The organism is Nocardioides sp. LS1, from assembly GCF_003865225.1.
Classification (GTDB): Bacteria; Actinomycetota; Actinomycetes; order Propionibacteriales; family Nocardioidaceae; genus Nocardioides; species Nocardioides ginsengisegetis.
Genome location: NZ_BIFF01000005.1, coordinates 110,326 through 166,446 on the forward strand (window position 1 = coordinate 110,326; position 56,121 = coordinate 166,446).

The 56,121-nt window shown below is 71.6% G+C and carries 53 protein-coding genes and 1 other RNA gene (2 of these 54 cut by a window edge); 17 read left to right on the plus strand and 37 right to left on the minus strand.

Translation table 11 applies throughout. From position 1 onward, the window contains the following. From EJF31_RS14725 to EJF31_RS14760, 8 genes are all read right to left on the minus strand, one after another. Positions 1–285: the 5' portion of a hypothetical protein gene (locus EJF31_RS14725; protein WP_125037912.1), read on the minus strand. The gene continues 285 nt to the left of window position 1, outside the view; the window shows 285 of its 570 coding nt (coding positions 1–285); its start codon is at positions 283–285; the stop codon falls past the left edge of the window. A 134-nt stretch (positions 286–419) separates the two neighbouring features. Then, positions 420–789, minus strand: a transfer-messenger RNA (tmRNA) gene (gene ssrA, locus EJF31_RS14730). 25 nt (positions 790–814) lie between these two features. Beyond that, positions 815–1,744, minus strand: a complete 930-nt coding sequence (locus EJF31_RS14735) for an amidohydrolase family protein (protein ID WP_125037913.1) — start codon at positions 1,742–1,744, stop codon at positions 815–817. A gap of 8 nt (positions 1,745–1,752) precedes the next feature. After that, positions 1,753–2,241: an SsrA-binding protein SmpB gene (gene smpB / locus EJF31_RS14740; RefSeq protein ID WP_125037914.1), complete on the minus strand. Its 489-nt coding sequence runs from the start codon at positions 2,239–2,241 to the stop codon at positions 1,753–1,755. A 228-nt stretch (positions 2,242–2,469) separates the two neighbouring features. Further along, a complete protein-coding gene (locus tag EJF31_RS14745; protein ID WP_125037915.1) occupies positions 2,470–3,720 on the minus strand; it encodes a M23 family metallopeptidase in 1,251 nt (416 codons plus the stop codon). 54 nt (positions 3,721–3,774) lie between these two features. Beyond that, entirely contained in the window at positions 3,775–4,686 is a 912-nt protein-coding gene (ftsX, locus tag EJF31_RS14750) for a permease-like cell division protein FtsX (protein WP_125037916.1), read from the minus strand. A 30-nt stretch (positions 4,687–4,716) separates the two neighbouring features. Next, positions 4,717–5,406, minus strand: coding sequence for a cell division ATP-binding protein FtsE (ftsE, locus tag EJF31_RS14755; RefSeq protein WP_125037917.1), 690 nt, complete (start codon positions 5,404–5,406; stop codon positions 4,717–4,719). Positions 5,407–5,490: 84 nt separating this feature from the next. Then, positions 5,491–7,395, minus strand: coding sequence for an alpha-amylase family protein (locus EJF31_RS14760; protein WP_260430881.1), 1,905 nt, complete (start codon positions 7,393–7,395; stop codon positions 5,491–5,493). A gap of 42 nt (positions 7,396–7,437) precedes the next feature. On the opposite strand from EJF31_RS14760, the gene EJF31_RS14765 reads away from it, so the two are divergent. Both EJF31_RS14765 and EJF31_RS14770 read left to right on the plus strand, forming a co-directional pair. Continuing rightward, complete coding sequence (locus EJF31_RS14765; protein WP_125037919.1) at positions 7,438–8,067, plus strand: hypothetical protein; 630 nt, start codon at positions 7,438–7,440, stop codon at positions 8,065–8,067. A gap of 100 nt (positions 8,068–8,167) precedes the next feature. Continuing rightward, a complete protein-coding gene (locus EJF31_RS14770) occupies positions 8,168–9,505 on the plus strand; it encodes a zinc-dependent metalloprotease family protein (RefSeq protein ID WP_125037920.1) in 1,338 nt (445 codons plus the stop codon). 9 nt (positions 9,506–9,514) lie between these two features. Here EJF31_RS14770 and prfB read toward each other — a convergent pair whose 3' ends face one another. Further along, positions 9,515–10,633, minus strand: coding sequence for a peptide chain release factor 2 (prfB, locus tag EJF31_RS14775; RefSeq protein WP_125037921.1), 1,119 nt, complete (start codon positions 10,631–10,633; stop codon positions 9,515–9,517). An 11-nt stretch (positions 10,634–10,644) separates the two neighbouring features. Then, entirely contained in the window at positions 10,645–11,568 is a 924-nt protein-coding gene (locus EJF31_RS14780) for an oxygenase MpaB family protein (protein WP_125037922.1), read from the minus strand. Between the two features lie 47 nt (positions 11,569–11,615). On the opposite strand from EJF31_RS14780, the gene EJF31_RS14785 reads away from it, so the two are divergent. Continuing rightward, positions 11,616–12,254: a TetR/AcrR family transcriptional regulator gene (locus tag EJF31_RS14785; protein WP_125037923.1), complete on the plus strand. Its 639-nt coding sequence runs from the start codon at positions 11,616–11,618 to the stop codon at positions 12,252–12,254. Positions 12,255–12,393: 139 nt separating this feature from the next. On the opposite strand, the gene EJF31_RS14790 is transcribed toward EJF31_RS14785, so the two are convergent. From EJF31_RS14790 to EJF31_RS14830, 9 genes are all read right to left on the minus strand, one after another. Then, positions 12,394–13,578, minus strand: a complete 1,185-nt coding sequence (locus EJF31_RS14790) for a DGQHR domain-containing protein (protein WP_125037924.1) — start codon at positions 13,576–13,578, stop codon at positions 12,394–12,396. 155 nt (positions 13,579–13,733) lie between these two features. Continuing rightward, a complete protein-coding gene (locus EJF31_RS14795; protein ID WP_148099313.1) occupies positions 13,734–14,030 on the minus strand; it encodes a hypothetical protein in 297 nt (98 codons plus the stop codon). Between the two features lie 368 nt (positions 14,031–14,398). Beyond that, positions 14,399–14,839 (minus strand): pilus assembly protein TadG-related protein, encoded by a 441-nt coding sequence (locus tag EJF31_RS14800; RefSeq protein WP_125037926.1) that lies wholly within the window; start codon positions 14,837–14,839, stop codon positions 14,399–14,401. Next, positions 14,836–15,267: a hypothetical protein gene (locus tag EJF31_RS14805; RefSeq protein ID WP_260430882.1), complete on the minus strand. Its 432-nt coding sequence runs from the start codon at positions 15,265–15,267 to the stop codon at positions 14,836–14,838. The genes EJF31_RS14800 and EJF31_RS14805 overlap by 4 nt, the downstream gene beginning before the upstream one ends. Continuing rightward, positions 15,264–15,614, minus strand: a complete 351-nt coding sequence (locus EJF31_RS14810) for a TadE family protein (protein WP_260430883.1) — start codon at positions 15,612–15,614, stop codon at positions 15,264–15,266. Before EJF31_RS14810 ends, EJF31_RS14805 begins: the two co-directional genes overlap by 4 nt. A 45-nt stretch (positions 15,615–15,659) precedes the next feature. Further along, positions 15,660–15,866 (minus strand): hypothetical protein, encoded by a 207-nt coding sequence (locus EJF31_RS14815; RefSeq protein ID WP_125037928.1) that lies wholly within the window; start codon positions 15,864–15,866, stop codon positions 15,660–15,662. A 24-nt stretch (positions 15,867–15,890) separates the two neighbouring features. Then, on the minus strand, positions 15,891–16,832 hold the full coding sequence (locus EJF31_RS14820) for a type II secretion system F family protein (RefSeq protein WP_125037929.1): 942 nt from the start codon (positions 16,830–16,832) through the stop codon (positions 15,891–15,893). Beyond that, on the minus strand, positions 16,829–17,683 hold the full coding sequence (locus EJF31_RS14825) for a type II secretion system F family protein (protein WP_125037930.1): 855 nt from the start codon (positions 17,681–17,683) through the stop codon (positions 16,829–16,831). Before EJF31_RS14825 ends, EJF31_RS14820 begins: the two co-directional genes overlap by 4 nt. Further along, positions 17,683–18,948 carry a CpaF family protein gene (locus tag EJF31_RS14830; protein ID WP_125037931.1) on the minus strand — a complete coding sequence of 422 codons (1,266 nt, stop codon included), beginning with the start codon at positions 18,946–18,948 and terminating at the stop codon, positions 17,683–17,685. Before EJF31_RS14830 ends, EJF31_RS14825 begins: the two co-directional genes overlap by 1 nt. A gap of 266 nt (positions 18,949–19,214) precedes the next feature. Between EJF31_RS14830 and EJF31_RS14835 the strand changes: the two genes are divergently transcribed. Together EJF31_RS14835 and EJF31_RS14840 are read left to right on the plus strand one after the other, a co-directional pair. Continuing rightward, positions 19,215–20,984 (plus strand): protein kinase, encoded by a 1,770-nt coding sequence (locus tag EJF31_RS14835; protein ID WP_185736291.1) that lies wholly within the window; start codon positions 19,215–19,217, stop codon positions 20,982–20,984. Positions 20,985–21,040: 56 nt separating this feature from the next. Continuing rightward, positions 21,041–23,710, plus strand: coding sequence for an adenylate/guanylate cyclase domain-containing protein (locus EJF31_RS14840; protein WP_125037933.1), 2,670 nt, complete (start codon positions 21,041–21,043; stop codon positions 23,708–23,710). On the opposite strand, the gene EJF31_RS14845 is transcribed toward EJF31_RS14840, so the two are convergent. Continuing rightward, positions 23,676–24,128 carry an ester cyclase gene (locus tag EJF31_RS14845; RefSeq protein ID WP_125037934.1) on the minus strand — a complete coding sequence of 151 codons (453 nt, stop codon included), beginning with the start codon at positions 24,126–24,128 and terminating at the stop codon, positions 23,676–23,678. The genes EJF31_RS14840 and EJF31_RS14845 overlap by 35 nt on opposite strands. 137 nt (positions 24,129–24,265) lie before the next feature. Between EJF31_RS14845 and EJF31_RS14850 the strand changes: the two genes are divergently transcribed. Then, positions 24,266–24,700: a hypothetical protein gene (locus tag EJF31_RS14850; protein WP_125037935.1), complete on the plus strand. Its 435-nt coding sequence runs from the start codon at positions 24,266–24,268 to the stop codon at positions 24,698–24,700. 3 nt (positions 24,701–24,703) lie between these two features. Here EJF31_RS14850 and EJF31_RS14855 read toward each other — a convergent pair whose 3' ends face one another. Next, entirely contained in the window at positions 24,704–26,116 is a 1,413-nt protein-coding gene (locus EJF31_RS14855) for a cytochrome P450 (protein ID WP_125037936.1), read from the minus strand. Between the two features lie 80 nt (positions 26,117–26,196). On the opposite strand from EJF31_RS14855, the gene EJF31_RS14860 reads away from it, so the two are divergent. Continuing rightward, positions 26,197–26,823: a TetR/AcrR family transcriptional regulator gene (locus tag EJF31_RS14860; RefSeq protein WP_185736292.1), complete on the plus strand. Its 627-nt coding sequence runs from the start codon at positions 26,197–26,199 to the stop codon at positions 26,821–26,823. A 6-nt stretch (positions 26,824–26,829) separates the two neighbouring features. On the opposite strand, the gene EJF31_RS14865 is transcribed toward EJF31_RS14860, so the two are convergent. The 9 genes from EJF31_RS14865 to ligD (EJF31_RS14905) form a co-directional block, all read right to left on the minus strand. Then, positions 26,830–27,648, minus strand: a complete 819-nt coding sequence (locus EJF31_RS14865) for an HAD-IIA family hydrolase (RefSeq protein ID WP_125037937.1) — start codon at positions 27,646–27,648, stop codon at positions 26,830–26,832. 22 nt (positions 27,649–27,670) lie between these two features. Further along, positions 27,671–28,888 carry a histidine kinase dimerization/phospho-acceptor domain-containing protein gene (locus EJF31_RS14870; RefSeq protein ID WP_125037938.1) on the minus strand — a complete coding sequence of 406 codons (1,218 nt, stop codon included), beginning with the start codon at positions 28,886–28,888 and terminating at the stop codon, positions 27,671–27,673. Then, entirely contained in the window at positions 28,881–29,582 is a 702-nt protein-coding gene (locus EJF31_RS14875) for a response regulator transcription factor (protein ID WP_260430884.1), read from the minus strand. Before EJF31_RS14875 ends, EJF31_RS14870 begins: the two co-directional genes overlap by 8 nt. Before the next feature lie 53 nt (positions 29,583–29,635). Beyond that, positions 29,636–30,166, minus strand: a complete 531-nt coding sequence (locus tag EJF31_RS14880; RefSeq protein ID WP_125037939.1) for a hypothetical protein — start codon at positions 30,164–30,166, stop codon at positions 29,636–29,638. Positions 30,167–30,527: 361 nt separating this feature from the next. After that, the gene (gene ligD / locus EJF31_RS14885) at positions 30,528–31,442 is read right to left on the minus strand and encodes a non-homologous end-joining DNA ligase (RefSeq protein WP_125037940.1); all 915 of its coding nucleotides are present in this window, start codon (positions 31,440–31,442) and stop codon (positions 30,528–30,530) included. 19 nt (positions 31,443–31,461) lie between these two features. Then, positions 31,462–32,052 carry a hypothetical protein gene (locus EJF31_RS14890; RefSeq protein ID WP_125037941.1) on the minus strand — a complete coding sequence of 197 codons (591 nt, stop codon included), beginning with the start codon at positions 32,050–32,052 and terminating at the stop codon, positions 31,462–31,464. Further along, positions 32,049–33,782: a lamin tail domain-containing protein gene (locus tag EJF31_RS14895; protein WP_125037942.1), complete on the minus strand. Its 1,734-nt coding sequence runs from the start codon at positions 33,780–33,782 to the stop codon at positions 32,049–32,051. Before EJF31_RS14895 ends, EJF31_RS14890 begins: the two co-directional genes overlap by 4 nt. Before the next feature lie 207 nt (positions 33,783–33,989). Continuing rightward, positions 33,990–34,616, minus strand: coding sequence for a hypothetical protein (locus EJF31_RS22150; protein WP_221767593.1), 627 nt, complete (start codon positions 34,614–34,616; stop codon positions 33,990–33,992). Next, a complete protein-coding gene (gene ligD / locus EJF31_RS14905; protein ID WP_125037943.1) occupies positions 34,613–35,539 on the minus strand; it encodes a non-homologous end-joining DNA ligase in 927 nt (308 codons plus the stop codon). Before ligD (EJF31_RS14905) ends, EJF31_RS22150 begins: the two co-directional genes overlap by 4 nt. A gap of 31 nt (positions 35,540–35,570) precedes the next feature. Between ligD (EJF31_RS14905) and EJF31_RS14910 the strand changes: the two genes are divergently transcribed. The 3 genes from EJF31_RS14910 (at position 35,571) to EJF31_RS14920 (ending at position 38,149) form a co-directional block, all read left to right on the plus strand. Then, entirely contained in the window at positions 35,571–36,440 is an 870-nt protein-coding gene (locus EJF31_RS14910; RefSeq protein ID WP_125037944.1) for a Ku protein, read from the plus strand. 8 nt (positions 36,441–36,448) lie between these two features. Beyond that, positions 36,449–37,315, plus strand: a complete 867-nt coding sequence (locus EJF31_RS14915; RefSeq protein ID WP_125037945.1) for an alpha/beta fold hydrolase — start codon at positions 36,449–36,451, stop codon at positions 37,313–37,315. 66 nt (positions 37,316–37,381) lie between these two features. Further along, positions 37,382–38,149 (plus strand): VOC family protein, encoded by a 768-nt coding sequence (locus EJF31_RS14920; RefSeq protein WP_125037946.1) that lies wholly within the window; start codon positions 37,382–37,384, stop codon positions 38,147–38,149. Here EJF31_RS14920 and EJF31_RS14925 read toward each other — a convergent pair. Further along, entirely contained in the window at positions 38,146–38,970 is an 825-nt protein-coding gene (locus EJF31_RS14925; RefSeq protein ID WP_260430885.1) for an SDR family NAD(P)-dependent oxidoreductase, read from the minus strand. The genes EJF31_RS14920 and EJF31_RS14925 overlap by 4 nt on opposite strands. Further along, complete coding sequence (locus EJF31_RS14930; protein ID WP_125037947.1) at positions 38,967–40,367, minus strand: amidase; 1,401 nt, start codon at positions 40,365–40,367, stop codon at positions 38,967–38,969. The genes EJF31_RS14925 and EJF31_RS14930 overlap by 4 nt, the downstream gene beginning before the upstream one ends. 53 nt (positions 40,368–40,420) lie before the next feature. Between EJF31_RS14930 and EJF31_RS14935 the strand changes: the two genes are divergently transcribed. From EJF31_RS14935 to EJF31_RS14945, 3 genes are read left to right on the plus strand one after another with little or no spacing between them, the layout of a single operon-like run. Beyond that, positions 40,421–41,635 (plus strand): AAA family ATPase, encoded by a 1,215-nt coding sequence (locus tag EJF31_RS14935; protein ID WP_125037948.1) that lies wholly within the window; start codon positions 40,421–40,423, stop codon positions 41,633–41,635. Between the two features lie 20 nt (positions 41,636–41,655). After that, the gene (locus EJF31_RS14940; RefSeq protein WP_125037949.1) at positions 41,656–42,723 is read left to right on the plus strand and encodes a tetratricopeptide repeat protein; all 1,068 of its coding nucleotides are present in this window, start codon (positions 41,656–41,658) and stop codon (positions 42,721–42,723) included. Continuing rightward, entirely contained in the window at positions 42,716–43,786 is a 1,071-nt protein-coding gene (locus EJF31_RS14945) for a tetratricopeptide repeat protein (protein WP_125037950.1), read from the plus strand. Before EJF31_RS14940 ends, EJF31_RS14945 begins: the two co-directional genes overlap by 8 nt. Positions 43,787–43,879: 93 nt before the next feature. Here the strand turns inward: EJF31_RS14945 and EJF31_RS14950 are convergent, their stop codons facing one another. From EJF31_RS14950 to EJF31_RS14965, 4 genes are all read right to left on the minus strand, one after another. After that, positions 43,880–45,733, minus strand: coding sequence for an ABC transporter ATP-binding protein (locus EJF31_RS14950; RefSeq protein WP_125037951.1), 1,854 nt, complete (start codon positions 45,731–45,733; stop codon positions 43,880–43,882). Then, a complete protein-coding gene (locus EJF31_RS14955) occupies positions 45,730–47,493 on the minus strand; it encodes an ABC transporter ATP-binding protein (protein WP_125037952.1) in 1,764 nt (587 codons plus the stop codon). The genes EJF31_RS14950 and EJF31_RS14955 overlap by 4 nt, the downstream gene beginning before the upstream one ends. A gap of 333 nt (positions 47,494–47,826) precedes the next feature. Continuing rightward, positions 47,827–52,716 (minus strand): NAD-glutamate dehydrogenase, encoded by a 4,890-nt coding sequence (locus EJF31_RS14960; protein ID WP_260430886.1) that lies wholly within the window; start codon positions 52,714–52,716, stop codon positions 47,827–47,829. 78 nt (positions 52,717–52,794) lie between these two features. Continuing rightward, complete coding sequence (locus tag EJF31_RS14965) at positions 52,795–53,586, minus strand: tryptophan 2,3-dioxygenase family protein (protein WP_125037953.1); 792 nt, start codon at positions 53,584–53,586, stop codon at positions 52,795–52,797. 74 nt (positions 53,587–53,660) lie between these two features. Here EJF31_RS14965 and EJF31_RS14970 point away from each other — a divergent pair, with 74 nt between their 5' ends. Together EJF31_RS14970 and EJF31_RS14975 are read left to right on the plus strand one after the other, a co-directional pair. Further along, positions 53,661–54,143 carry a DUF2505 domain-containing protein gene (locus EJF31_RS14970; RefSeq protein ID WP_185736293.1) on the plus strand — a complete coding sequence of 161 codons (483 nt, stop codon included), beginning with the start codon at positions 53,661–53,663 and terminating at the stop codon, positions 54,141–54,143. Further along, positions 54,140–54,619, plus strand: coding sequence for a DUF2505 domain-containing protein (locus EJF31_RS14975; RefSeq protein ID WP_125037955.1), 480 nt, complete (start codon positions 54,140–54,142; stop codon positions 54,617–54,619). Before EJF31_RS14970 ends, EJF31_RS14975 begins: the two co-directional genes overlap by 4 nt. Here the strand turns inward: EJF31_RS14975 and EJF31_RS14980 are convergent. Then, the gene (locus EJF31_RS14980; RefSeq protein ID WP_125037956.1) at positions 54,604–54,798 is read right to left on the minus strand and encodes a hypothetical protein; all 195 of its coding nucleotides are present in this window, start codon (positions 54,796–54,798) and stop codon (positions 54,604–54,606) included. The genes EJF31_RS14975 and EJF31_RS14980 overlap by 16 nt on opposite strands. A gap of 133 nt (positions 54,799–54,931) precedes the next feature. Between EJF31_RS14980 and EJF31_RS21925 the strand changes: the two genes are divergently transcribed. After that, positions 54,932–55,081 carry a hypothetical protein gene (locus EJF31_RS21925; RefSeq protein WP_182539975.1) on the plus strand — a complete coding sequence of 50 codons (150 nt, stop codon included), beginning with the start codon at positions 54,932–54,934 and terminating at the stop codon, positions 55,079–55,081. Between the two features lie 142 nt (positions 55,082–55,223). After that, positions 55,224–56,121, plus strand: the 5' portion of a protein-coding gene (locus EJF31_RS14985; RefSeq protein ID WP_125037957.1) for an alkene reductase. The gene runs 173 nt beyond the window's last position; the window shows 898 of its 1,071 coding nt (coding positions 1–898); the start codon lies at positions 55,224–55,226; the stop codon falls past the right edge of the window.

Sequence of the window (56,121 nt, forward strand, 5' to 3'; positions counted from 1 at the left end):
GCCGATGAACTGCTTGAAGTCGGCGGGCGCACCGGTGAGGTGGGCCGCGTCGCTGCGCTGCTTGACCTCGACGCCGGGCGACTCGCCGCCGGCGTACGAGATCAGCCGCGGAGCCTCCTCCTCCTGCTGCGTGGGCGAGGCGCTGGTCGGCGCGGGCGAGGTCGGGTCGTCCGAGGCGGCGGCGGTGGCCGAGGTCTCCTTGCCACAGGCGGCGAGCGCGAGCAGCGCGGTGGCGCCGACGACGAGTCGAAGGGGCAGGGTCGCGGGTCGGTGTCCGAGAGTCATACCCCAGAGACGCCCGGGCGCCGGGGTTGGTTGCGACCAGTCACCGGAAACTTTGCGGACAGAAGCAACAACGTGGAGGACCCGGCGCACGGGGTGCGCTGGATCCTCCACGTTGTCGTCAAGAGGTGATCGTGTGGTGGAGCTGGCGGGAATCGAACCCGCGTCCTCGAGCGTCGAACCAGGTCTTCTCCGGGTGCAGTCGGTGATGTCGCTTTTCTCGGCCCCGGCGCTCGCACAGACACGTCGCCGACAGGCTCAGTCAGGAAAAAGTCCCGGTCAACCCTCCTGACAGAAGTTGACCAGCAAGTCTCCTAGATGACGCCAGGGTCCGGGACGGAGACGGATGCCCGGTCTGACGCTTCGATCACTGCTCAGGCAGCGAGAGCGAAGGAACTGCGCTTAGCGTTGGCAGTTATTGGTTCCAGCGGTCGTTTACGAGATGACGCTGGCTCCTCGACCCGCTTCCCCTGGGACTAACGTCCCAAGTCGAAACCGATCAGCCCCTCTTGAGTTGTTGTTCACCGCCAGTCTACGGGGCAGGGGGCCCCGACGACGAACGGCTTTCGTCACGAGCGGCCCCGAAGAGTCGCTCACCGTTGTTCCAACACACGTCGCGCAGCCAGTGTTCCCCCAGCCCGAGCCGCTGGAGCCCCTCCAGCTGGTGGGCGTAGGGGTAGGGGATGGTCGGGAAGTCCGAGCCGAGCAGCACCTTGGGCTGCAGGTCGACCAGGCGCGCCACCAGCTCGGAGGGGTACGGCGCCTCCTGGTCGAAGAAGTCGGTGAAGATCATCGTCGTGTCGAGCCGGACCCGCTCGTGCCGCTCGGCGAGGTCGAGGAACTCGGCGTACTCCGGCGCCCCCATGTGCGCGACCACGACCGCGAGCCGCGGGAACCGGTCGAGCACGCGGGCCAGGGCGCCCGGGCCGGTGAACTCGTTGCCGACCGGGCCGGAGCCGGCGTGGGCGACGATCGGGGTGCCGGCGTCCTCGAGGACGCCCCAGACCTTGTCCAGCTCGGGGTCGTCGAGGTGGAACTCCCCCACCTGCACGTGCACCTTGAACACCTCGACGCCGGCCTCGATGGCGGCCGCGACGTAGGACGGCGCCTCCGGCTCGGGGTAGAACGTCGCCGACCACAGCGACTCCGGGACGGCGGCGGCGAACCCGGCCGCCCAGTCGTTGAGGAAGGTCGCGACCCCGGGCCGGTGGGCGTAGGGCAGCGCCGAGAAGCGGCGTACGCCGAAGGAGCGGAGCTGCTCGACCCGCTCCTCGTGGCTGCCGCGGTAGCGGATCGGCCAGTCGCGCCCGATCTTCGGGCCGGCCTGGTCGAACTGGGCCCAGACCTTCTCCTGGATGTTCGGGGGCAGGAAGTGGACGTGGACGTCGAAGAGCCCGGGCAGCCCGAGGTCCTGCCAGAAGGCGCGGACCGGAGCGGCGTCGGTCTCGACAGGCTCGACCACCGGGACGGTCAGTCCATGCCCTTGAGGCGGCGACCGACGGCCTGCTCGGTCTCGCGGTTGGCCTGCCGCTCGGCGAGGGCGTGCCGCTTGTCCCACGACTTCTTGCCCTTGGCCAGGGCGATCTCGATCTTGGCGCGGCCGTCGACGAAGTAGAGCGACAGCGGCACGATCGTCAGGCCCTTCTCGTTGACCCGGCGCTCGATCTTGTCGATCTCGACGCGGTTCAGCAGGAGCTTGCGCTTGCGGCGGGCGGCGTGGTTGGTCCAGGTGCCCTGGGCGTACTCGGGGATGTGCACGCCGTGCAGCCAGGCCTCGCCGCCGTCGATGTCGACGAAGCCGTCGACGAGGGAGGCGCGGCCCATCCGCAGCGACTTCACCTCGGTCCCCATCAGGACGAGCCCCGCCTCGAAGGTGTCCTCGATCAGGTAGTCGTGGCGCGCCTTCTTGTTCTGCGCAACCATCTTGCGCGGCGCGTCCTTCTTCGAGTCCTTCGGCATCCCGCCATCCTCTCAAACCCCGGCAACCCGATTCCCCATCGACTCGGTGCTGGCTATGGCGCCCGCGCGCGTGGGCGCCCTGGTCAACGGGAGCGGTGAGCTGTGAACCCTTTCCCTGCCCGGGTCGGTTCATGGCTCACCGCCGGGTCGACCCGGCGGTGGGTGGTGAACCATTTCCCGGTCGGGTTCGGTTGCTGGCTCACCGCTGGGGCAGCGATGCGTCTCCGCTCAGAACCAGGTGACGGGGTTGACCGGGGTGCCGTTGACCATGACGGTGAAGTGCAGGTGGCAGCCGGTCGACCAGCCGGTGGTGCCGACGTACCCGACCACGTCACCACGACCGACGTGGGCACCGGTGCCGACGCGGTAGCGGGAGAGGTGGTTGTAGATGACGGTGACGTTGCGGCCGTTGAAGGTGCCGAGGTTGAGGTAGAGGCGGTTGCCCCAGACCGAGGAGTAGTACTCCGACATCACCGAGCCGCCGTTGACGGCGTACAGGGGCGCGCCGCAGGGAGCGCCGAAGTCGTCGCCGTCGTGCAGGCCCCAGTAGTGGTAGATCGGGTGCATCCGGTAGCCGAAGGGAGAGGTGATCGGGCCGTTGACCGGGTGCAGCAGGAGGCCACCGGTCGGGCCGCTGTAGCCGCCGTGGGCGCGGCGGGCCGCCGCGAGGATCTGCTGGCGGATCTGGTCCTCGCGCTTCTTCAGCCGCGCGAGCTGGACCTGGTCGTGGCGGCGTGCCTCGGTGGCGGCGTGCTGGGCGTCGCGGCTGCGGTTGACCAGGTCGCGGACCTTGATCTTGGCGTCCACCGACTGCTGGTGCAGGTCCTTCATCGTGACGAGGTGCTCGGCGGCCTGCTTGCGCTGCAGGGCCACCTCGTCGCGGGCGGACTGCACCTCGTCCTCGCGGACCTGGAGCAGCACCTCGGCGGCGTGCAGGTCGTCGTAGGCCCGGGTCTGGCGTCCGACGATGACGTTCTTGATCTCGGCCTGACGGGTCAGGTCGGCCGGCGACTGGGCGTCGAGCAGCGCCGAGAACGCGAGCAGCTGCGGGTCACCCTCCTCGTAGATCGAGGTGATGGTGTCGGTGACGTTCTGGCGCTGGTCGTCCAGCGCCTGCTGCCCCTCGACGAGGTCGGCCTGGGCCGACGCGAGCCGGGCGACGGCGGCGTTGAGGCGGGCCTGCATCTGGTTGTCGTAGATGCGGGCCGCCTCGAGCTTCGCGCGTACGGCGGTCAGCTCACCCTTGGCGCCGGCGAGCTGGGTCCGGGCGCTGGCCAGGGCGGCGGACGTCTTGCGCAGGCGGGCGCTGGACTCGTCCAGGTCGTTGCCGGCGGCCTTGATCTGGCTCTGCACGTGCTTCTGCTTGTGCTTGAGGTCGTCGGCGAACGCGTGAGGGACTGTCACAGCGCCCATCGCGATCGCGCAGGCCGCGGAGGCCGCCACGAGGCGATGGCGTGCGGCACGGGGGAAGTAGCGCACCGGTCTGCCTTCGATGTTCGGGGAAGTGAACGGCTCGACCGTAACCCGCGGCGATCAGACTTTGAGGTATTTGCGCGTCAACACGAGTGTCGGGATCAGCGTGAGCACCGGACCGAGGATCGCCATGCAGATGACGGCGACGACGTACTCGGGCATTCCGATCCACGGCATGAACTTCAGACCGGTCGCGGCACGCTGGTCGATGCCGAAGTACATGAAGGCGCCCAGGGCCCCCGAGGCGAGCGCGACACCGAGCAGGGCGGTCACCAGCGCCTCGAGGAGGAAGGGCAGCGCGATGTAGATCGTGGACGCACCCACGAGCCGCATGATGCCGATCTCCTTGCGACGCGCGAACGCCGCGAGCCGGATGGTGTTGCCGACCAGGAGCAGCGCGGCGAACACCAGGAAGCCGGCCGTGCCGAGCGCTCCCCACTGCAGCGCGTTGATCGAGCCGTAGATCGGCTTGAGCACCTCGCGCATGTCGCGGATGCCCGAGACGCCGTCGAGGCCGACCACGGCGCTCTCGATGCCCTTGTACTGGTCGGGGTCCTTCAGCTCGATCCACACCGACTGCGGCATGTCCGCGGCGGTGGCGGCCGGGTTGGGGCCCTCGAACTTGTCCGGGCCGAGGAGCTCCTTGACCTTCTCGAAGGCCTGCTCCTTGGACTCGGTGTGGTAGCCCGCGACCTCGGGGCTGCTGCTGACGACCTTCTCGATCGCCTGCTTCTGGGTGTCGGTGACCTCACCGGTGCAGGCGGGGTTGTCGTCCTTGTCCTTGCACAGCCACACCGTGATCTGGAGCTGGCTGCCCCAGTGCTGGGCGGCCTTGTCGGCCTGCTGGTTGAGGAGGACGCCGAGGCCCACGAGGGTCAGCGAGACGAACAGGGTCAGGATCACCGCGATGTGCATCGACAGGTTGCGACGAAGGCCCTGGCCGAGCTCGGAGAAGACGTAACGAAGCTGCATGAGGGAAGAGGCTCTCTTCGGGGTCGAGGATCAGTGCTGGAAGCCGTAGACGCCTTGCGCCTGGTCGCGGACGACTCGGCCGTCCTCGAGCTCGATGACGCGCTTGCGCATCTGGTCGACGATGCCGGCGTCGTGCGTGGCCATCAGCACGGTGGTGCCCGTGCGGTTGATGCGGTCGAGCAGCTTCATGATGCCGACCGAGGTCGTGGGGTCGAGGTTGCCGGTGGGCTCGTCGGCGATGAGGATCATCGGGCGGTTGACGAACGCGCGGGCGATGGCGACGCGCTGCTGCTCACCACCGGAGAGCTCGTCGGGCATCCGGTCGCCCTTGCCCTCCAGCCCGACCAGCTCGAGGGTCTCGGGGACCACGCTGGCGATCTCCTTGTGGCCCTTGCCGATGACCTGCAGCGCGAACGCGACGTTCTCGCTGACGGTCTTGTTGGGCAGCAACCGGAAGTCCTGGAAGACGGTGCCGATCGAGCGGCGCAGCCGCGGCACCTTCCAGGCGGCGAGGCGGTTGATCTCCTTGCCGGCGACGTAGACACGGCCGGACGAGGGGCGGTGCTCCCGCAGCACGAGCCGCAGGAACGTGCTCTTGCCGGACCCCGAGGCCCCGACGAGGAAGACGAACTCGCCCTTCTCCACGTCGACCGTCACCTGGTCGAGTGCAGGGCTCCCCTGTCCTGGGTAGGCCTTGGAGACCTTTTCGAAGCGGATCACTGGATCGAGGGTAGTCGAGAGCCCCTGAGCCGCTCCGCACCCCGTCGCGAGCGTCACATCGGGGTGTTGCGGCTCACGTCGGGGTCAGGCAGGCGCCTCGACGACCCACCATGCGGCGTACGGCGGGAGCCAGACGAGGCCGTCGGCGCCGGCGGTCACGGGGTGCCCACCCAGCGCGTCGTACGGCGAGCCGAGGCCGGCGTCGTGCAGCCAGCCGATCGGGAACGGGCGGGACTCGCGGGTGACGTTGTAGAGCCCGACCATCGGACCGCTGGCATGGGTGCGCACGGTGGCGAGCACGCCGGGGTCGGTGTCGACGACGACCCGGCTCTCGGCGGAGGCGTGCAGCTGCGGCAGCGAGGCCCGGACCCGCGCGAGGTGGGCGAGGCCGCCGAAGATCTTGCCGGGCTCGGTGCGCAGGTCGTGGCGCTGCGCGGCGCGATCGGCGTCGAGCCGCGGCCGGTGCGCCCAGCGGTTGTCGTCGGCGTGCCCGGGCTCCTCGGCCCAGTGCGGGTCGTTGGGCTGGCCGAGCTCGTCGCCGCTCCACACGACCGGGATGCCGCCCCAGCCGGCGACGATCGCGTGGGCGAGGAAGATCCGCGACAGCCCGCCCTCGGGGTCGCGGGCCAGCCCTGCGAGCGCGGCGGACGTGCCGCTGATCCGCTTGTCGCCGGTCTCGGGGTTGTGCTGGAAGACCAGCCCCTCGGACCACGAGCCGGGGAAGTCGCCGGCGTACCAATCGGCCAGGAAGCGCCGGTGGTCGTGGCCGTTGAGCCCGACCGCCGCGGCGTCGCCGTCGTCGATGGCCCAGCCGATGTCGTCGTGGCAGCGGATGTAGGCGATCCAGGTGCCGGTGGTGGGCGCCGGCGGCAGCGCGGCGAGGGCGTGGCGGGCCAGCACGGTGTCGCCAGTGGCGAGCATCGACCAGACCTGCACCATCAGGCTGTTGTGGTAGGCGAGGTCGCTGACCCGGCCGGCGTGGGAGCCCAGGCCGAGGTACTGCACCAGGTCGCGCGGCCCGACGATCGCCTCGGCCTTGAAGACCAGCGCCGGCGCGCCCAGCCGCGCGACGGTGCGCAGCACCTGGGTGATCGCGTGCACCTCGGGCTGGTTCTGGCAGGCGGTGCCGAGCCGCTTCCACAGGAACGCGATGGCGTCGAGGCGCAGCACCTCCACGCCGGTGTTGGCCAGCGCCAGGATGATGTCGGCGAACTCCAGCAGCACCGCCGGGTTGCCCCAGTTGAGGTCCCACTGCCACTCGTTGAAGGTCGTCCAGACCCAGCCCTGGAGCTGCTCGTCCCACGTGAAGTTGCCGGGCGCGAAGTCGGGGAAGACCTCCGGCAGGGTCTCCTCGAAGGCGTCCGGCAGGGTCCGGTCGGCGTGCACGTGGAAGTAGTCGCGGTAGGTCGCGTCCCCGGCGCGGGCCTTCTCGGCCCAGGCGTGCTCGCGCGCGACGTGGTTGAGCACGAGGTCCATCACCAGGCTGATCCCGCGGCCGCGCAGCGTGGTGGCCAGGTCGCGGAGGTCGTCCATGGTGCCGAGGTCGGGGCGGACGGCGCGGTAGTCCTGGACGGCGTAGCCGCCGTCGTTGTCGCCCTCGCGCGGCATCAGCAGCGGCATCAGGTGCAGGTAGGTGACGCCGAGGTCCTCGAGGTGGTCGAGGCGCCCGGCGAGCCCGGCGAGGTCGTCGGCGAAGCGCTCGGTGTAGCAGGCGTAGCCGAACATCCGGGGCTGCTGGAGCCAGTCGGGCTGGAGCAGCCGGCGCTGGTCGAGGCGGTGCAGGTCGCCGGGGCGAGCGGCGTACGCGCGGGCGGCGATCTGGACAAGCCGGCCGGCGACGGCCTCGGGGTGCGGGTAGACCGCGGCGAGGCCGGCGAGCAGGTCGTCCCACCACCGGTCGAGCCGCAGCGCGAACGCCTCGCGGCGCTCCTCGGAGAGGCCGGCCAGCTCGGCAGCGGCGGCGGCGTGGACGTCGTCGGGAGTACCCATCGGATGCATTCAAGCGCACCGGACGCCGATATGTTGAGGCCCATGTCCGACCTGCGGCTCCTCGCGCCTGCCGCCGTCGTGGCCGTGCTCGCCCTGGTGGGCATCAGCTCGTGCGACGGCGGCTCCTCGTCCCCCGACGCCGCGCCGAGCGCGTCCGTGACGAAGCTGTCCGACCTCGACACCACCGCGATGGTGGTGGCGCGCGACGCGTTCTGCTCGGGCATCGGCCCCGACACGCTGCAGTCCGCGCTCGGCACCACGCACTACGACGGCCTGGCCTACAACAACGGCGAGCACGCCCGGCTGGTCAGGGGCGTGCGCGACGTCGCCCACGAGTACGACTGCACGTGGCGCGCCCAGGACGGCTCCGTCGCCCGGGCCTGGGTCTTCGCACCGCCCGTCACCGTCGACCGCGCGAGCCAGCTCCGCGACGCGGCCGTGGGCCGGGGCTGCCAGGGCACGAAGGACGCCGGATTCGGCAAGCCCTCGGTCGCGACCCGCTGCGGCACGCCCCGCGGGCACTTCCAGGGCTACTACGGGCTCTTCGGCGACGCGTGGCTGAGCTGCACGCTGGCGGTCCCCGGCAAGCAGGAGCCGGCCGACCTCACCGAGCGGGCCAGCGACTGGTGCGCCGCGGTGGCGCTGGCCGCGTCCGGCCAGACCGCCGGCTGACTAGTCAGGCGCTCCCCAGAAGTGGTGAGGGGTCCCTGAACCCCGCACCGCGCCCTTCCCCCCACCTCGACGCTGGAGTCGGGTTCTAGGGGGGAACACGATGGGAGCAGGAGCCTCTGATCGACGGCTGCGGACGGGTGCCAGTGCACTCGTCGGGGCGGCGTTCACCGGCGCGACCCTGCTCGCATCCCTCGGGGCCGGCCCCGCCACCGCGGCGGGACCGGCCCCTGCTCCGTCCCCTGCCCAGCTGGGGCACCAGCTCGTGCGCGACCCCGTCCCGCGAGTCGACGTCCACACGCGGACGGCCGCCGCGGACCGGGCGCTGGTGCGGCGGGCGCCGTACCCGTTGGCGGACACGTTCGCGCTGCACAGCCTGCCCGGCTCGGCGCACACGATCCTGCTCGACTTCAACGGCGACGACGTCTCCGGGACGGCCTGGAACGCTCCCGACCTCGGCCTGCCGGACGGGCGCTACCGCGGCTGGAGCCTGGACGGCGACCCCGCCTTCAGCGACGTCGAGCGCGCCGCCGTGCAGGACATCTGGCAGCGGGTCGCCGAGGACTTCGCGCCGTTCGACGTCGACGTCACGACCCAGGACCCCGGCCCGGACGCGCTGGACCGCAGCAGCCCGGACGACCCGACCTACGGCACCCGGGCGGTGATCACGTCGAGCCAGGTGGCGGCGCGGGCGATCTGCCCGGACGGCTGCTCGGGCATGGCGTTCTTCGACGTGATGGACACCGCCGTGGACCACGCGGCCTACCAGCCGAGCTGGGTCTTCTCCGACATGGTCGGCAACGACCTCAAGGACATCGCCGAGGTGGTCAGCCACGAGGTGGGCCACAACTTCGGGCTGCTGCACGACGGCACCACGACGCAGGAGTACTCCTTCGGGCAGGGCAGCTGGGCGCCGATCATGGGCGGCGGCTTCTCGCGACCGATCGTGCAGTGGAGCCGCGGCGCCTACGCCGGCGCCAACAACCCGCAGGACGACCTGGCGCTCATCGCCGCCAACGGGGCGCCGCTGCGCGCCGACGAGGCCGGGGACACCCCGGACGGAGCGGGACCGTTGCCGTCAGGCCCGGCGTACATCACGAGCGATGCCGACACGGATGTGTGGTCGCTCGGCGCCTGCAGCGGCTGGGTGCACGTCGCGGCCCGACCGGCGCCGCGGTCGCCGAACCTCGACATCCTGCTCCGGCTCCTCGAGCCGGACGGGACGGTCGTCGCGTCGGCCAACCCGCCGTCACGCGAGGTCACCCGCGACCGGGCGACCGGCATGGGAGCGTGGCTCACGCTGCGGCTGCCGCCGGGGAGGTACGCCGTGTCCGTCGAGGGGGTCGGCCACGGCGGCGCGCTGCACGCGTACGACGGCTACGGCAGTGTCGGCGCCTACACCGTGCGGGCGTCCGGCTGCGCTGCGTCGCTGCGCCGCTGAGCCGGCTGCTTAGTTGGCCTCGGCCTTGTCGGCGCCCCGGCGCCAGCGGATGCCGGCCTCGAGGAAGCCGTCGAGGTCGCCGTCGAAGACCGCCGAGGGGTTGCCGACCTCGTAGCCGGTGCGCAGGTCCTTGACCACCTGGTAGGGGTTGAGGACGTAGTTGCGCATCTGGTCGCCCCAGCTGGCCTGGACGTCGCCGCGGAGGCCGTCGAGGTGGGCCTTCTCCTCGGCCTTCTTCAGCGCGAGCAGCTTGGCCTTGAGCACGACCATCGCGCTGGCCTTGTTCTGGAGCTGGGACTTCTCGTTCTGGCAGGAGACGACCGTGCCGGTGGGGATGTGCGTGAGGCGGACCGCGGAGTCGGTGGTGTTGACCGACTGGCCGCCGGGGCCGCCGGAGCGGTAGACGTCGACGCGGATCTCCTCGTCGGGCACGTCGATCTCGTCGGTCTGCTCCAGCACCGGGACGACCTCGACGGCGGCGAAGCTCGTCTGGCGGCGGCCCTGGTTGTCGAAGGGGCTGATCCGCACGAGGCGGTGGGTGCCGGCCTCGACGCTGAGCGTGCCGTAGGCGTAGGGCGCGTGGATCGCGAAGGTGGCGGACTTGAGCCCGGCCTCCTCGGCGTAGGAGGTCTCGAAGACCTCGACGGGGTACTTGTGCTGCTCGGCCCAGCGGACGTACATCCGCATCAGGGTCTCGGCGAAGTCCGCGGCGTCGACGCCACCGGCGCCGGCGCGGATCGAGACGAGGGCCTCGCGGGCGTCGTACTCGCCGTTGAGGAGGGTGCGGATCTCGAGGGTCTCGACGGACTTCTTGATCCGGGTGAGCTCACGGTCGGCGTCGGCCATCGCGTCGGCGTCACCCTCCTCCTGGCCGAGCTCGACCATGATCTCGAGGTCCTCGATGCGCGAGATGAGGGAGTCGAAGCGGTCGACCTCGCCCTGGAGCGCGGAGAGGCGGCCGGTCACGCGTGTGGCGTTGTCCTGGTCGTCCCAGAGGTCGGGGGCGGCGACCTGCTCGCCGAGGTCGGCGATCTCCCGGCGCATCTCGTCGACGTCGAGCACCTGCTCGATGGTGCGCATCGTCGCCAGAAGGGTCTTGATCTCTACGTCGAAGTCGATGCCTGCCACAAGAGCCAAGGTTACGTGGCCGCGGGGGGAATGGACGAACCGCTCTCCCCCACGTCGGCCCGAGCGTCCACCGGGTGGGGCACGGGGCAACCGGCCGGGAACGTGCCCATCCGCTCGACGTCGTAGCCGTCGGGGTAGCTGCGGATCCACTTGAGGTCCTGCACGGTCTGGGCGCGGGTGCGGGCGGGGAAGGCGCGCAGGGCCAGGCCGCGGACCTTCAGCGCGCCGCGCGAGGCCCGCTCGACGAGGGGGTGCGGGGCGGCGTACCGGAACGCGGCGCGCAGCGGCGGGTCCATGAGCGCGCGGGAGAAGACCTCCACGCCCCGAGCGGCCGGGCGCGGGTGGAAGGTGAGCATCAGCTGGAGCGTGGCGTCGGCGACCCGGCGCGCGCCCTCGTCGAAGGCGAAGTGCTCGGCCTCGTAGTCGTCCATCAGCCGCGCGAAGTCGTCGTAGGTCTCCGGGATGTCGGGGATGTTCATGTGCCTGCCGAGGGTCCGGTAGTAGTTCACCGATGCCCGCAGCTCCGTCGGCGTCAGCGGGCGCTTGCCGTAGTCGTCGAGCCACCTCTTGGGCACCACCACGAACGTCGACAGCACGTAGCGGAACTCGTGGTCGGGGATGTCGTAGGCCCGGTGCATCTGGTTGATCCGGCGGACCGCGGCCCGGCCCTGCGGGTGGTCGAACCCGAGCCGGAAGGGCTGCTCGAGCAGGATCGCGGTGTCGTCGTACCGCTTCTGGACGGCGCCGGTGAACTCGCCGGTCTGGTCGAGGAGGCGGCCGATGCCGGGCACGGCGTAGGTGCGGAAGAGCGCGAAGCTGAGCGCCTGGTTCATGTCCCAGGGGAACTCGTACATCACGACGTTGCGGTAGATCTCGGTGAACTGCGTCTCGGGATCCAGGGAGTCGTTGACGAGCTTCCAGTGGTCGCGCCTCATGCCCACCGATAGTAGAGCGAGCGCTCCAATCTGGCTAGGGTGTCGGTGTGCGCACGCCCCTGCAGTCCCGCAGCTCGACCTCCGCCGACAGGATGCTCGACGCCACGCTTGGGCTGCTCGCCTCCGGCGGGCTGTCGGCGGTGACCGTCGCGGCGGTGGCGGCGGAGGCGGGGACGTCCAACGGGTCGCTCTACCACCGCTTCCGCGACCGGACCGGGCTGCTCCTCGCCGCCCAGGACCGGGCGCTCGGGGCGATCGAGGCGGCGACGGCCGCGGCGTTCGCGCGCGCCGACGCCGAGCCGTCTGAAAGCGAGGCGCTGGCGCTGCTGTGCCGGGCGGCCCTGGAGATCTTCGAGCGGCACCACGGCGCGATGCGGGCCTTCCTGGTCGAGGCGCAGGGCCAGCCGGAGTTCGAGCCGCGCACCCGCGCCGCCTCCCACCTGCTCGCCACCACCGTCACCGGCTGGCTCCAGCGCCGGCTCGGCACGTCGCCCGCCGACGCCGAGGCCGCCTGGCGGGTCCTCTTCGCGATCGGGGCGGCCCAGGCGCTCTTCGCCGACGAGGACGTCTCGCCGGGGCGGGTGTCCCCCGACGAGCTGGCGTCGGCGCTGACCCGGGCCGTCTCGGCCGTGGTGGGTCAGCCGGTCGAGACGATCGCGGACGCCTCGGAGCCGACGACGGGGTGAGCCGGCGAGCGGGGCACGGTCAGCGGCAGGTCGAGCGGGGCGTGCACGGCGGGACTAGCAGCCACCTAGCGCGTCCTCCGGAATGGCACTGGGGCCGGGAGCGAATCGCTCCTGGCCCCAGATTAGGTTCAGCCTGCAGTCAGTTGCTCGGCGTCTTGCCGTAGTAGACCCACGCGTAGAGCGTCTTGTAGAGGTCGGACTGGCCAGCGAAGCCCGCCTGTGAGGCCATCCACGGGTTCCGCTCGTCGTTGTCGAGGTTGACCTTCTCCCAGTCGACCGCCGTGAGCGCGCTGACCAGGGCCTTCATCCGCTCCTCGAAGTTCGGGTGCTCGAGCGCGCTGGTGATGATGTCCTTCCCGAGCTTGGCGAGGGAGGCTACGCCGACGAGCTCCTTGATCCGGTACTTCGGCGAGTACTCGACCTCGTCGCCGTCCTCGTCGATGCGGGTCCGGGTCTCCCCGTTCCAGGCGTCCGAGCACGCCTCGGACACGAGCCGCCAGTACATGCGGGCGACTTCGTTCTCGTCCTTTCCCGCCGCCTCGAGCCGCCCGAGCAGCTCGCTCGGGAACATCGAGGCGGACGAGCGCCGGAGGCCTTCGAACGTCACCGGCTTGTTCGGGTCGCGAGCACCGGTGAGGTTGACCTGGCCGTGCCAGACCGAGTCCTGGTGGCGCGCCAGCCCCGTGGCGATCAGCCGGACCCTCTGGGAGTGGCTCATCGAGCCGACCTCGCGGACGTCGGCCTTCGTGATCTCGATCAGCGCCTTGGGCAGCTTCCGCTGCTCGGTGTTGATGATGTCGAAGAACTCGGCCTCGTCCACGAAGTCCAGCCCGAAGTAGAGGCTGACGGGGACCAGGGGGCAGAACGACGGGTCCGTGGTCCAGGCCTCGACGAGACCGAGGTACCGGTGCTGACCGTCCACGACGGACATCACCGCGTCGCCGAACTCCCTCTTGAGACCCTCGATGTCACCGGCGGCGAACAGCTCCAGGAACCGCTCGATGTCCTCCGGGTCCTTGAGGCGCACCGAGATGATGATCGGCGTGGTCCGGGAGGTGCGGGTGCGCGACAGGTAGAACCGCGCGATCTTGGGGATCCGGTCCTTCATCGGCTCCCGCTGGTAGCCGTGCTGGTCGGGGGCTGGCGACTCCGGGTCCGTCTTCTCGAAGTTGCTGATGAAGAGCAGCTCCGACATCGCGGACGGCGTCATGGCGGCCGACGCCTCGAGGTTCGCCTCGAGGACGCCCAACAGGGCGAGCTCGCGACCGGCGAGGGAGGTCCCATTGGTGGCGGAGGGCCCGAAGGCGCTCACGATTTCAGTCATTTCGATTCTCCTGATTCCGATGGCCTAAGGCCGTCTGTCGCGGTGGGCCCTGTGGGCTAACCGCCTGATCGCGGGCTTGCGACCTGAGAGAACCGTAACATAGCAGTAGCGTGTCACGGAAGTCCTGCAACATATTGGTTCCTGGTGCCGATTTTCTACCAGTCAATCGGGTCCTTCCGAGCCTCCAGTGCCTCCGCGATGTGTTCAGCACACAGCGTGCGCGCAGCCTTCTTTCTCGCAAGCGTCTGGCGATCCTTGCCGTCAACTCGCTTGCCGCACTCCTCGCACTCGAATCCGTAGTCGTACGCGGATCCCTTATTCATGAACTTCTGTCGGCGCTCCTCGGCGGCGCGGAGAATCTCGTCCGGGACCACCGACTCGTCTTCCCAGAGCAGCGAGCACTCGATGGCTCGACCGTCCTGGAGGGTCGCTCCGACGCTCGCGGAGTGCATCCCCGCCGGAAGCATGCCTCCGCCATGCCCAGCCTCGTGGCTACAGCCCACTGGGTCGACCAACCCGGGGATCCGAACAATCGAGGGGCAAGACGTGTGGTTGAAAGCTGACATGAGTCGATCATCGCTGAAGGCGCACACTCATCGCCAAGCTTCTCGGGTCTGCTGCACGAACGGGTGACAGACCCGGCGACGGCGAAGTGAACGGGTAACCATTCGCCGTCCGCGCGCAACACCGGCACCCAGACGTACGGAAGCGGCCTCCCCAGCCAGCGTACGAGCCCCGCGTCGCGCTGGGGGTCGACACCCTTGCGACGCACCAGCTCGCGCACGTGCTGGTCGAACTCCCTTGCCGTCCCAACTGGCCGTCAACGGGTCGAGACGATCGCGGACGCCTCGGAGCCGACGACGGGGTGAGCCGGCGAGCCGGGCACGGTCAGCGGCAGGTCGAGCGGCGCGTGCACGGCGACGGTGACGGACTGGGTGGTCGCGTCGACGCCGACGTCGTACGTCAGTCCGGGGTAGGTGCGGTAGGCGCCGATCGCCAGCAGGTAGTCGTGGACCGACGCTCGCACGCGCGCCTCGGCGAGCGCGAGCCGGTCGTCGGGAACGCCGTGGATGTAGGTCTCCCGGCCGGTCGCGCCGAGGTCGGCGCCCTGCAAGGCGGCCCCGTCGGCGATCGTGTCGAGCCCCTGCCGCTGGAGGTAGGCGGCCGAGGCGTCGACGACCAGGACCACCGCCATCGCCAGCACGAAGGCGAAGCCGATGATCATCAGCGTCACCGTCCCGCGCTCGTCGCGGCGGCTCACGGGACCTCCTGGAACTGGCCGATCGGGACGGTGTGGCTCGCGTCCAGCGCGAAGCCGGGGGCGCTCCCGCCGAGCGCGCTGGGCAGCAGCGGCAGGTCCACGCGCGAGCTGACCACTACCGTGATCACCGAGGTGCCGGCGTGGCAGTCGTGGGGGTAGGGCGTGCAGCTGACCGCGATCGACAACGGCCCCGCGTGCAGGCCCTGGTCGTCGAGCGCCTGGCGGGCCGCCGCTTCCGCCCGCGCGCGGCCGATGCCGTCCGACGGGGCCAGGGCGTAGGCGCGGCCCGCGGCCCTGGCGGCGGCGCTGACCGCGAACGCGCCCCGCTGCACCTCGAAGGCGCTCATCAGGATCCAGAGCATCGGCACCAGCAGCAGGATGCCGAGCCAGCTCATCTCGACGAGGGCGCTCCCCCTCTCGGACCTCACGGCGCCTCCTCCGAGACGGCGTGGCCGGCCACGTCGAGCGAGACGGCCGGGCCGCCGATGCCGAGCGCGGGCACCCGCGCATGCACCACGATCTCGATGCCGGGCGCGCCGTCGACCATCACGCGGCGTACGTCGACGTCCTGGGCGAAGCGACCCGCGATCGCACCGGCGATCTGCGACCGGGTCCGCGCGACGCCGTCGGCCGGGCCGCGCCCCTGCACCGCGGCGTACCGCGCCCCCTCGGAGGCCGCGGCCGCGAGGGTGTTGCGCACGAGCAGCACCAGCCCCACCTGCAGGATGCCGAGGAAGAGCGGCACGAAGACGGCGAGCACCAACACGAAGTCCACGACCGCGGACCCGCGCTGTGATGCTCGACGGCGCACGATTGGGGCCTAGTTGTGCACGGAGTTCAGGGCGTCGCGGAGCATCTGGGACAGCTGGTCGCGGGCGACCCCCCAGATGACCATGACCAGGCCTGCGGTCATGACCGTGATCAGGACCCAGCCGGGTACGTCGCCGCGGTCGTCGCGGCCGGCGCGATGACGGGGCTGCACGAGGGCGGCGTGGAGCCGCAGGAGTGTGAGGGGCAGCTGATGCATGGTCGTTCCGTTCTCTCGAGTGACTCAGGGCGCGGTCAGGTGGAGCCCGACGACGCCGGGCCAGAAGGCGAAGAGGATGGTGATCGGGAGGACGAGGAAGACGACCGGCACCATCATGAAGACCTCCTTGCGGGCCGCGACCTCGATCAGCTCGCGACGTCCGGCCTCGCGGACGTCGGCGGCCTGGGCGTGCAGCACCTCGGCGAGCGGGGTGCCGCGCTCGACGGCGACGGCGATCCCCTGGGCGAACCGCGCGACCAGCGGCAGGCCGGTCGTGGCGGCCATCCGGTCGAACGCCGCGCCCACAGGCTCGCCCGTGCGGACGGCGGCGAGCACCCGGCCGAGGTCGGAGGAGAGCTCCCCGCCACTGCGCTTCACGACCCGGTCGAGCGCACCGACCGGGCTCTCCCCCGCGGCCACGGCCAGCGCGAGGAGCTCGGCGACGGTCGGGAACTCGGCGAGGATCCGGCGCTCTCGCGTCTTCACCTGCCCCGACAGGTGGTTGTCGCGGGCCAGCACGCCGCCCACGAAGGCGACGAGGCACAGCAGCAGGCTGGACAGCCCCGCGCCGGGATCGGCGAGGGTGCGGAGGACGGCGTACGCCGCGGCGATGGCGAACGCGCCCAGCCCCCACATCACCTGCTCGACCCGGAACTCGTGGACGGTCTTGTCGATGTCGGCGCGCTCGAGCCGACGGCGCACCGACGCGGCGCCGCCGAGCACCCGCTCGACCGTGTCGGCGGCCGAGCGCAGCACCGGCCCGAAGATCCCGGCCCCGGCCGAGGTCGGGGAGGACGACGCCACCCGGAGGGCGGGGGTGCGGCCGACGTGCGGGAGGTCTCGTACGTAGGGAAGGACGCGCACGGCGATCTGGGTCCGCCGGATCACCCGGACGCGGGACGCGGCGACGAGCAGGCCGCCCGCGCACACCGCGCCCAGGAGGGCACCCCACCAGGCCGGGGTCACGACAGGATCCGTCGCTCGACGGGGAGCCGGCCGATCCGCATCATCAGCCGGTAGGCCACCACGCAGGCGGCCGCACCGATGGCCAGCACGATCACGCCGCCGGCCGACGCGTAGCGGTGGATCACCTCGGACTGGAAGGACATGAAGAGCAGCACGATCCACGGCGCGGCCACCGCGAGCCGGGCGCCGTTGATGGTCCAGGCCTGGCGCGACTCCATCTCCGAGCGGGTGCGGGCCTCGTCGCGGAGGTAGCCGGACAGGTTGCGCAGCAGCCGCCCGAGCTCGCCACCACCGACCTCCCGGGCGATGCGCAGCCCCTCCACGACCCGGTCGCCGACCGGGTCGGCGAGCCGGACCTTGAGCCGGTCGAGGCACTCTCCGAACCGTCCGGTCACCTGGTAGTCCAGCGCGAACTCGTCGAACGCCTCGCGCAGCGGCTCGGGCCCGCGCGTGCCGAGGGCCGCCAGCGCGTCCGGGAGCGAGAGGCCGGCGCGCACCGCGCTGGCGAGGTTGTCGACGGCCTCGGGCCAGACCTCGGCGAACTCCCGCTGCCGGCGACGCGCGCGCCCCGACACGATCGCGACGGGGAGCCAGGCACCCATCACCCCGAAGGCGACCGCGACCGGCGGCGTCCCCGACACCACCTCGACCACGAGCGTGGCCACCACACCCGTGACGGCGCAGACGATCGCGAAGCCCGTGGGCGAGACCGACCCCAGGCCGGCGCGGGCGAGCAGCTGGGTGGCGCGGCCGTCGGTGCGCCGCGGCCGGGATGGCTGCCGGGGCAGGAAGAACGCCGACCAGACGAGCAGCAGCCCGGTCCCGACGCCCAGCCCGACCAGCGCGCCCATCAGCGGGCCTCGCTCAGCAGACGGTGTAGGTCGATCCCCGCGCGCTCGAACAGCTCGGGCCGCGGGGCCGTGCCGCCGGTGCGAGCGAGCTCGCCGCCGCGGCGGGTGAAGATCGGCTCGGTCTCGATGATGTCGTTCTCGACCCGGCCGGGGACGCCCACGATCTCGTTGACGCGGCGCACGCCGTGGGGGTCGAGCCCGAGGTGGACGACCAGGTCGACGCTGGCCGCGACGGTGGGCACGACGAAGCGGGCGCTGATGTTCTCGCCGGCCAGGAGCGGCAGCGTGCAGACCTTGACCAGTGCCTCGCGCGCGCTGTTGGCGTGGATGGTGCACATGCCGGGCAACCCGGCGTTCAGGGCGAGCAGCAGGTCCGGCGCCTCCTCGGAGCGGACCTCCCCCACGATGATCCGGCTGGGCCGCATTCGCAGGCTCTCCTTGACGAGGTCGCGCAGCCGGATCTCGCCGGTGCCCTCGAGCCCGGACTGCCGGGTCTGGAGCGGCACCCAGTCGGGGTGCGGGAAGCGCAATTCGAAGACCTCCTCCGCGGAGATCACCCGCTCGCCGCCGGGGATCGCTGCCGCGAGGCAGTTGAGCATCGTGGTCTTGCCAGCCTGGGTGCCGCCCGCGACCAGGATGTTGAGGCCGGCCCGCACGCTGGCCTCCAGGAACGCCGCTGCCCGCGGCGACAGGCTGCCCAGCTCGACCAGGTCGTGGAGCCGGGCCGCGCGCAGCACGAACTTGCGGATGTTGACCGCACTGAAGCCCCTGCTGATCCCCTCGAGCACGACGTGCAGCCGGTGCCCCTCGGGCAGCATCGCGTCGACGAACGGCTGGCTGATGTCGATACGCCGGCCGCTGGACTTGAGCATCCGCTCGACCAGCTCCTGGACCTGCGCGGTGCTGAGCATCAGGTTGGTCAGCTCGTGGCGGCCGTTGCGGGCGATGAAGACGCGGCTCGGGTCGTTGATCCAGATCTCCTCCACCGACGGGTCGTCGAGGAACGGCTGCAACGCCCCGAAGCCCGACACCCGCGCGACCAGCTCGCCGACCACCGCGTCGATGTCGGCGACCGGAGCGACGGCGCCGGTGAGGCTCCGCTCGTCGTGGGCTCGCACGACGCCCTCCGCGAGCCGGCGTACGAGCCCGGCGTCGCGCTGGGGGTCGACGCCCTCGCGACGCACCAGCTCGCGCACGTGCTGGTCGAGCTGCTCGACCAGCCGGGCGTGCGCCTCGGCGTGCCCGTCGGCGTGCTTGACGACCATGGAACCTCCCCCGAGTGAGGCGTCATTGACGAACCTAGGTGCTCGGCGTCCTACCCACGAGGGGGCCGGAGCAATCTGTGGAGAGGGCAAAAAGGGGTCGCCGGACCAGACCGGCGGGCCTCCCGATCTCCCCCGGATTCGACTCGCGCAACGCCCCCGCACGGGCGCACACTGTCTCTGGGGCAGGGGGTCCGTCGAGGCGACTCGACGGATTGGGCGCATGTGCGTTGCAAGGGGTGGGGTTCGCTGTGCCGACGATGCCGCTGGTGGGTCAGGAGTTTGCCGGGTTCCGTCTCCGTGCCGTGATCGGCCGGGGCGGCATGAGCGTGGTCTACCAGGCGGAGAACCCCCGGATCGGCAGCCTGGTCGCGCTGAAGATCCTCGCGCCCGAGCTCGCGACCAACGACGACTTCCGCGCCCGCTTCCTCCAAGAGTCGCGCATCGCCGCGTCGCTGAACCACCCCAACGTCATCCCGATCTATGACATGGGGCCCGAGGACGACCTGCTCTACATCGCCATGCGGTACGTCGCGGGCAGCGACCTCCGCGCGATCCTCAAGGCTCGCGACCGGCTCGACGCCGCGCAGTCGATCATGCTGCTCCAGCAGGTCGCCCGGGCGCTGGACAACGCGCACCGGCACGGCCTGGTGCACCGCGACGTCAAGCCCGCCAACATCCTCGTGCAGCGCGGCACCGACGAGGACCCCGACCACGTCTACCTCGTCGACTTCGGCATCAGCAAGCATGCGCTGTCGCACAGCGGGCTCACCGCGACCGGGGAGTTCCTCGGGACCGTCGACTACATCGCCCCCGAGCAGGTGCAGGGCCACGACGTCGACGGCCGTGCCGACGTCTACGGCCTCGCCTGCGTGCTGTTCGAGACGCTCACCGGGCGGGTCCCCTTCAAGAAGGAGGCCGACGCCGCGGTCATCTTCGCCCACGTCGAGGAGACGCCCCCGCGGCCGTCGGACCTCAACCCGGACCTCCCCTCGGACATCGACGACGTCCTCGCGGTCGGCCTGTCGAAGAACCCCGACGAGCGCTACAGCACGTGCCACGCCCTCATCGACGACGCCGCACGCGCCCTGGGCGAGCTGGGGCAAGCACCGCGGACCGTCATGGTGCCGCCCGGCGAGAACCAACGGGTCGTGCCGGGTGACCACCGGCAGCGAGCTCGCTCAGGCTCCGGCCCCAAGCCGACCGCCGGACCCCGCGGGGGCGGACTCCCTCCCGGGGCCGGCGGCTCGGGTCGTCCCGGCGGCCGGGGCGGGCCGGACGATGCGGACGAGTCAGCGGGCGGCCGCCGGCGTACCGTCCTGGCGGTCCTGGGCTCGGCGCTCGCCGTGCTCCTGGTGGTCGGCCTCGGCGTGGCCTGGGCGCTGCTCCGCGACGACGGTTCGCCGGTCGCGGGCCCCGCGGGCGCGGCGTCCACGAGCGCGGCACCCGACAACCACATCCTCGACGAGGTGACCGCGGCCTACACGAGCGGTGCGTTCGCCAAGGGGATCCTGCCGCCGTCGGACTGCGAGGCCATGAGCGCCACCGAGCTGCACTGCACCGTCCCCGGCGACAGCGCCAACGACGTCGTGCTGCGGACCTACAAGAGCCTCCCGGCCCTCTACAACGCCTACAAGGCGGAGGCCGAGCGCGAGTCCGGGCGGATGTTCATGGAGAACACCCCCGACGGCGACTGCCGGCGGACCCAGTCCAACGGCGAGGTCAGCTGGAACCACGAGTTCGAGCACCCGAAGACCTTCTCGATCAAGGACCACGAGTCGGGGCGGCTGAACCCGGACACCCAGGCCGGCGGCCGCGTCTGGTGCATGGTCGACCGGCACTCCGTCATGCACATCGTCTGGACCGAGAACTCCGCGATGCTGCTCGGCGTGGTGACCGGCAAGCCCCATGCGCTCTTCATCGACTTCTGGAAGCCCTTCCACCACGACCTGATCCCCGACGAGATGCACATGGGCGACGAGAGCAGCGGGACGACGGACCTGGCCAGCCCCACCGACTCGGCCAGCCCCCACATGTAGTGGAGTCGTCCCCGAGCTCCGTGGTCAGCCGGGACCATCTCGGTCATAGTGAACGCGTGGATGTCTTGCCTTCGGGCACGGTGTCGCTGCTCTTCTCCGACATCGAGGGATCGACGGCGCTGCTGTCCCGGCTCGGTGCGAGCTACGCGGACGCGTTGACGGGTCAGCGTCGGGTCCTGCGCGCGGCGTGGGCGGCGTACGACGGCACCGAGCTCGGCACGGAGGGCGACAGCTTCTACGTCGTCTTCTCCACGGCCGGCGCGGCCGTCGCGGCCGCGACGCGGGCGCAGCGCGATCTCGCCGCCTTCGCGTGGCCGGGCGGGGAGCAGGTCCGGGTCCGGATCGGCATCCACACCGGGTCGCCCGAGGTGCACGAGGGCGCCTACGTGGGCATGGACGTGCACCGGGCGGCGCGGATCGCGGCGGCCGCGCACGGCGGCCAGGTGGTCGTCTCGGAGTCGACCGCCTCGCTCGTGGCCGGCAGCCTCCCCGCGGACGTGGTGCTGCGCGACCTCGGGTCGCACCAGCTCAAGGACATCCCCCGGGCGGCCCACCTCTTCCAGGTGTCGGTGGCCGGCCTGCAGGCGGACTTCCCTCCGCTCAAGACCCTGGGCGCCGTCTCGAGCCTGCCGACGCCGACGACCCCGCTGGTGGGTCGCGACGCCGAGCTCGCCGACCTCGTCGCGCTCGTGCGCTCACCCGGGCTGCGGCTCGTCACCCTGACCGGCCCGGGCGGCGCGGGCAAGACCCGGCTGGCGATCGGGGCCGCCGCGAGGCTCATGGAGACCTTCCCCGACGGCGTCTTCTTCGTCCCGCTGGCCGCGGCGACGACGCCCGAGGTGATGTGGATGACGATCGCCGAGGTGCTCGGCGCACCCGCGGAGACCCGCCTCCCGCCGGCGTTCCTCGAGCACGTCGCGCACCTGTCGGCCCTGCTCGTGCTGGACAACCTCGAGCAGCTCCCCGGCGCCGACGCGGTGGTCTCGCAGCTGCTGGGCTCCTCGCCCCGCACGGTCGTGATCGCCACGTCCCGGCGGCCCCTGCACGTGTCGGGCGAGCACGAGCACCCGGTGCCCACGCTCGAGCTGCCGGACCGGCCGTCCCTGGAGGAGGCCGCGCAGTCCGGCGCCGTGCAGCTGTTCGTCCAGCAGGCGTCGATGGTCCGCCCCAGCTTCGCGCTCTCCGACGACAACGTCGGCGACGTGGTCGAGGTCTGCCGGCGGCTCGACGGGCTGCCGCTCGCGATCGAGCTGGCGGCGGCCCGCTCGAAGCTGCTCACCCCCGCCGCCCTCCTGGCCCGGCTCGGCACCGCCCTCGAGCTGCGCGACCCGGGCGTGGACCGGCCGACCCGGCAGCAGACGCTGCGGGCGACGATCGGCTGGTCCCACGACCTCCTGCCCGCGACGCAGCAGGCGGTCTTCTGCCGGCTGGGGGTGTTCGCGGGCGGTGCCGACCTCGAGGGCGTCGAGGCCGTGTGCGCCGACCGTCTCGGAGACACCGACCCCCTCGACGTCGTCGCCGACCTTGTCGACGCCAGCCTCGTGAGCGTCGGCCAGGGTCCCGGCGGGGAGCCACGGGTCTCGATGCTGGAGACCGTCCGGGTCTACGCCCTCGACGAGCTGCGGGCGACGGGCGAGCTCGACGACGTACGCCGCCGCCACGCGGCGTACGTCGTGGCCGTGCTGGAGGCGCTGGAGGCGCTGCAGCGCGGCGCCGTGGACCGGTTGCTGGAGGGCCGACAGCGCTTCGAGACCGAGCACGACAACGTGCGGGAGGCCCTGGCCTGGGCACTGGATGCTCCAGGAGCCGACCCGACGCGGGCAGACCTGGCCATGCGCCTGTGCCTCGGGGCATCCGGGTGGTGGCAGGACTGCGGGTGCTACTCCGAGGCCCGCGGGTGGCTCGAGCGCGCCATCGCGCTGGCCGGCCACGACGAGAGCCCGGAGCTGGCGGGGTGCCTCACCGCGCTGACCACGGTGTTCGGCATCCAGTGCGACTTCGCGCGCGCCCACGGGACCGCCACGCGCAGCGTCGCGGTCTGGCGGCAGCTGGCCGAGGACGGACGGGGCGACAACGAGCGGCTCTCCTCGGCACTGCGTGCGCTGGGGTCGTGCGAGCTCAACCTCGGCCATGCCGACGCCGCGCGCACGGCCCTGCAGGAGGCCGTCTCCGTGGCTGCTGTCGTCGGCGACCGCGGCGCCGTCGCGGACGCGCTGCGGGTGCTGGCCTTCGTCGAGGCCTCGGAGCAGGACCTCGAGCGCGCGGTGGAGCTGGCCGAGGACGCGATCACGCTCTACGACGACCTCGGCGACGAGCACGGCGCCATGCGGCTGCGGCACAGCCACGCGTGCTACCTCCGGCTGATCGGGCGCGCGGACGAGGCCCAGCGCCGGATGCAGGACCTGGTCCCCGACGTGTTGCGGCTCGGCGACGCCGGCGCCCTGCTCGTCCTGGCCGAGGACTACGGCGCTGTACTCGCCGAGGTCGGCCACCACCACGAGGCCGCGCTGCTGCTGGGCGCCGCCGACACGGCGCGCGCCCGCGAGGGCGCCCCGCGCGAGCCACCCCAGCAGGCCCAGATCGAGGCGCCGTACGCCGTCGCGCGGGTGGCCCTGGCCGACGCCTGGGACCGCAGCTATGCGTCCGGACGGGCGATGGGCATCGAGGACGCGTTGTCCTCGCTGCCCGACATCACGCCGTCGGCGCCTCGCTCCCCATCGGCATGAGCCCGAGCTGCACCATCAACCCGGCCACGTCCGGGTGGGAGCTGAACCGGCTGACCTTGCCGTCACTGTCGAGCTGCACGAAGTAGGACCCGCGCCCCACGACGCTCTTGCCGGTCGGGGGGATCGTCGCCCCACCCATGTCCAGCGGGCCGGTGTTGGTGCCGGTGAACTCCAGCTCCACCCCGGCGCCGTCCTCGCCGACGACCCGGTGGGTGGCGCGCGCCCGCATGTCCGGGAACGCCGTGAACCAGCTGGTCATGTACTGCCGGACCTCGTCGGCCGTGGTCATCGGCTGGGGCAACGTGAGGTCCTCCCACACGAAGCTGTCGGCGAAGAGCGCCAGGAGCGCGTCGGGGTCGTGCTCGTCCCACGCCTTCAACCCCAGGTCGTCCAGCCTCTCGATCTCCTGCCTGTCCATGGTGTCCTCCCACCACTCGAATTCCGGCCTCCATCGTGTCCCGGCTCCCCCGGGTGCGCATGACCCGAACGGGCGGGCCCGGCAATGCCCCGACTTTGGGGACGACACGTCCCACCGCCCGTCCGACGGTGGACACGATGCAACGACCGGGAAGGAGCCAGGTGCGGATGTTCCTCGCCGTCCTGGCGGTGACCTTCGTCGCGATCTGGTACGGCGTCCGCAGCCAGGACAGCGAGGGCGCCGACACCGGCTGCGCCCTGACCGGGGCCGGCCTGGTGGCGCTGTCGGTCGCGCTGACCAAGGGCGACACCAGCGAGGAGGTGATCCGCCTCGTCGGCCCCCGGATGGACGACGCCGAGTGCCGGGAGGCGGTCCGGCACCTCGTGGACGACGGCGCCGCGACGGTCGACGTCCAGGGCCCGGACGGCACGACCGAGCAGTTCATCACCTACCCCGAGCTGACCCACCCGGCGACGGCGGCGCTGGTCGACGAGACCGCGCACTGCGACGGGTGGCGCATCATCGACATCGCCTTCCAGCTCTGCCTCAACGGCGACCTCGGACCCCGGTGACGCTCAGGCGCCGACGTGCTGCGCCACGCGCGGGCGCAGCGTCAGCTCGAGGCCGGACGGCATCATCGTGAGCCGCTCGGTCACCCTCAGCTCGTACGCCGGGTCGCCGGCCAGGTCGTAGCGGTGCACCAGCCGTGCGAGCACCAGCACCGCCTCGTGCAGCGCGAACTGCCGGCCGATGCAGGCCCGCTCCCCCGTGCCGAAGGGCTTGTAGCTGTGCGGCAGCCGGCCCTTGGACCGCTCGGGCAGGAAGCGGTCGGGGTCGAACTCCTCGGCGTCCTCGCCCCACACCGCGGGGTCGCGGTGCACCATCGGCAGCAGCACGATCGCCCAGTCCTGCGGGCGCATCCGGTAGCCGCCGACGGTCGTCGTCTCGCGCGGGCTGCGGGCGAAGCCGGGCGCGGTCGGCCACAGCCGCAGCGACTCGTCGAGCACGCGGCGCAGGTAGCGGAACTTCGCGACCTGCTCGAAGGTGGGCTCGGCGTCGGGGTCGCTGCCGAGGATGGCGTCGGTCTCGGCACGGGCCGCTGCCAGCACCTCCGGGTGCTTCGCGAGGTAGTGGAGCGCGAAGGTCAGGGCACCCGACGTCGTCTCGTGTCCGGCGACGAGGAAGGTCAGGATCTGGTAGCGGATCGCCCGGTCCGAGAGCCGCTCGCCGGTCTCGGGGTGCGCCTGCTCGAGCATGATGCCGAGCAGGTCGTCGGGCGCTCCCGGCGTACGCGCCCCGGCACGGCGCTCGGCGATCAGGTCGTCGAGCATGCCGTCGATGTAGGCCTGCTGCGCGGCGTTGCGGCGCCGCAGCCGACGCCGGACGATCCCCGAGCCGGGCAGGCTGGACAGCGCACCCATCCGGCGGCCGGTCTCCAGCGCGGTCACCATCGCGGGCACGAACGGGTGCGGCTCGACCTGGGTGAACGACCCGAAGTCGTGGCTGAAGGCCGCCCGCGCGATCGTCTCCATCGTCAGCTTGGTCATGTAGGTCGCCACGTCGACCGGCCGGTCTTCGGGCAGCACGGCGAACAGCTCGCGGACGGCCTCGAGCATCACGCCGTGGTAGCGCTGCATCGCCGGACGCGTGAACGCGGGCATCAGCAGGTCGTGGGCGAGCTGCCAGGTCGGCTCGTCGTTGTAGGCGGTGAACAGCCCGTCGCCCGCGAACTCCCGCAGCGCCTCCAGCGCCGGCGGCAGCGCCTTCTCGAAGCGCTGCTCCTCGCACAGCTCCGCGCACAGCCCGGCCCCGGTCACGAAGACGAACTTGGTGCGGAACACGTGCTGCTCGAGCAGCGGCCGGTAGGCAGCGGCCCGCTGCATGATCGTCTGCACCGCGGAGTCGGGCCGCAGGTCACCGACGTCGCCGACGATCCGGCGGCGCCCCGGCGGGTGCGGGAGGACCTGGCCGGACCAGTCGTTGCGCATGGGTGCTCCTGCGGGCAGGCAATTGGATGTGGGTTCAATAGTTCTCCGCCTACTGAACCGCTGTCAAGTAGTCTGTCCGCGTGACCCGCACCCGCCTCTCCCCCGAGGAGCGCTCCCAGCAGCTGCTCGACCTGGGGGCCGAGCTGTTCGCGGCGACGCCGTACGAGGACGTGCACATCGAGCGGGTCGCCGAGCTCGCCGGGGTCTCGCGCGGGCTGCTCTACCACTACTTCCCGAGCAAGCGGGCGTTCTTCGCGGCCCTCGTACGCCGGCAGGCCGAGGTGATGGCCCGCGAGACCGCGCCCGACCTGACCCTGTCGCCGGTCGAGCAGCTCGGGCACGGCGTCGAGGCGTTCCTGGACCACGTCGCCCGGCACCGGCACGGCTCGCGGGCCGCGCACCACGGTGGTGCCTCTGCGGACCCGGAGGTACGCGCGATCATCGAGGAGTCGATGCGCCTGCACGAGCAACGGATCCTCGACGTGCTCGCGCCCGACGCACCCTCCCCCGAGCTGCTCCGCGTCGCCGTGCGCAGCTGGCTGGTGATGCTGCGCAGCATCGGCCAGGAGTGGATCGACCGGCCGGAGCTGGGACGCGACGCCGTCCGCGACGTCTGCGTCGGCGCGTTCGTCGGCATGGTGCAGGGCGTGCCGGTCGACCAGCGCGGCGAGCACCTCGACCGGCTGGTCCGCGACCTGGTGGGCTGACGCCTCTCAGCCCGGCTGCGCCGACTCGACGGGGGTGACGGGCTGACCCACCCAGTCCACGACGTCGGCGATCGACTCGACCACACGGGTGGGGCGGTAGGGGAAGTGCTCGACGTGCTCGGCCTTGGTGGAGCCGGTCGTGACCAGGATGGTGCGCAGCCCCGCCTCGAGGCCGCTGATGATGTCGGTGTCCATCCGGTCACCGATCATCACCGTCGTCTCGGAGTGCGCGTCGAGCCGGTTGAGCGCGCTGCGCATCATCAGCGGGTTGGGCTTGCCGATGTAGTAGGGCTTGCGGCCCGTGGCGGTGCTGATCAGCGCGGCCACCGAGCCGGTCGCGGGCAGGGTGCCGTGCACGCTCGGCCCGCTGACGTCGGGGTTGGTCGCGATGAAGCGGGCGCCCGCCTCGATCAGGCGGATCGCGCGGGTGATCGCCTCGAAGGAGTAGGTCCGGGTCTCCCCCAGCACGACGTAGTCGGGGTCCCGGTCGGTCATCACGTAGCCGATGTCGTGCAGGGCCGTGGTCAGCCCGGCCTCGCCCACGACGTACGCCGTGCCGTGCGGACGCTGGTCGGCGAGGAACTGCGCGGTGGCCAGCGCCGAGGTCCAGATCGCCGACTCGGGGACGTCGATGCCGCTGCCGAGCAGCCGGGCGCGGAGGTCGCGCGGGGTGAAGATCGAGTTGTTGGTGAGGACCAGGAAGCCGAGCCCCGACTCCTTGAGCCGCTCGATGAACTCCTGCGCGCCCGGGATCGGCACCTCCTCGTGCACGAGCACGCCGTCCATGTCGGTCAGCCAGGTCTCCACGGAACGCGAGGGGTTCATGGGGCCATCATGCTGGACGAGCTCACCTGCGGGGCAGCAGGACCTCGAGGCCCTGGGCGGGGTCGTCGCCGGAGATCCGGCCGCCGAGCGCCGCGACGACGGTGCGAGCCTCGTCGAGCCGGCTCGACAGCTCGGACTCACCGTTCCTCGGCCGGGGCACGACGCCCTCGCTGGCGACGCGCACCCGCAGGTGACCGCCCTCCTGGCCGGAGAAGATGATCCGGACCCCGCCGGTGCCGCGCCGGACCACCTCGGCGAGGACGAGGTCGAGGACGTGCTCGACCGGGCCGGGCGTGTAGGTGAGCTCGAGGTCGCCCTCGGCCGAGGCGGTCAGCGCACGGTCGCGCGCCGCGAGCCGGTCGGCCCAGCGCTGGGCGAGCTGGGTGGCGAGGTCGACGAGGGGCAGCTCCGCGCCGGCGACGAGGCTGCCGGACCGGGCCAGCTCGACGAGGTCACCGGCCACCTGGTTCATGCCGTCGACGGTCTTCATGGAGCGGACGGCGGTCTGCCGCACGTCCGCGGGGACGTCCTCGCGCAGGGCGAGCTCCTCCATCTCCAGCCGCAGGCCGGTGAGCGGGGTGCGCAGCACGTGGGAGGTGTGCTCGGCGAAGTCGCGCTCGCGCCGGAGCCGGTCCTCGAGCTGGGTCGCGCTGGTGCCGAGGGCGAGCGAGATCGCACGCGCCTCGGGGATCTTCGTCTCGGGCAGGTCGAGGTCGAAGCGGCCACGGCCGAGCGCCGCCGCGGCGGTCGCGAGCTGGCGGAACGGCGCCGACAGCCAGCGGGAGAAGAAGAACCCGCACAGCCCCGCGACGCCACCGATCAGCAGGAACAGCGCCAGGACCGAGCTGATGTCGCGGTAGAGGATGTCCTTGATGACCTCGGGCGACTGGCTCACCGTGACGTCGCCGCCGGAGACCTCGGAGGACGAGGCGATGTCCTTGGCCGGGTCGTTGGTGTCGTCGTACGTCGAGCCGTGCACCTCGACGGCCGGCGCGCCGTGCGGGGAGTAGACGAGGCGGTCGTCGGCGCCGACCAGGCCGCGGAGGAAGGTCTCGTCGACCTTCCCGCCCTCGGCCTGCCGGCGGTCGACGATGTCGGCGATCAGCACCGACTCCTCGTGCACGTGCGCGCTCTCCTGCTCCCGGATCAGGTCGCGCAGGATGAACGAGCGCAGGATGCCCGCACCGAGCAGGAGGCAGACGGAGAGGACGATGAAGGCAAGGGTGAGGCGGTTACGCATCGGAGGGGCCGCCTTCGAGGCGGAACCCCACGCCTCGAACAGCCACCACGCGCTCCGTCACACCGACGCTCTCGAGCTTCTGGCGCAACCGACCGATGGTGACGTCGAGCGTCTTGGTCGAGCCGTACCAGTTCTCGTCCCACACGTCGGCCATCAGCCGACCGCGTGACACGACCTTGTCCCGGTTGGCGGCCAGGATGTTCAGGACCTCGAACTCCTTGCCCGTCAACGGGACCTCGTCCTCGCCGGCGTAGACGCGCCGGGCCGCCACGTCGATGCGCAGGCCCTCGCCGTGCGCCGGGTCCGCGGCGGCGGATCCGTTGGCCGAGGTGGTGCGGCGCAGCAGGGCGCGCACCCGCGCCTGCAGCTCGGCCAGCCCGAACGGCTTGGCCAGGTAGTCGTCGGCCCCGTAGTCGAGACCGACGACGCGGTCGAGCTCGCCGGCACGAGCGGTGACGATCATGATCGCCCCGCCGTAGCCGGCGTCCCGGGCCCGCCGACAGACCTCGAGCCCGTCGAAGTCCGGGAGTCCGAGGTCGAGGATCACGACCTCGACGGGATTGGAGGTGAGCGAGTCGAGGGCCTTCTGCCCGTTGTCGACCCAGGTCACGTCGTACCCCTCACGCTCCAGCGTGCGGACAAGGGGGAACGCGATGTCCTCCTCGTCCTCGACCACCAGAACTCGCTGCGCCATGGTGAGGAGCATAGAGGGCATGTGCCCCCGAACATCGGCAATCCCGACGCCGGTCACGGCGGATCGCGCCGTGACCGCTGACGCCCGCTGGACCACGCCACGCCGAAGGCCAGCGCGGCGAGCAGCACCAGGGCCACGCCGCCCCAGGCTCCGGGTCGCACCAGCGCGAGGTAGAGGAAGCCGACCTTCGGCACCGACCACACGACCCGCGACACGGTCGTGCCGGTCGTGGGCACCGGCCACGGGTCGATCTGCGGGTTGGCGTCGCCCTGGGTGAGCAGGTGTGCGCCGTGCGCGGAGACGATCCGGTGGGTCACGTTGCCCTCGACCCCGGACGAGGCGGGCGGGACGTAGGTGACCACGTCGCCCACGCGCAGGTCCCCGACCGGCACGGCGCGCTCGAGCACGACGGCGCCGCGCGGGATCCCCGGGGCCATGTCGTCGGTGCGCACGACGTAGCGCTCGAGCCCCAGCCCGATGGGCAGCAGGGCGAGCACGGTGACGGGAGCGAACACGGCGAAGCCCACCAGCAGGCGGCTGCGGAGCGAGGGGGCCGGCTGGTAGGGGGCGGTGACGATCTCCATTCGAGCCTCTTGTCATTCCCGAGAGATGAGTGTGGAAGGGCCTCCCGACGGGCTGCCCGCCCAGCGTCCCCCCGGTCGCCGAGCGGGCCTCTCCCGTCCGGACCGGTGCGGAGGCACTCCCTCCCCGGGTGCCTCCGTACCGGCCGTGTCCCCCCATGTGTCACTACCGGTCGACCGCGTTCCCCCCAGGTCCGCGACCGCCGTGTCCCCCGTCGAGCCCGTGGTCGTCGACATCGGCGACCGGGGCTCGAGCCTTAGGAAAAGACCGTCGTTCCTCCCCCACGGTAGGACCGCCTGGGCAACGGCCGATCCACAGCCGATCCACCGTTCGGTAACAACCCGCGGCGCCCCGGATGGTGCCTCACGAGGCGAACAGGTCGCCGTGGTCGGCGATCCGCTCGAGCACCTCGTCGAAGCGGAACTGCTCCAGCCCCAGCGGGTCATCGGCCCCCTCCGCGACCTCGTCCCAGGTGACCGGCGTGGCGACGTAGGGGCGCTCCCGGCCACGCAGGGAGTACGGCGAGATCGTGGTCTTCGAGCCGGCGTTCTGCGACCAGTCGAGGAACACCTTGCCGCCGCGCTTGGCCTTGGTCATCGTCGCCGTGACCAGCTTCGGGTGCGCGGCCTGGAGCTCCTCGGCGACCTCCTTCGCCAAGGCGGTCGAGTCGTCCGACGGCATCCGGCCCGGGAGGTCGGCGTACAGGTGCAGGCCCTTGCTGCCGCTGGTGACCGGCTTGGCGACGAGGTCGCGCTCGGCCAGCTTGTCGCGGACCAGCAGGGCCACGCCGCAGCACTCGTGCAGCCCGGCCGGCTCGCCCGGGTCGAGGTCGATGACCAGCCGGTCGGCGTTGCGGGGCCGGCCGTTGCGGCCCACCGTCCACTGGTGCACGTGCAGCTCGAGCGCGGCGAGGTTGACCAGCCAGGTGAGCGTCGCGAGGTCGTCGACGATCGGGAAGACGAGCGTGTCGCTGCCCCCGGCCTCGACCGAGCGCGCGGCGCGGGACCCCGTCGTGGGGACCCGCGCCGTGCGTACCCAGCTCGGCGTGCCGGCGGGCGCGTTCTTCTCGAAGAAGCTGTCGCCCTGCACGCCGTGCGGCCACCGGATCCGGGTCACCGCGCGGTCCTTGAGGTGCGGCAGCAGGGTGGGTGCGACCTGGGCGTAGTAGTTGAGCACCTCGCCCTTGGTCGTGCCGGTGCGCGGGTAGAGCACCTTGTCGAGGTTGCTGATCCTGAGCGTGCGGCCCTCGACGTCGACGAGGAGCTCCTGGCCGGCCATGGGCCACAACCTAATCGGATCAGTGGTGGTGGGCGTGCTTGTCGTCCAGCGGGATGTCACCGCACTGCGGCCCCTGAGGCGGCAGCTCCTGCAGGGCGGACCGGCTGACCCAGCCCGTCGTCGTCGGCTCGGCGATCGACTCCACCTTCGCGCGGTCGCCGTGCAGGGCGTGCACGACGACGAGCGTGCCGCCGGTGCGCTTCTCGCCGGCCAGGGTGGCCCGGCAGGACGGGGCGGCCCCGACGAGCCGCGACTCGCCCCGGAGGAAGAAATCGTCGATCCAGCCGGTGGCGTGGCGGCCCTCGACGGTCTCCACCTTCAGCCACTGGCCGTCGGTGGCGAGCACGCGGGCGTAGGTGCCGTCGTCGACCACGGCCGACGGGTGGGTGCCCTCGACCTTGCCGTAGAGCGGGACGTGCTCCTCGGCGACCATGCCGTGGTCGTCCCGGCCGCTGACGAGGACGAGCCGGGTGTCGGCGGCGGCGGGTACGACGGAGCCGGCCGGGCGGGTGGCCGGGTCGGCTGTCGTCGTACCGGAGTCGGCGGAGCAGGCCGCCGCCGCACTGCCCACGAGGAGCAGTGCGGCGGCGGCGACGAGGCGTGCGCTCACGGGCACGTCGTGGGGTTGGCGGTCCCCTTGCTCAGGTTGGTGGAGATGGTGCCGCACCACGCTCCCCCGTCGCCCTGGCGGTGGAACACCTTGTCGGACTGGGTGCTGCCGAGGTTGTAGGACCAGGAGTCGTAGGTGACCTCGCTGGCCCCGGAGCCGGAGAGGAAGCGCACGGTCTCCGCGCCGGTGTTGTTGAGGAAGCCGGACGCGATGTCCATGACGTAGCGGCCACCCGCGGGGATGACGGTGCCGGCCGGGATCTGCTTGGGCGCCCCGCCCCCACCGGCGACGTCGTCGATGTAGAAGCCGCTGACGTCCACCGGCGCGGTGAGCGGGTTGTAGAGCTCGACCCACTCGGTGCCCGTGCCCGAGGGGGCCATGAGGAACTCGTTGACCTTCACCTGGGTCGGGTCGCCGTTGGTGCCCGTGCCCGCGCCCGTGACGTAGCTGCGCGACCCGGTGTCGTAGGTGACGGTGTAGCCCGAGCCGTTGGTGCCCGTCGTGACCAGGTGGATCGTGCCGCCGTGGTTGAACGTGCCCGAGTAGTCGATGGCCGCGCCGGTCGTGTCCGTGGTGTCGCAGGGGTTGTTCATCATGTAGATGTCCGCCGCAATCGCCCGGTAGGTGTTGAGGGTGCGGTTGCCCGGGTGGCCGAACGAGTTGGTGCCGCACGAGATGACGGTCATCTGCGGGTCCAGCGCGTTGACGTAGTTGGCCGAGGAGGAGTGCGCCGAGCCGTGGTGGTTGGCGCGGAGGGTCTCGACCTTGCCCATCTTGGTCTTCAGCAGCGACTCGACGTCGTTGTAGGTGTAGCCGTTGACCGACGAGGAGTACTCACCGTCGCTGTCGCCGGCGGTCGCGTAGTTGTAGGCGCCGTAGGTGAACTTCACGCCGATCGAGTAGTCGTTCTCGCTCGGCGGGTTGGCGTCGGTGGAGTGGTTGCCGCTGACCGGCGTGGTGCCGTCGGCCTGCATCACGCCCTTGGCGTTGGCCTCCTCGATGGTGCCCGTGGCGCCGCCGAGGTCGATGCCCGGCCACGTGCCGGTGTTGGTCAGGGTGACGACCTTCCCCTCGATGTTGGCGCGGTCGGCCTGGCCGGCGGGCCCGTAGAGCCAGCAGATGAAGCGCTGCCCGGTCATGCTCGTGGTGCCGACGTTGTGCCAGGCGATCTCGGGCTCGGGGGCCGTCGAGGTGCCGGTGTCGCACTTGCCGTTGGAGTTCGCGTCGGTCCAGGTGCCGCCGTCGTGGTCGATCAGGCTGCCGACCGTGAAGCCGAGGCCGCCGACGCTGGTCGGCGTCAGCAGCTGGTAGAGCCCGTTGCTGTAGGCCTGGGTGTCGCCGGGGTTGCCGGCGTAGCCGATGTGGTCGAGGTGGTGGTGGCTGGCCATCACGTAGTCGAGGTGGACCGGGTTGGCGCCGGTGCCGCAGATGCCGCGGATCTGCGCGGCGACCGCGGTGGCGTTGGTGGCGGTGCCCTTGGTGTTGTAGGCGTTCTCGCCCAGGTCGATGAGCATCGTCTTCCCGGTCGGGCCGACGAGGAGCTGGCTGTCGCCCTGGTCGACGTCGAACCAGTAGATGTTGAGCTGGCCCGGCGTCCACGTGCCCGAGGTCGAGCAGGCGGCCGCGTTGGGCACGGCCGCGTCCGCGGTGGAGGTGGGCACGAGGAGGGCGAGGAAGCCCAGAGCGAGGCTCAGGGCAAGCGTGATCGACACGCGCTGTGCACGAGGCATGGGGGATCTCCCGAGAGATGGCGCGGCGCGGGGGTACACCGGCGAGCCAGATCGTGGCGCATGCAGGGGGTCGTCGTACAGGGGTTCGACGGTGCGAATTTCGTGAACTTCGTGTGACAGGAGTGGGTCAGCGGCCGATCGCGATGACCGGGACCCGGGCCGGATCGAGGCGGGCCATCAGCCTCCGGATGAAGGGGCGGGGCGCGCTCACGCAGCCGCCGGTCGCGCCGGAGCCGTTGACGTGCAGGAAGATCCCGGCGCCACGGTGCCGGACCTGGCGGTGGTTGAAGCTGGTGACGATCGACCACTCGTACTGCCGGGGTAGTCGGAGAGCCGCTCGGAGGAGTTCTCGTCGCTGGCCGGGAGCCGCCAGCGGAAGCCGCCCTGCTCCTGGTTGCGGTAGCGGTTGTAGAAGTCCGAGGCGTTGTCCTGCACCCAGAAGTCGCCCCGGTGGATCCGCCGGTAGTCGATCTTCCAGACGTCCTTGGCCGCGTGCCGCCCGAACGCCCACGGGAGCCGGTAGGTGCCGAGCGGCGTGGTGCCGGTGCCCTGCCGGCGCTCGCGGCCGGGCACCAGCCCGCCGTACCCGATCCGGCCGTCGGTGGCGCGCATCCGCACCTGCCAGCCGTCCCTGTTCTTCACCCAGTAGGTGACCCGGGCGTGGTAGCCCCTCGTCCGGTTGACCGTGACGACCTGGCGGGTGCCGGGCCCCAGGGTCACCTCGACGCCGTCGAGGCGCCGGGTCCGGGTGGCCGCGTCCGCCGGCGGTGTCGCGGTCAGGATCGTGAGCAGGGTGAGCAGCAGCGTGGTGGCCAGCAGGCCGATCCGGGTCATGCGTCCTCCGCGAGGTCCTCGGGCGTCAGGTCGGCCCGGAGCCCGCGGTAGGAGGGCTGCCGCAGCCGCTGCTGCGACGAGAGGCCGAGGGCCTCCACGTCGACGACCAGCACCGGCTCGACCCACCGGGTCCCGAGGGCGTCCAGCCGCGGCACCTCGTCGACGAAGGGCGAGTCGGCGCGGGCGAGCGGCTCGAGCAGCTCCCGCAGGACCGGACCCTTCGCGCCGGCGATGCCACTGCCGACCCGGCCACGGTAGACCAGCCCCGCGCTCGTCGGCTCCCCCACCAGCAGCGCGCCGAGACGGTGGGTCGAGTCGGTCTCCGGCCGCCAGCCGCCCACGACGTACGACGCGCGCCGCCGGTGCGGGAACTTCAGCCAGTGCGGGCTGCGCTGCCCGAACTCGTAGCGGGAGGCGAGCCGCTTGCTGACGATCCCCTCGAGCCCCTGCTCGCGGGTCGCCTCGAAGAGCATGTCGCCGTCGTCGTACGTGCCGGGCACCTGCCAGTGCACGTCGGCGAGGCCAAGGCCCAGGAGCGCCTCCCGACGGACCGACAACGGCTCGCGGGACAGGTCGCGGCCGTCGAGGCGGACCAGGTCGAAGACGAGGTAGGTCACCGGACGGACGTGGACCAGCCTGGCCGCCCGCGTCGCGCTCTTCACGTGCATCCGGTCGGCGAGCGCGCCGAAGCTCGGCCGGCCCTCGTCGAAGGCGACGACCTCGCCGTCGAGGAGGAGGTCTCGGCCGGCCAGGCCGTGCAGCTCGGGGAAGGTGACGGTCACGTCGTTCTCGTTGCGCGAGGTGAGTCGGACCCCGCGCGGGGACGCGTCGGCGAGGATGCGCATGCCGTCCCACTTCACCTCGTGCGTCCAGCTGTCCCCGGTGGGGACGTGGACACCGCGGGTGGCGAGCATGGGGCGCATGGGGCCATCCTGCCGTGACAAACTGTTCGGCATGCGAGCGATCTGGAAGGGCGCCGTCAGCTTCGGGCTGGTGAGTGTTCCCGTGAAGCTGTACTCCGCGACCGAGTCGCACGACGTGTCGTTCCGACAGGTCCACGCCAAGGACGGCGGCCGCATCAAGTACCAACGCGTCTGCTCGATCGACGGCGAGGAGGTCGCCTACGCCGACATCGCCAAGGGCTACGAGACCGAGGACGGCGAGATGGTCATCCTCACCGACGACGACATGGCCGAGCTGCCATCGACGTCGTCGCGCGAGATCGCCGTCGAGAAGTTCGTGCCGAGCGACCAGATCGACCCCATGCTCTTCGAGAAGTCCTACTACCTCGAGCCCGAGAAGACCGGCGCCAAGCCCTACGCCCTGCTCCGCCAGGCGCTCCTCGACGCCGACCGGATGGCCGTGGTGACCGTGGCGCTCCGGCAGCGCACGACCGTCGCGGTGCTCCGCGTCCGCGAGGACGTGATCGTGCTCCAGACGATGATGTGGCCCGACGAGATCCGGCAGCCCGACTTCAGCATCGACATCGGCGAGGTCAAGGACGCCGAGGTCGCGATGGCCAACATGCTGGTCGAGACGCTGGCCGGCGACTTCGACCCCAGCGAGTTCGAGGACGACTACGCCGAGGCCGTCGAGTCGCTGGTGAAGGCCAAGATCGAGGGTGGCGAGGTCAAGAAGACCCCGACGTCCACGAAGTCCTCCGGGGAGGTCGTCGACCTGCTCGCCGCGCTGCAGCGCTCCGTCGAGGCGGCCAAGACCGCCCGGGGCGAGGCGACCGACGACGCCGGCGACGACGCGGACGCGAAGTCCGACAAGCCCGCCAAGAAGACCGCGAAGAAGGCCGCCAAGAAGAAGGCCAGCTAGGAGCCCTCGTGGGCCACCCTCTCGCCGCCTGCCTGACCGGTCTCGCGCTGGTCCTGGCCGGCTGCGGCGGCTCGGCCGCACCATCCGATCCCAACTCACCGGCCGCATCCGCCTCACCGACGGGTGGGGCGACCCCCTCCGTCGCCGCGGAGGGCCTGGCGATGGACTGCCGGGGCGAGGGCCGTCCGGTGGTGGTTCTGGAGGCGGGCCTGGACACCGACTCCTCGACGTTCGACTCCCTGGCGGACCGCCTCGCCCGGCGGCACCGGGTCTGCACGTACGACCGCGCCGGTATCGGGCAGAGTCCCCCGCTCGCGGCCGGCGACCCGGACCCGTGGCCGGGGGCTGCCGCCGACGCCTTGGCCGCGACGCTGGCCGACCACGGCGAGCAGGCGCCGTACGTCGTGCTGGGCTGGTCCTACGGCGGCCTGGTGACCCAGGCCTTCGCCACCCGGCACCCGGACCTGGTCGCCGGCGTCGTGCTCGAGGACTCCTCGGTGGCGCAGCAGTTCGTCGACCGGTCCTGGAGCGGGATCGCCTGGTGGGAGGGCGGGCGGCCGGTCGACAAGCAGCGGACGATCCGGGCCCTGCGCGAGATCGACCTCGGCGACGTCCCGCTCGCGGTGCTGTCGTCCGACGAGCTGACCGGCCACGTGCGGCGACTCTGGTACGGCTACCACGACCGCCTGGCCCGCGCCTCGACCGACGCCGTGCACGTCGAGGCCCTCGGCTCCGGCCATGCCATCCACGCCGACGACGAGCGGCTGGTCGCGGCCGTCGTCGACGACGTTGCCCGTGGCGCCACGCAGGGGACGCCGCTGGCGCCCTGCCGCTCCGCCCGGTACGCCGCCCTCCGCGGGCGGTGCCTAGGGTGACCGCACGATGAGTTCCGGCCGTCCCGGCGGTCATAGCCGCATCACCACTCACTCCCAGGAGACGCCATGACCACCACCCCCGTCGCCGGACAGCCCTGCTGGATCGAGCTGTTCACCCCCGACTCCGACGCGGCCGCCGACTTCTACGGCGCCCTCTTCGGCTGGACCGCGACACCGGCGCAGGAGGAGTTCGGCGGCTACCGGATGTTCCTGCGCGGCGACCAGCCGATCGCGGGCCTGATGGCCAACGACGGCAGCGCCGGCAGCCCGAGCGCCTGGTCGGTCTACCTCGCCAGCGACGACGTCTCCGCGACCGCCGACAAGGCGCGCGCGGCCGGCGGCACCGTCGTGGCCGAGCCGATGCCGGTGGGCGACCTCGGCCACATGGTGGTGCTCCTCGACCCGGCCGGCGCCCTGATCGGCGGCTGGCAGCCAGGCACGTTCCCCGGCTTCATCACCCGCAACGAGGTCGGCGCACCGGCGTGGTTCGAGACGCTGAGCAAGCAGTACGACGCGGTCGTGCCGTTCTACCGCGACGTGTTCGGGTGGGACACCCACACGATGAGCGACGTGCCGGAGTTCCGCTACACCACGCTGGGCCAGGACGAGAACGCCCAGGCCGGGATCATGGACGGGACGACGTTCCTCGGCGACCAGCCCTCGCGCTGGCAGTTCTACATCCAGGTCGAGGACACCGACGCGACCACGGCCCAGGCCGTGGAGCTCGGCGCGACGCTGCTCCAGCCGGTCGACGACACGCCGTACGGCCGTCTGGGCATGCTGCAGGACCCGGCCGGCGTGCTGTTCCTGCTGATGGGGCCGACGAGGGACTAGCGCGTGCCGCGGGCCGCGGCGGTGTCCGGCGTACGCCGGTGCAGCCGGTTCATGCCGGCATCGCTGAGCCGCGGCGCGAGGACCGTGAGGAGCTCGCCGGGCGTGCCGAGCGGGTGGTTGACGGTGACCGGCCGCTCGCGCAGGGCCCGTTCGACCAGGGCGGCTGCCTCGTCGACGTCGAGCTGGCGGCGATCCTCGGCGCCGCCGGTCGGCACCAGCATCGGGGTGCGGACCGCGCCGAGACGCATGTTGGTGAAGGTGACCCCGTCGGCCAGCGTCTCCCGGGCCGCGACCCGGGACCACGTGTCGAGCGCGGACTTGGAGGCGAGGTAGGCCGAGAACTTCGGCGCCCGCAGCTGGACGCCCCACGAGAGCACGTTGACGACGTGGCCGAAGCCCCGCTCCCGCATGCCCGGGAGCAGCGCAAGGGTGAGCCGCACGGGCGCGAAGAAGTTGATCGCCATCGTCCGCTCCACGTCGTGGAAGCGGTCGGTCGAGAGGGCGAGCGAGCGCCGGATCGAGCGGCCGGCGTTGTTGACCAGGAAGTCGACGCCCCCGTGGTCGGCGGTCACCCGCGCGACCAGGTCGGCGACCGCGTCGGCATCGGTCAGGTCGGCCGGGTGGACGTGCGCGTGCTCGAGCCCGGCGGCCGCGGCCTCGAGCTGGTCGGCACGACGGGCGACCAGGATCGTGGTCGCGCCCGCGGCCGAGACCCGGCGCGCCGTCGCGGCGCCGATGCCCGACGACGCGCCGGTCACGAGGACCGTCCGGCCGGCCAGCTCCACCGGCCGCCGGCGTCCGGCGAGGCGGTAGCGGGTCACGCCTCGTCGCCGGCCACGAGGGGCCAGGGTCGGGCCTGCTCGATCTGGGCGGCCAGGCTGAACAGGGTGGCCTCGTCGTCGGTGCGGCCCACGAGCTGGACGCTCAACGGGAGGCCGTCGGGGCCGGTGCCGCACGGGACGGCCGCGGCCGGGTTGCCGGCGACGTTCCACAGCGCGGCGTAGGCGATCGCGGGCATCGCGCGGAGCGCGGCCAGGACCGTGCCGACGCCGTCCAGGCGGCCGACCACCGGCGGGCGGTGCGCGATCGTCGGGGTGAGCAGGACGTCGATGTCATCGAAGACCCGGTTGGCCTTGGCCGAGACCTTCTCGGTCTCCTTCAGCGCCCAGTCGACGACGCCCCGGCGGACCCACGTCCCCAGTCGGTAGGTCTCACGGGTGCGGCGCTCGAGCCGCTCGAAGTGCTCCACCGCGTCGGCCTCGGTGCGGATGCCGGCGAAGAACTGCGGCACGAAGGCGGCCGTCGGGTCGGGGTAGCGCGGGTCGACCTCACGGACGTCGTGGCCCGCGTCGGCCAGCAGCCGGGCCATGTCGGCCACGGCCTGGACGTGCAGCGGGTCGGGCTTCACGCCGAGCGTGACGGGCTTGGTCGTCCAGCCGATCCGCAGCCGGCCGGGCTCGCGCTGCGCGGCCGCCACGAACGGCTCGTCTCCCCCGGCCCGGTAGAGGTCGGTCGGGACGTTGCCCCGGATGGCGTCGTAGACGATCGCGCTGTCGAGGACCGTGCGGGTCAGCGGGCCGGCGGTGCCGAGCGCCCACCACAGGTGCGGATGCGGGGCGGTGGTGACGCGGCCGCGCTGGGGCTTGAGGCCGAACAGGCCGCAGCAGGCGCTGGGGATCCGGATCGAGCCGCCTCCGTCGCCGCCGATCGCGACCGGGACCAGGCCGGCCGAGACGGCCGCCGCCGTGCCGCCGCTGGAGCCGCCGGGCGTGCGGGTGCGGTCCCACGGGTTGCGGGTGATGCCCCGCGACGCGGACTCGGTGTAGGGGAACGCCCCGAACTCCGGCATCGTGGTCTTGCCGACGATCACGGCACCGGCGTCACGGAGGCGTCGTACGAGCTCGGCGTCGGCGGGGGCCGGCGTCGTGTTGGCCTCGCCCCCGAACGTCGTCACCGTGCCGGTGACGTCGATCTCCTCCTTGATGGCGATCGGTACGCCGTGCAGCGGGCCGGGTGTCGCGCCGCCCGCGACGGCCGCGTCGCGCTCGGTCGCCTCGGCGCGCGCCTGCTCGCCCAGCACGACCGAGAACGCGTTGAGCGCCGGATCGCGTTCGGTGATCCGGGCCAACGCCTCCTCGACCACCACCCGGGCGGTCAGGTCACCGGAGGCGGTGAGGCGGGCGGTGTCGGCTGCGCTGGTACGTGCAAGATCGGTCACGTCAGGGAGCGTAGTGTCACCGTCGCTCCGACTCTTCACCCAGCGAGGAACTCGTGGACGACCCGCTCATCGTCAGCCTTCGTGCCGCCGTTGCTGCCAACGAGCAGGACGTGCCGCTGCGCCTCCATCTCGCCGAGATGCTGCTCCAGTCCGGTCGCAGCGACGAGGCGGTGGCCCACGCTGCGACCGCACTCACCAACGAGCCGACCAACAGCCGGGCCCGCGAGCTGATCGCCCGCGCCATCGGTGCCCCGGACCACCCCGTGGGCCCGACTTCCGCCGTGCCCACGTCGGGCTTCGACTGGCGCGCGGCGGAGTCCGACCTCGGTGACGTCGTGCCGCCCATGTACGTCGAAGGGGAGGATGAGCCCTGCCAGACCACAGCCTTCGACGTGGAGCGGTCCGGGCTCCGGCTCTCCGACGTGGGCGGCATGAAGCAGGTGAAGGACCGCCTTGAGGCAGGCTTCCTGGCCCCGCTGCGCAACCCGGAGCTCCAGCGGCTCTACGGCAAGTCGCTGCGCGGCGGTCTGTTGCTGTACGGACCACCAGGGTGCGGCAAGACGTTCCTGGCCAGGGCCGTGGCCGGCGAGCTAGGCGCCGCCTTCCTGTCTGTGTCGCTGGCCGACGTGCTCGACATGTACATCGGCAACAGTGAGAAGAACGTCCACGAGCTCTTCCAGACCGCCCGGGGGTCCGCGCCCGTCGTGCTGTTCCTCGACGAGCTCGACGCCATCGGTCAGAAGCGCTCACTGACCCGCAACAACGCGATGCGCAACACCGTCAACCAGCTGCTGACCGAGCTCGACGGCATCGGGTCAGACAACGAGGGCGTGTTCGTGCTGGCCGCGACCAACCACCCGTGGGACGTCGACCCCGCCCTGCGACGTCCGGGCCGGCTCGACCGCACTCTGCTGGTCCTTCCCCCTGACCGTGAGGCCCGCGAGGCGATCCTGCGGTTCCACCTGCGAGACAGACCCGTGGAACGGATCGACACGAACCGGCTCTCCCGGCGTACCGAGGGCTACTCGGGCGCGGATCTGGCGCACCTGTGCGAGAGCGCGGCTGAGCTCGCCCTCATGGACTCCGTACGCACGGGGAACACCCGGATGATCGGCATGTCCGACTTCGAGTCCGCACTGGGAGAAGTTCGACCGTCCATCGGACCGTGGCTGGAAACCGCCCGCAACGTGGCTCTCTTCGCCAACCAGACCGGTGAGTACGACGAGCTCGCGAAGTACCTCCGCAAGCACGGCAGGTCCGGGGGGTGACCCAGGACCTGGATCGAGCGATGCACTTGCTGGAGCTGCGTCGCTACGAAGCGGCAGAAGAGGAAGTCCGCGCAGTCCTGGGGGCAGATCCCGAACGCGCCGATGCGGTCCGGCTGCTGGCGGCCTCACGCACGCTGCAGCACGACTGGGCCCAGGCCCAGCGCCTCGCCCTCCGCGCGGTCGCGCTGGATCCGCAGCACCCGGCGGGGTATCGCCTCGCCAGCGCCGCCGCCGGTCAGCTCGGCCGTCACGAGCGATCGCTCGAGGCGGCACGCCAGGCCGTGCGGCTCGACCCCGATGACTGGGTCAACCACCTCGTCCTCGGGTCCGCCCTGCGCGCCGGTCGCTCTCCGGACCTGCCCCATGCAGAGTCGGCCCTGCGTGAGGCGATCCGCCTCAACCCGCATGCCGCCGAGGCGTACTCGACCCTCGGGACGGTGCTCTCACAGCGTGGTCGCCGCAAGGCTGCTGCCGCGGCCCACAGGGAGGCCGCCCGCCTCGACCCCACGAGCCACCGGACCGCCAACAACCTCGCCGCCGTGGCCGTCCGCCGCGAGCGCCTGGGCCGTGCGGCCGGTCTGCTGACGCGTGGGCTGGCCTCCGACCCACAGGACGAGCTGTTGCGCCGCAACCTCGATGTCCTGTGGGTGAAGCTCGTGTCGCGGATGAGCCTCGCCCTGCTGCTCCTCCTACTGGTCCAGGGCGTCCTCCTGATCCCGCCGACGCCCGACTACGGGATGGCCCCGAGCTGGTGGCTGCGGGCCGGGCTGGCGGTCGCGATGCTGGCGATCGACGCCTTGCTCGCCTGGCTGGTCGTCCGTCGGATGCCGCGCGGCTCGGTCGTGATGCTCCGCGGCCTGTTCCGCCGCGTCCCCCTGGCTCAGCGCGGTGTCCTGGTGGTGTTCACCGTCCTGCTCGTCATCGGTCTCGCCATCTCGTTCGCCCCGCTGAGCCCGGCTCGCGCGGTGTGGGCCTGGGGTCGACCGGCGGTCCGCATCCTCATGTTCGCCCTCTTGCTGCTGTCCCTCGGTTCCCGCGTCCGCGACCGGGCACGGCCGCACTCCTACGGGACCTCCGCACGTGACTGAGTCGGGCCTCGGGCGCGGATGGCGGCTGCTCGAGCTGCGCCGACCGGCCGAGGCCGAGGTGATCGCCCGACAGCAGCTCGGCCAGCACCCCGAGGACTTCGGCGCGCTCTCCCTCCTCGTCGACGCGCAACTGGCCCAGGGACGTGTTCTCGATGCCATCGCCACGGCCCGGACAGCAGCCCGGGCCGACCCTGCGAGCGGTCAGGCGCAGCTCCTCCTCGCCAGGGCGCTCAACTCCGACGACACCCCGAGCCTGGCAAGGACCAATGAGGCGATGCGCGCCGCCAAGGCCGCCGTGCTTGCCCTTCCCCACGACACCGCAGCCCTGCATGAGCTCGCCCGCGCACAGAGCGCTCACGGCTGGCGCGAGGACGCCATCGCGACTGCACAGGAGGTCGTCCGGCTGGCGCCGCTGGACCCGGGGGCCCACAACCTGCTCGGCTTCTGCCATGCCGCGCTCGGGCACGCGTCCCGGGCCCGTACGGCGTACCACGAGGCCCTCCGCCTTTCGGCCGGTGACGCGGACGTGCTGAACAACCTGGCGGCCCTGGAGGGAAACCGCGGCCGCTTGACCGCGGCGACCGGCTACCTCACCGCCGGGCTCGGCAGCGACCCGCTCAGCCCCGGCATCCAGCGCAACCACGACCTGATCTGGATGCGGCTGGTCCAGCGCATCTGGTGGGCTGAAGCGGCGACGGGCGTCGGGTTGTCGGTGATGATGCTGCTCCACGTCGCGTGGGGCGTCCGTCTCACCACCGGCATGACCTTCATGGCCGCGTGTGCCGTGCTGAGCCACCGGGTGGTCCGAAAGATGCCCCGGGGGTCTCAACGGAACCCTCGTGGCGTCTACGACCGCCTCGAGCCGGACGAGCAGTCGGCCGTCGGCCTCCTCGTCCCTGTCACCGCCGCGGTGGTCTGCTTCGCCGTGGTCCCACCCGACGTGGCCGACCTGCTCATGGCGAACGAGGCATTCCACGCCGGAGTGAGACTGGTGATCGGGCTCGGTCTCGGCTTGGCCTGGCGCCTCGTCATCGATCGCCATCGCTACGACGACCCTTGGTGAGCCGCTCGAGCAGCAAGGCGCCCGACGCCATCGGCTGGGACGTCATGCGTCTGGAGCAAGGGGTTGCATCGTCCGCATGACGTTGCGTAGCGATCAGGCGAGCGAGTCGAGCCAGGCCTGGTGCAAGTCCGAGAAACGGCCCTCGCCGCCGGCGATGAGATCGGCCGGCGTGCCGTCCTCGACGATCCGGCCGTGCTCCATGACGAGCACCCGGTCGGCGATCTCCACGGTGGAGAGCCGGTGGGCGATGATCACGGCGGTCCGGCCGGCCAGGACGGTGCGCAGCGCGTGCTGGACCAGCCGCTCGGAGGGCACGTCGAGCGACGACGTGGCCTCGTCGAGGATGAGCACGGCCGGGTCGGCGAGGAACGCCCGCGCGAACGCGACGAGCTGGCGCTGACCGGCGGACAGCCGGCCGCCGCGGTTGGCGACGTCGGTGTCGTAGCCGTGCGGGAGCGCGGCGATGAAGTCGTGCGCGCCGATCGCGCGCGCGGCCTCCTCCACCTGCTCCATCGTGGCGTCGGGCCGGCCGAAGCGGATGTTGTCGGCCACGGTGCCGGAGAAGAGGTAGTTCTCCTGGGTGACCATCACGACCGCGTCGCGCAGGGTGTCCGAGGCCAGGTGGCGTACGTCGATCCCGTCCAGCAGCACGCGACCGCGGACCGGGTCGTAGAACCGGGTCGCCAGCTTGGCCAGCGTGGTCTTGCCCGCGCCGGTCGTGCCGACCAGGGCGAGCGTCTGCCCCGCGGGCACCGTCAGGTCGAGGTCGGGCAGGACGGGGATGTCGTCGACGTAGGAGAACGACACGTGGTCGAAGCGCACCTCGCCGCGCGCCCCCTCGAGCGGGACCGGGTGGGTGGGCTCGGGCACCCCGGGCTCCTCCTCGAGCACACCGGAGAGCTTCTCCAGGGCGGCCGAGGCGGACTGGAAGGTGTTGTAGAACTGCGAGATCTCCATCATCGGCTCGAAGAACTGGCGCAGGTAGAGCAGGAACGCCGCGAGCACGCCGACGGTGACCTCGCCGTGGTAGGCACGGAAGGCGCCGTAGAGCAGCACGACGCCGATCGTCACGTTGCCGATCAGCTTGATGCCCGGCATGAACCACGCGACGAGCCGGAAGGCGTCGAGGTTGGCGAGGCGGTACTGGTCGTTGACGTCGTCGAAGATCTCCTGGTTGCGACCCTCGCGACGGAAGGCCTGCACCGCGCGGATGCCGCCCATGGACTCCACGAAGTGCACGATCACCAGCGCGACCTTCTCGCGGGTGACGCGGTAGCTGCGCGCGGACTCCTTGCGGAACCAGTTGGTCAGCCAGGCCAGGAACGGGCCGCACACCAGCGCGACCAGGCCGAGCCGGACGTCGAGGAAGAGCAGCAGCCCGGCGGTGCCGACCAGGGTCAGCGCGGCCGTGACGAGGCCGTCGAACCCGGTCTCGAGCATCTCGTAGATCGCGTCGACGTCGGAGGTCTGCCGCGAGATCACCCGGCCCGAGGTGTAGTTGTCGTGGAAGGCGGGGCTCAGGGCCTGGAACTGGCGGAACACCCGCCGCCGGATCTCGAAGAGGATGTCCTGGCCGATCTTGCCCGACCGCACGAGGAAGAGGTTGCGCGCGACCGCCTGGGTCAGCGTCGCCACCAGCATGATGCCGACGATGACGAACAGCGGCCCGGTGTCCCCGGTCGCCCGGATCGGCCCGATGCCGGTGTCGATGCCCTCCTTGACGAGGTAGGGGATCGAGAGGCGCGCGGCGTTCTCGACCACGACGATGACCACGAGCAGCTGGATCGCACGCTTGTACGGCGCGAGCATGTCGCGCAGCAGCCGCCGCGACCGGCCGGCGAGCCGGACCGTCGTCTCCTGGGTCAGCTCCTCGGTGATGTCGTCGGCCGCGACCCCGCGCCACTCCTGGGGCTTCTGGTCCTGCTGCTGGTCCTGCACCTGCGTCATGCCGACACCGCCTCGGACTCGGCGGAGAGCAGCTCGCGGTAGGCCGGCACGGTGTCCAGCAGCTCGCGGTGGTCCCCGACGTGGGTGATCGTGCCGTCCTGCAGGAGCGCGACCCGGTCGGCGAGCAGCACCGTCGACGCCCGGTGGGCGACGATCAGGCCGGTCGTGTCGGCCAGCACACGGCCGAGGGCCTCCTCGACGAGCCGCTCGGTGTGCACGTCGAGCGCCGACAGGGTGTCGTCGAGGACGAGCACCTTGGGCTGGGCGAGCACGGCGCGGGCCAGGGCGAGGCGCTGGCGCTGCCCGCCGGACAGGGCCATGCCCTGCTCGCCGATGCGGGTGTCCAGGCCCCACGGCAGGTCGTGGACGAAGCCGGCCTGGCTGACGGCCAGGGCGGACTCGATCCCCTCCTCGGTGGCGTCGGCACGGCCGAGGGTGAGGTTCTCGCGGGCGCTCATCGAGAACAGCGTGGGCTCCTCGAACGCGGTCGCGACCAGCTGGCGCAGGTGCGGCAGCTGGAGATCGCGTACGTCGATCCCGTCGATCGTGACCCGGCCCCCGGTGACGTCGTACAGCCGCGGCACCAGCGCCGTCAGGACGGTCTTGCCGGAGCCGGTCGCCCCCACCAGCGCGACGGTCTCGCCGGGAGCCAGGTCGAGGTTGACGTCGCGGAGCACCAGCTCGTCGGGCGCGTCAGGGAAGGCGAAGTCGACGTGCTCGAACCGCAGGTGTCCCCGCGGCCGGACCACCACGGCGGTGCCGGACACGATCGTCGGCTCGGTGTCGAAGATCTCGAGGATGCGTGCGGCGGCGGTCATCGCCTCCTGGGCCATCGCGAGGATGACGCCGAGGGACGAGACCGGCCAGACCAGGCTGAGCATGAGGGTGATGAAGGCGACCAGCTCACCCGGCGTGAGGTAGCCCTTGCCGACCCCGATCGCGCCGAGCAGCAGCACCACCACGACGGCGAGGTTGGGGATCACCTCGAGGAAGGTCCAGAACTTCGCGGCGAGCCGGACCTTGTCCATGCTCGTGCCGTGGAGCGTGCGGGCAGCCGACTCGTACTGCTGCGAGACGTGGTCGCTGCGGCCGAAGGACTTGATGACGCGGATGCCGACCGCGCCCTCCTCGGCGCGGGTGGCGAGGTCGCCCTGCTCGTCCTGGACGCGGCGCGAGATGACGACGTAGGCCTTCTCGAAGCGCATGCTCAGCCACACGATCGGCGCGGACGTCGCGGCCACGACCAGCCCGAGCGGCCAGTACATGGTGAGCAGCACCCCCGTCACCACCGTGACCTGGAGGATGTTGATGACCAGGAACAGCAGGCCGAAGCCGCTGAAGCGCCGGATCGCCGACAGGTCGGTGGTCGCGCGCGAGAGCAGCTGCCCGGACTGCCACCGGGAGTGGAACTCCATGGGCAGCTCCTGGAGCCGCGCGTAGAGGTCGTGCCGCATCGCGGTCTCGAGCCCCAGCACGGCGCTGGACTGGACCCAGCGCCGGATCCAGATCAGCAACGCCTCGACGATGCCGAGCGCGAGAGCCAGCAGGCCCAGCGGCAGCACGGGCCCGATCTCGCGGTCGGTGATGGGACCGTCGATCAGGGCCTTGGTCACCAGCGGGATGGCGATGGTGAGCCCCACCCCCGCGACCGAGGCCGCGGCCATGATCGAGAGCGCGACGGCATGGGGACGCAGGTAGCCCCGGAGACGCCAGAGCGAGTGCACGCCGGCGGGCGGGTCCGAGAGAGGGATGGTTGACATTGTCATCAACCCTATGACGGACCACCGACAATCCGTAACAGGTTTTCGCCGTTGCGGTGCTTACGTGTCATGGAGGGAACGGCGGCGGTGTCGCGGGCCGGTCGGGCGCGCCGCATAGGTCGGGATCACCGGTTAACCGGTGATCCCGACCGCAGGAGTGCGCAGGATCATCACCGAGCGCCCAGAAATGATGATCCTGCGCACACAGAGCCCCCTCCAGGCCCAGCACCTGACCAGAGGACGCCCGCGCGCGCGGACGCCACGGTCACCATCGCCAGAGTCAGACCAAGTGCCCTCTCGGCGCGCTCAGAGTGCCCCGGAGTGCCCTCTCGCTCAGCCGGTGGCCAGCAGCCCGCGCACGACGCGCAGCCCGACCGACATCCGGGCCAGGTCTGCGGAGTCGTCCTTGCAGATCTCCTCCAGCGTGGCCGCGGCCCGGGTGACGACGACGGTGTCGGCGTCCTCCCACGCGGCGATCCGCGCGGTGGCGGAGTCGTCCGGCGAGGTCGCCGACAGCACCTGCGCGGTCAGCTGCGTGTGCACGCCGTGCAGGTCGTCGCGCAGCGCCGCACGTGCCATCGTCTGCCAGCGGTCCTCGCGCGGCAGCGCGAGGATCCGGTTGACCAGCGCGGGCAGCCCGAGCCGCTCGCCGAGGGCGAAGTGCAGGCGGGTGACCTCGACCGGGTCGAAGCCCTCGCGGCGGGCGATGTCGATGATGCCCATGAGCGTGTACGCCGGCGGCAGGACCGCGACGCGGGTGGCGAGCTCCTCGGGGACCGCCTTGGCGACCAGGTCGTCACGACGCTGGTGGAAGGCGGTCAGCTCCCGGCCGGTCATCAGCTCGGGCAGCTCGGCCATGACCCGCTGGACGTCCGCGGCGAAGAAGTCCACGAGACCCTGGCTGTCCAGCGGCGGCCGCCGGTTGGAGACCAGCCAGCGCGACGCCCGCTCGACGAGCGTGCGCATCTCGACCCGCATGTGGGTCTGCACGCCGGCCGAGAGCACGTTGTCGTAGCTCTTCAGCTCGTCACGCAGCGGCAGCGACGCGAAGATCTCGCGCGCCACGAAGTTGGCCCGGGTGAGCTCGGCCGCGGTCGAGCCGGTCTCCCCCGCGAGCCGCGGCCAGTAGGTCATGCCGGCGCCGTTGACCAGGTCGTTGACGACCTGGGTCACGATGATCTCGCGACGCAGCGGGTGGTCGGCGATCTGGCTCTCGAAGCCCTCGCGCATGGCCTGCGGGAAGTAGTTCCGCAGGTCGATGTCGAGGTAGGGGTCGTCGGGCAGGTCGGAGGCCAGCAGCTCCTCGGCGAGCACGATCTTGGTCCACGCGAGCAGCACCGAGAGCTCGGGCAGGGTGAGGCCGTCGCCACGCTCGAGGCGCCGCTTGACCTGCCGCGAGCTGGGCAGCCCCTCGAGGTCGCGGTTGAGGACGCCGTCGCCCTCGAGCCGCTTCATCCAGTCCTCGTGCACGTGCAGCAGCGACGGCGCGTGCGCGTCGGCGTTGGCGAGCGCGAGGTTCTGCTCGTAGTTGTCGCGCAGCACCAGGTGGCCGACCTCGTCGGTCATCTGGGCGAGCAGCTTGTTGCGTTGCTTCTCGGTGAGGTCGCCGTCCTTGACCACCCGGTCGAGCAGGATCTTGATGTTGACCTCGTGGTCGGAGGTGTCCACACCGGCGGAGTTGTCGATGAAGTCGGTGTTCATCCGGCCACCGCGCTGGGCGTACTCGATCCGGCCCAGCTGGGTGAACCCGAGGTTGCCGCCCTCGCCGACGCACTTGGCCCGCAGGTCGCGGCCGTTGATCCGGATGGCGTCGTTGGCCTTGTCGCCGGCGTCGCCGTGGGTCTCGTCGGCGGCCTTGACGTAGGTGCCGATGCCACCGTTCCAGAGCAGGTCGACGGGCGCCTGCAGGATCGCCTTCATCAGCTCGGCGGGCGTCATCGCGGTCACGCCGTCCTCGAGGCCGAGCGCCTTGCGGACCGAGGCGGCGATCGGGATCGACTTCAACGACCGCGGGAAGACGCCGCCGCCCTCGGAGATCAGCTCCTTGTCGTAGTCCTGCCACGACGAGCGCGGGAGGTCGAACAGCCGCCGACGCTCGGCGTACGACGCCGCGGCGTCGGGCGTCGGGTCCAGGAAGATGTCGCGGTGGTCGAAGGCCGCGACGAGGCGGGTGTGCTCGGAGCACAGCAGCCCGTTGCCGAAGACGTCACCGGACATGTCGCCGATGCCGACGGCGGTGAAGTCCTCGGTCTGGCAGTCGATCCCGCGCTCGCGGAAGTGCCGCTGGACCGAGACCCACGCGCCGCGGGCGGTGATGCCCATGGCCTTGTGGTCGTAGCCGACCGAGCCGCCGGAGGCGAAGGCGTCGCCCAGCCAGAAGCCGTAGTCGTTCGAGACGCCATTGGCGATGTCGGAGAACGTCGCGGTGCCCTTGTCGGCGGCGACGACGAGGTAGGAGTCGTCCCCGTCGTGGCGTACGACGGACCGCGGCGGCACCGTGACGCCGTCGACGAGGTTGTCGGTGATGTCGAGCAGGCCGGAGATGAAGGTCTGGTAGCAGGCGATGCCCTCGGCGAGCCATGCGTCCCGGTCGCTCGGGTCGGGCAGCTGCTTGCAGAAGAACCCGCCCTTCGCGCCGACCGGCACGATCACGGTGTTCTTGACCATCTGCGCCTTGACCAGGCCCAGCACCTCGGTGCGGAAGTCGTCGCGGCGGTCGGACCAGCGCAGGCCACCGCGGGCGACCGCGCCGAAGCGCAGGTGCACGCCCTCGACGCGCGGGCTGTAGACGAAGATCTCGTAGCGCGGGCGCGGCTCGGGCAGGTCCGGGATCGCGGACGGCTCGAGCTTGAAGGACATGTAGGGCCGGACGCCGACCCCGTCGGCCGGCGGCTGGAAGCAGTTGGTGCGCAGCGTCGCCTTGATGTGGGTCAGGTAGGACCGCAGGATCCGGTCGTGGTCCAGGCTCGCGACGTCGTCGAGGGCGCGGCCGATCCGCTGCTCGATCTCGGCCGCCTTGGCCACCCGGGCCTCGGCGTCGGCGGCCAGCCCGTTGACGCCCGGGGTGAACCGGGCCTCGAAGAGCTGCACCAGCATCCGCGTGATGTCGACGTTGTTGCGCAGCGCGTCCTCGATGTAGTCGAGGGCGAAGGGCGAGTTGCCCTGCTTCATGTACTTCGCGTAGGCGCGGAGCACCGTCGCCTGGCGCCAGGTCAGCCCGGCGCCGAGGACGAGCGCGTTGAAGCCGTCGATCTCGTTGTAGCCGTCCCACACGGCGCGCAGCGCGTCCTGGAACAGCTCGCGCGCGTGGGCCGGCATCGCCTGGCCGTAGCGCAGCCCGAACTCGTAGATGTAGGTCGGCTGGTCGAGGCCGTCGAGCTCGTAGGGACGCTCGTCGACCACCTCGACGCCCATCGAGGAGAGCATCGGCAGGATCTGCGAGAGGGACAGGGCCGGTCCCCGGCGGAACACCTTGAGCCGGGCCTCGCCGCGGCCCGCGTCCACCTGCTCGGAGAGGGACAGGTCGATGCCGCCGCCGTCGGCGTCCTCGGCCCGGATCGCCTCGAGGCGGCCCAGGTCGACCGAGCCGGTGCGCGGCGCGTAGTCCTCCTTGTAGGCCTCCGGGAAGGAGTCGAGGTAGCGACGACCCAGCCGGGCGCCGACCTCCTCGCCGTACTCGGCGATGACGGCGGTCATGAAGTCGTCGCGCCAGGAGCGGGACGCGTCGGTCAGCCGGCGCTCGAGGTCGGCGGTGTCGACCTCGGGCAGCAGCACGCCCTTGGGCGGGTGCACGACGAAGTGGACGCGCGCGGTCGTCGACTCGTTGACGCTGACGTTGAACTCGACCGACTCGCCGGACAGCCGCTCCTTGAGGATCTCCGAGAAGCGCTCGCGGACGCTGGTGTTGTAGCGGTCGCGGGGGAGGTAGACGAGCACCGAGACGTAGCGGCCGTAGGTGTCGCGGCGGATGAACATCCGCACCTGGCGGCGCTCGCGGGCGTGCATGGCCGCCTCGGCCATCGGCGCCAGCTCATCGACGGGCGTGTGGAACAGTTCGTCGCGCGGGTAGGTCTCGAGGGTGTCCATGAGGGCCTTGCCGGCGTGGCTGCGCGGGTCGTAGCCGCTGCGCTTGAGCACGGCCGTGGCCTTCTCGCGCAGCAGCGGGATCCGCATCAGCGACTCGGTGTAGGCGGCGCTGGAGAAGAGCCCGAGGAAGCGGCGCTCGCCGACGACCTCGCCGTTCTCGAACTTCTTGACCCCGACGTAGTCGAGGTACGCCGGCCGGTGGACCGTGGCGCGCGAGTTGGCCTTGGCGAGCACGAGCAGGGTCTTCTCGCGGGCCTTGGCCTTGACCATCGCGGGCAGCTTGCCGAAGGACGCCGACATGTCCTGGTCGGAGCGCAGGATGCCGAAGCCGGTGCCGGGCACGGCCCGGAGCAGCTCGTCGTCGCCGTCGCGCTCGAGCTTGTACTCGCGGTAGCCGAGGAAGGTGAAGTGGTTCTCGGCCAGCCAGGTCAGCAGCTCGCGGCCCTGGCGGATCTCGTCGGCGTCGAGCGGCGGCGGGGACGTCTCGAGCTCGTCGACGATCGCGAGCACCTGGGAGTGCATCTTGTCCCAGTCCTCGACGGACTCGCGGACGTCGCGCAGCACCCGCTGCACGGCCTCCTCGATCTCGGCCGGGTCGTCGGCGCGGTCGCCGTCGCGGATCCGGTGGATCTCGACGTGCATCCACGACTCGCGGACCGCGCCGCCCTCGGGCTCCAGCGAGCCGTCGGCGACGGGGTGGACGCTCTGCAGCGTGCCGGTGATGTCGCGGACGACGTCGAAGTGCGGGTGGATGACCACGTGCACGTCGCGCAGCTGGCGCGAGAGCTCCATGGTCAGGGAGTCCACGAGGAAGGGCATGTCGTCGGTGACGACCTCCACGACGGAGTGCCCGCCCGCGGACCAGCCGTGCTCGGCCAGGCTCGGCGTGAACGCGCGGACCGACGCCGTGCCCTGCGGCCGGTTGGCCGCGAGCTTGTAGTGCGAGGCCAGGGCGCCGTAGACGTCGACGTCGGCGCGGTCCACGAGGTCCTCGGGCGCCACGTGCCGGTAGTAGGCCTTGATCAGGGCTCCGACCGCATCGTGCGGAGGGCCTCCGGCGCCCTTGCGGGCCATGGCCAGGTCGGTGGCCTTGGCGAGGAGATCGGACTTCTCGGAATCCAGCGTCGTCGTTGACACACCACGACCCTAGGACTCCGGGGTGACCTCCACAACATGGGGCCCCTGTGACTGGTGGGCCGTCGCCCAGAAGCCGGATCAGAGCTCCGAGCGGAGCTCCCACAGCAGGGGGTAGTACTGCATCGGGAGCCGCGAGCGCAGATAGCCCGCGCCGCTGGAGCCGCCGGTGCCGGACTTGGCGCCGATCATCCGCTCGACCATGACCACGTGGCGCGCGCGCCAGCTCGCGGCGAGCTCGTCGTGCTGCAGGAGAGCCTCACCGAGCGCCCACACGGCGGCGTACTGGGAGCGGTCGTGGGCGACGGTCCGCAGGGACGCCGAGATGCCCTCGTCGCTGTCGGCGTCGAGGCCGGCGGCGCGGAGCACGTCGACGAAGGCGTCCCAGAGGGTCGGCTCGTCGAGGCGGGCACCGAGGCGGTCCTGCTCCGCGGAGGTCAGGCCGCGGAAGCGCTCGACGTACGACGGGTCCTTGGCGCCGCTGAGGAACTCCAGCTCGCGGAACTGCACCGACTGGAAGCCGCTGGCCGGGGCCAGCCGCTGGCGGAACTCCAGGAAGTCCTGCGGGGTCATCGTCTCCAGGACGTCGACCTGCTGGACCAGGACGCGCTCGATCACGTGCACCCGGGCGAGCAGGTGCTGGGCCCACCACAGGCGGCCCTCGCTCATCGCGTCGCGCGCGGCCTGCACCTCGTGGAGGAGCTGCTTGAACCAGAGCTCGTAGACCTGGTGGATGGTGATGAACAGCAGCTCGTCATGGGCCGGCGGGTCGGACTCGAGGTGCTGGGAGTCCAGCAGCTGGGGCAGCCGCAGGTAGCTGCCGTAGGTCAGCTGGGCACCCTGCTCACCGAAGGACACGAAGGTCTCGCTCATGGCTGGACCGTATCGCTGCACCGATCTGTGCCCGGGGCTCCCCCGCCGCCCACCCCTCCGCCATGATGAGCGCCATGAAGTTCCGACACGAGCTGTCCTACGACGCCAGTCCCGACCAGGTCTTCGCGATGCTGGCCGACCCGGCGTTCCGCGAGGCCGCCTGCGCCGCCCAGGACGTCATCTCCGCCGAGGCCACCGTCGAGCGCTCCGGCGCCGGCTTCACGATGACCGTCGACCAGCTCCAGAACACCGACGACCTGCCGTCGTTCGCGCAGAAGTTCGCCGGCTCGTCGACCCGGGCGATCCAGCACGAGGTCTGGGCCGACTCCACCGGAGGGACGCTGCGGATCGACGCGCCGGGCAAGCCGTCGGAGATCGCCGGCACCATCACGCTGCGCCCCGAGGGCAGCGGCACCGTCGAGATCGTCGAGCTCGACGTCAAGATCAAGGTCCCCCTGATCGGCGGCAAGCTCGAGAAGCTGCTCGCCGACAAGGTGCGGGCGGGCATGGACGCCGAGCACGGCGTCGGCACCGAGTGGCTGAAGGGAAACCGATGACCAAGCGACTGACCCACGACCTGACCTACGACGCGCCGCTGGCCGACGTGGCCGCGATGCTGATCGACCCCGCCTTCCGCGAGGAGGTCTGCGCCTACCAGGGCGTGGTCCGGTCGAACGTCACCGTGCACCCCAACGGCGCCGGCACCGAGGTCGTCATCGACCAGGTCCAGGCCGCCCAGGGCATCCCGTCGTTCGCGAAGAAGTTCGTGGGCGACGAGATCAACATCGTCCAGAGCGAGAGCTGGGCCGGTGACGCCGCGCGCATCCACGTCACGATCCCGGGCAAGCCCGGCGAGATGAGCGGCACCGCCACGCTGCGCGAGTCGGGCGGGCGCACGACCGAGACGGTCAGCCTGGACATCAAGGTGAACATCCCGCTCGTGAGCGGCAAGATCGAGGGCCTGATCTCCGACCTGCTGCTCAAGGCGCTCAAGGCCGAGAACAAGGTCGGGAACGACTACCTGTCGCGCTGACCCTCCGGCCGGGCCTCCTGCTGGGCCGCCTCGCGCGCGTCCTGCCGGCGGCGTACGGCGATCACGGCCCCGAGCACCACGAAGGGACCGAACGCCAGGGCGAGGGTCAACGCCTTCTCGTGCGGGTGCAGCGCGCCCAGGTGGAGGGCCGTCACGAGGGTGATCAGGAGGTCGTTCATCGCGGCCCCAGTCTGCCCGACGGTCCCCCGGTCCAGACCGCCGCGGGTGCCCGCGTGACGCCGCTCACGGTCGCTCGTTCAGGCGATCGGACCCGGCAATTCGGACCGGGTCACGACTCGGAAGGTCCACCACATGAAGCGCATCGCCGCCCTCGTCGTCCTCACCGCCGCCGCCTCCCTGGTCAGCCTCGCGCCGGCCCAGGCCGACCCGAGCGTCTGCTTCACCTACAACATCAGCGTCAACGGACAGGGCCAGGCCGGCACCCAGTGCCTCCCCGCCTGACCTGACCACCCGTCACAGGGCCCGGACCGACTCGGTCCGGGCCCTGTGCGCTTCCTCACCGCGCGAGCTGGAACACCGCGACCCGCGCGGGAGGTTCTTACAAGGTTCAACGAACTGTCCCCGTCCCACGAGGAGAACCCGCATGGCTGACCTGTTCGACGACCTCCAGACCCCCGCCTGGCGCCTGCGCAACCGCCTCGTCATGGCTCCCCTGACCCGCAACCGGGCCGACGCGGGCGGCGTGCCCGGCGACCTCGCGGTCGAGTACTACGGCCAGCGCGCCACCGCCGGCCTGATCGTCACCGAGGGCACCCAGCCCTCCGCCGTCGGCCAGGGCTACCCCAACACTCCCGGCCTGCACTCCGCCGAGCAGGTCGCCGGCTGGAGCCGCGTCGCCGAGGCCGTGCACGACCGCGGTGGGCGCATCGTGGCCCAGCTGATGCACGCCGGCCGTGTCTCGCACCCCGACAACACCGGCGGCCTGGGCAGCATCGCCCCGAGCGCGCTCGCCGCACCCGGTGAGATGTTCACCCCCACCGGCCCGAAGCCGCACCCGGTCCCCCGCGCCCTGGAGACCGACGAGATCGCCGGCGTCGTCGAGGAGTTCGTGCAGGCCGCGCGCAACGCGGTCGAGGCCGGTCTCGACGGTGTCGAGGTGCACGCCGCCAACGGCTACCTGATCCACCAGTTCCTCGCGCCCGGCTCCAACGAGCGCACCGACCAGTACGGCGGCTCGCCCGAGGGCCGTGCCCGCTTCGCCATCGAGGTGACCCGCGCGGTCGCCGAGGCGATCGGCCCGGACCGCGTCGGCATCCGGATCTCCCCCGCGCACAACATCCAGGGGGCCACCGAGGAGGACCCCGCCGACGTCGAGGCGACGTACGGCGCCCTCGTCGAGGCCATCGCGCCGCTCGGCCTGGCCTACCTCAGCGTGCTCGCCGACCCGCGCCAGGACCTGGTGCAGCGGCTGCGCAAGGACTTCGGCGGCGTCTTCGTCGTCAACGACGGCTTCGGCAGCATCACCACGCGCGAGGACGCCC

Bases quoted from the DNA above. Each gene is read 5' to 3' on its own strand.
- smpB (WP_125037914.1), bottom strand. From the start codon at position 2,241: ATGCCGAAGGACTCGAAGAAGGACGCGCCGCGCAAGATGGTTGCGCAG.
- ftsX (WP_125037916.1), bottom strand. From the start codon at position 4,686: ATGCAGCTTCGTTACGTCTTCTCCGAGCTCGGCCAGGGCCTTCGTCGC.
- EJF31_RS14760 (WP_260430881.1), bottom strand. From the start codon at position 7,395: ATGGGTACTCCCGACGACGTCCACGCCGCCGCCGCTGCCGAGCTGGCC.
- EJF31_RS14765 (WP_125037919.1), top strand. From the start codon at position 7,438: ATGTCCGACCTGCGGCTCCTCGCGCCTGCCGCCGTCGTGGCCGTGCTC.
- EJF31_RS14770 (WP_125037920.1), top strand. From the start codon at position 8,168: ATGGGAGCAGGAGCCTCTGATCGACGGCTGCGGACGGGTGCCAGTGCA.
- EJF31_RS14780 (WP_125037922.1), bottom strand. From the start codon at position 11,568: ATGAGGCGCGACCACTGGAAGCTCGTCAACGACTCCCTGGATCCCGAG.
- EJF31_RS14790 (WP_125037924.1), bottom strand. From the start codon at position 13,578: ATGACTGAAATCGTGAGCGCCTTCGGGCCCTCCGCCACCAATGGGACC.
- EJF31_RS14795 (WP_148099313.1), bottom strand. From the start codon at position 14,030: ATGCACTCCGCGAGCGTCGGAGCGACCCTCCAGGACGGTCGAGCCATC.
- EJF31_RS14815 (WP_125037928.1), bottom strand. From the start codon at position 15,866: ATGCATCAGCTGCCCCTCACACTCCTGCGGCTCCACGCCGCCCTCGTG.
- EJF31_RS14825 (WP_125037930.1), bottom strand. From the start codon at position 17,683: ATGGGCGCGCTGGTCGGGCTGGGCGTCGGGACCGGGCTGCTGCTCGTC.
- EJF31_RS14830 (WP_125037931.1), bottom strand. From the start codon at position 18,948: ATGGTCGTCAAGCACGCCGACGGGCACGCCGAGGCGCACGCCCGGCTG.
- EJF31_RS14845 (WP_125037934.1), bottom strand. From the start codon at position 24,128: ATGGACAGGCAGGAGATCGAGAGGCTGGACGACCTGGGGTTGAAGGCG.
- EJF31_RS14850 (WP_125037935.1), top strand. From the start codon at position 24,266: ATGCAACGACCGGGAAGGAGCCAGGTGCGGATGTTCCTCGCCGTCCTG.
- EJF31_RS14855 (WP_125037936.1), bottom strand. From the start codon at position 26,116: ATGCGCAACGACTGGTCCGGCCAGGTCCTCCCGCACCCGCCGGGGCGC.
- EJF31_RS14865 (WP_125037937.1), bottom strand. From the start codon at position 27,648: ATGAACCCCTCGCGTTCCGTGGAGACCTGGCTGACCGACATGGACGGC.
- EJF31_RS14870 (WP_125037938.1), bottom strand. From the start codon at position 28,888: ATGCGTAACCGCCTCACCCTTGCCTTCATCGTCCTCTCCGTCTGCCTC.
- EJF31_RS14875 (WP_260430884.1), bottom strand. From the start codon at position 29,582: ATGGCGCAGCGAGTTCTGGTGGTCGAGGACGAGGAGGACATCGCGTTC.
- EJF31_RS14880 (WP_125037939.1), bottom strand. From the start codon at position 30,166: ATGGAGATCGTCACCGCCCCCTACCAGCCGGCCCCCTCGCTCCGCAGC.
- ligD (WP_125037940.1), bottom strand. From the start codon at position 31,442: ATGGCCGGCCAGGAGCTCCTCGTCGACGTCGAGGGCCGCACGCTCAGG.
- EJF31_RS14895 (WP_125037942.1), bottom strand. From the start codon at position 33,782: ATGCCTCGTGCACAGCGCGTGTCGATCACGCTTGCCCTGAGCCTCGCT.
- EJF31_RS22150 (WP_221767593.1), bottom strand. From the start codon at position 34,616: ATGACCCGGATCGGCCTGCTGGCCACCACGCTGCTGCTCACCCTGCTC.
- ligD (WP_125037943.1), bottom strand. From the start codon at position 35,539: ATGCGCCCCATGCTCGCCACCCGCGGTGTCCACGTCCCCACCGGGGAC.
- EJF31_RS14910 (WP_125037944.1), top strand. From the start codon at position 35,571: ATGCGAGCGATCTGGAAGGGCGCCGTCAGCTTCGGGCTGGTGAGTGTT.
- EJF31_RS14920 (WP_125037946.1), top strand. From the start codon at position 37,382: ATGACCACCACCCCCGTCGCCGGACAGCCCTGCTGGATCGAGCTGTTC.
- EJF31_RS14940 (WP_125037949.1), top strand. From the start codon at position 41,656: ATGCACTTGCTGGAGCTGCGTCGCTACGAAGCGGCAGAAGAGGAAGTC.
- EJF31_RS14950 (WP_125037951.1), bottom strand. From the start codon at position 45,733: ATGACGCAGGTGCAGGACCAGCAGCAGGACCAGAAGCCCCAGGAGTGG.
- EJF31_RS14955 (WP_125037952.1), bottom strand. From the start codon at position 47,493: ATGTCAACCATCCCTCTCTCGGACCCGCCCGCCGGCGTGCACTCGCTC.
- EJF31_RS14965 (WP_125037953.1), bottom strand. From the start codon at position 53,586: ATGAGCGAGACCTTCGTGTCCTTCGGTGAGCAGGGTGCCCAGCTGACC.
- EJF31_RS14970 (WP_185736293.1), top strand. From the start codon at position 53,661: ATGAAGTTCCGACACGAGCTGTCCTACGACGCCAGTCCCGACCAGGTC.
- EJF31_RS14975 (WP_125037955.1), top strand. From the start codon at position 54,140: ATGACCAAGCGACTGACCCACGACCTGACCTACGACGCGCCGCTGGCC.
- EJF31_RS14980 (WP_125037956.1), bottom strand. From the start codon at position 54,798: ATGAACGACCTCCTGATCACCCTCGTGACGGCCCTCCACCTGGGCGCG.
- EJF31_RS21925 (WP_182539975.1), top strand. From the start codon at position 54,932: ATGAAGCGCATCGCCGCCCTCGTCGTCCTCACCGCCGCCGCCTCCCTG.